Here is a 57,111-nt window from a genome sequence, read left to right on the forward strand (position 1 = left end):
AAAAGGGGTCCCGAAGTGACCTTCGGAACCCCTTGGGGTGACCAATCGCACCTGCCTCCGTGGCAACAGCTAAAGCGGAGCGGGCCTGCTGCAGAGCATCTGTTCCACGCCCATCCGCCCTTCAGCGAAGCTGCGGAGCGCCCCCACCAAATACAGGCGCCATACACGGACGACTTCCCGGCCCATCATTTCCTCGGCCCGGTCCTGGTTCTGCTCAAATGTCGCGTACCAGGCTTCGAGGGTGCGCACGTAGTGCCGGCGCATGCCTTCGACCCCCTCCACCTCGAATCCGGCGCCCTCGAGGAAGTTCAGGGTCTCCCCCACCGGGCGCATGTGCATGTCGGGGGCGATGAAGGATTCGATGAACGGGCCGCCACCAGGATGCCGGCCGCGCCGGGACATCTGCTGGACCAGGACCTTCCCTCCCGGTGCCAGGTTGTCGAACAGCGCCCGGGCGTACACCGGATAGTTCTTCTGTCCCACGTGCTCGCCCATCTCAAGGGAGGCGACGGCGTCGAACGGGCCGTCCGGAACCTGCCGGTAATCCTGTACCCGGATCTCCACCTGGCCTTCCAGGCCGTACTCCTTGATCCGCGCGTCGATGAATGCTTTCTGTTCCACGGAGAGGGTGACACCAACCACCGTGGCTCCGTAGTGACGCGCAGCGTGCAGGCTCAGGGAACCCCAGCCGCAGCCGACATCCAGCAGGCGCATGCCCGGCTGCAGCCCGATCTTGCGGCACACCAGGTCCAGCTTGTCGCGCTGGGCGTCCTCTACGCCGTAGCCCGGTCCGGGCTCCTGGGTCCAGTATCCGCTGGAGTAGGCCATCTGCGGATCCAGGATCAGGCCGTAGAAATCGTTGCTGAGATCGTAGTGGTGGCTGATCGCGGCCCGGTCACGGAGCAGGCTGTGCAGCCGTCCGCGGACCTTGGCCTGAGTTGCCGGCGGAGCCGGGGGTGTCCCCAGCGCGCCCGCCGAGCGGGCAATCCTGCCTATTCCGGCGATGACGCCGGGCGTGAGGCGGATGCCGGACAGCCGGCGTTGCCGGACCACCTCCCACAATTGCTGCAGCGCGGAGTTGAGGTCCCCGTCAACATCCAGTTCACCGGTGACATAGGCCTGTGCGGCGCCGAGCTCGCCGGGGTTCCACAGCAACCGCCGGATCGCGTCCGGGCTGTTGAGCCGGACCACCGGTGCGTTTTCGGGGCCTGCCTCCGAGCCGTCCCAGGCCTTCAGGCGGACGGGCAGTTCCCCGCCCACCACGGGCCGCAGGACCTCTGCAATCGTTTCGGCAAGTACAGCAGTCATCAGCGGTCCCCGTTGGCGGCGGCGTTCTTCCTCTGGTCCAGCACAATCTGCTGGACGTTGAGGTAGCCCGAGGCGAACCCGGCCCTCGAATAGCACAGGTAGAACAGCCACATCCGCTGGAAGACGGCGTCGAAGCCCAGCCCGGCCACTTCGTCCTTTCGAGCCATGAAGCGTTCTTCCCAGAGCCGCAGCGTCTCGGCGTAGTGTTCACCGAAAGCCAGGCGTTCCCGGACCTGCAGTCCGGTCCGCTTTTCGGTGACTTCCTCGATGGCGCGCACCGACGGAATCACCCCGCCCGGGAAGATGTACTTGTGCACCCAGGTGTAGCCGGTCCGGGTAGCCAGGAGGCGGTCGTGCGCGATGGTGATGGCCTGGATGGCCACCTTCCCGCCCGGGGCCAGGACCCGCTCGATGGTCTGGAAGTACGTTGCCCAGTATTCATAGCCCACTGCCTCGATCATCTCGACCGAGACCACGGCGTCATACTCGCCCTCCACGGCGCGGTAATCCTTCAGCTCGATGGTCACCTGGTCCGCATAGCCTGCCTCGGCTACCCGCTGCCGGGCCAGTGCCTGCTGTTCGCTGGACAGTGTGACCGAGTAGACGGTGGCACCGCGGGCGGCTGCACGCAGCGCCAGTTCACCCCAGCCGGTGCCAATCTCCAGCACCCGGGTTCCGGGTCCGACGGCGGCCTTGTCCAGCAGCCGGTCGATCTTCGCCTGCTGGGCGGCGGCGAAGCCCTCCCACGGCATGTCCTTCACGGCACTTCCGGACGCGGGGAAGAGTGCGCTGGAGTAGGTCATGGTCTCGTCAAGGAACGTGGTGAACAGTTCGTTGGAGAGGTCGTAGTGACGGGAGATGTTGGAACGGGTGTTCTTCAGCGAGTTCCGTTCCGTCCGCGGTTGGCGGGGCAGGAAAACGGACCGCAGTTTCTGCAGCGGGACCGGTATCAGGGTGCCCGCCCGGGCCGCGAAGACCTCCAGCACTGCCGTGAGGTTGTCTGCGTCCCAATCGCCGGCCATGTAGGACTCGCCAAGGCCGATCAGGCCCCCGTCACCCAGCCGCAGGGCAAAATGCCTGGGCCGGTGGATGGTCATGACCGGAACACGCGAGCCTGCCGGGGCTGAGCCCAGGACCTGCCCGTCCGGGTAGCGGACCTCGAGCGGCAGGCGCCGCACGGCGGCCTTGAAGATCCCGTCCGCGATCCGCGCGGCAGCGTCCGCCTTGAAACCGGAGGGTACCGCGGCAATTCCGGGCCAGATGGCCGCATCGATGGACGCGGGGGGCTGCGGCACGGTGTACGGCGCGGCGGAACCGGTCTGGTTCACCGGCCGCTCTGCCGAAGCGGTGCCGTTATCGTCCGTCATTGTCATTGAACTGCCTCCTGTTGGGGGTGATGTGGTCTGGCGACGACGGGCAGGCGTCTTGCCCAGAGCTTAACGCCCTGGAGCCGGATCAGGGCGGATACCAGCAGTGGCGCGGCAGGCACGGTGACGGCCGCGGTCAGGATGTTCCGGATGCTGGCCGGTTTCCTCCTGCCGTCCATGGTGGCGACGAACGGCCGGTGCCCTTCGCGCTCCAGCACGATGGATACCGCAAGCCGCTCCCCCGGTGCCGGGAGCTTCATGCGGTACTGCCCGTCGACGTCGTTGAAAGGTGAAACGTAGAACGCCTTGGGCACCGTGGCCCGCCCGGAGGGATCTGTCTGCAGCAGGTAGCAGTGCCGTTCGCCGTAGGTGTTGTGGACCTCCGCCACAACGCACCGGAGTTCCCCGTTTGTGTCGTAGCACCAGAACAGGGAGAGCGGGTTGAAGACGTAGCCGAAAACCCTGGCGCTGGCCAGCATGTGGATGGGGCCGCCGTCGGGCTCCATGCCGTGGGTCCGCAGGTAGCGCTCCACGTTGGAGCGGATACCGGCGCCGGGGTCCCCCAGATGGTCCGCGGCGCGGAACACTGCCAGCGGCCGGAGCAGTCGGGGCAGGCGGGGAAGGTCGTCGACGTCCACGAACCAGCTGTAGCTGCGGTAGGTGAAGGCATTCTTCAACGGGGTGTGCCGCACATGGGAAATGGACGTGCAGTAGATCGAGGCTTCCATGCTCATACAGGTTCTGCGGACAGCAGTTCCCGCTCCCCTTCGCCAGTGGCGTCCGCGGAATCGGCGGCCCGGGCCACCGGCCAGGTCCGGCCGAGCTTCTCCGCAGCACGCACCCCGGAGAGCGCGCCGTCCTCGTGGAAGCCCCAGCCAAGGTAGGCCCCCGCATAAGCGATCCGGCTGTTGCCCAGTGCGGCGATGGCCTGCTGCGCCTTCAAGGACTCGGGGGTGTACTGCGGATGCTCGTACACCATCCGTTCCAGCACCGCGTCGTCGGAGATCAGCTCCGACTCGCCCAGGCTCACCAGGTAGGGGCGGCCGTCTGCGGGCTCAAGCCGCTGCAGCCGGGTGAGGTCATAGCTGACCAGCACCTTGTCCGGCCTGGCGTCGCAGGCCGGGAGCCGGTAGTTCCAGGACGCTTTGGCGTTGTCCGCCGCGGGCAGGACCGCGGGGTCCTGGTGGAACACGGTGTGGTTCACGGAATAGGGCATGCCGCTGAGCGCCTCCTTTTCCTCAGGGGTGGCGTCGGCCAGGAACCCGAGCGCCTGGGCGGGGTGGGTGGCAATGACGACGGCGTCGAAATCCTCGAGGCCGCCGGCAGTCACCAGCTCCACGCCGTCCGTGGTCCGCCGGATGGCGGTGACGGGGGTGTTCAGCCGGACGTCGGACAGCGTGGCGGCCAGCTTCTCCACGTACCGGGCGGATCCGCCGGTGACCGTGCGCCACTGCGGCGAGCCCTTGATGCCCAGCAGGCCGTGGTGGCCCAGGAACGTGAAAAGGTAGCGCGCCGGATAGGCCAGGGCGGTAGTGGGGTCGCAGGACCAGACTGCGCTGACCACGGGGGTCATGAAGTGGGAAATGAAATAGGGGCTGAATTTTTCCCGCTCCAGGAAGGCTCCCAGGGTCAGTTCCGGGACGTCGACTTCGTCGCTGACGGCCGACGGCGGCGCGGTCCTGAGCAGTTCCCTTGCCTTGCGGTAGAAGCGGGTGACCTCCAGCAGCATCAGCAGGTAGCGCCCGCGCAGCAGGCTTGAAGGCCTGGCGATGATTCCGCGTGCGCCGTCGCGGGCGCCGGCGTATTCCAGCCCGCAGCCGTCACAGCGGATGGACATGCTCATTTCGGAGTCCTGGGTTTCGACGCCCAGCTCCGCGAACAACCGCAGCAGGGTGGGATAGGTCCGTTCGTTGTGCACGATGAACCCGGTGTCCACGCCGATGACGCCGCCGTCCGCCTGTGGCATGTCGTGGGTGTGGGCATGGCCGCCCAGCCGCGAATCGGCCTCAAACAGGGTGACGTCGTCCTGCCTGTTCAGTACGTAGGCGGCGGTCAATCCGGCTACCCCGCTGCCGATCACGGCTACGCGCCGCCGGCCGCCTGCACTTACTGCTGGGTCAAGTGACACTTCATGCTCCTCTGCTGAACATTGCCGCTGTGCTGGTTATACAGAGGGCAATTCGGCGCAGCACCGGCGGCGGATGGGTGCAGTACTGTGAACTGGTGGTAAATCCCGTACACCTGAAGACCCTCCTGGAGGTTACGCGGCTGGGCTCCTTCGCTGCGGCAGCCGCGACGCTCGGCTACACGGCCTCCGCAGTCTCGCAGCAGATGTCCGCCCTGGAGCGGGAAACGGGCGTCACCCTCTTCCAGCGTTCGGCGCGGTCCGTGATCCCCACGGAAGCCGCCGTCGTCATGACCCGCCATGCCGCCAAGGTGCTGACGGATATTGAAGCGCTGATGGCGGCCGCTTCGAGGACCCGGGACACCGAAAGCCAGGAGCTGCGGCTGGGCATCTTTCCCAGCCTGGCCACCTACGTCCTGCCCCGCATCCTGAAGAACCCTGCGTGGAAGAAACTCGGCATCGACCTGCGGGTGTCAGTCGCGGAACCTGGCCAGACCATCCAGGGGCTGCGGACCGGCGGCGACCTGGACCTCGCCGTGGTCTTCCAGGTGGGCCAGACCGGATTCGCCTGGCCCAACACCATCAACCGCCAGTGGATTGGTGACGACGACTTCCGTGTGGTGCTGCCGGCCGGATGGGGCTTCCGGGCCGATGCGAAGGTGGCAGCCGACCACCTTTCGGAAATGCCGTGGATCATGCACCATCCCGGAACCAGCGATGCCATGGTGATCGAGCGGCTGTTCGCCGGCTGCAATCTGCACCCCCGCGTGGTGGCGCACAGCGACGACTTCCATGCAAGCTTGGAGATGGCCGCCGCAGGACTGGGCGCCGCCCTCGTTCCGGAACTCGCGCTGCGGAACAAACCTGCCGGCGTGGTGGTGCTGGACGTCCCCGAGATCCGGCTGGCCAGGAACGTGTTTGCACTGCTGATCAACGACCGGAAAACCGCGCGCGTACAGCTGTTTGTTGACCTGCTGGCCGAAACCCTTGCCGGAATGCGCACCGCGGTGAATTAGGGCCGAACGCTGGAATGGTCTGCCCTTCGGGTCTATGTTGAGACTATGAACAAGGTAGCGAGCCAGCACTTTGGGGAGATTGACCTCAACCACGGGATGGATCATCTCTTCGCCGCCAAGCATGAGCTGCGCGGCCAACCGCTGGAACTCGACCTGAACATCAATGCCCACGACCACTTCGACGAGGCGGCCCTCCGCAAGGTGGAATACCGGTTGCGCTTCCTCCCCGAACTCGTGGATGAAGTCCGGGAAATGATCGCGGAGGAACTTGAGCAGGAGGGCACCAGTCCCCAGGAGTACCTGCACTTCCACTGCAACGCGCTCAAGGACGAACACCTGCACAAGGTCTTTGGCGTCCAGGACCGCAGCCAGCTCACCAACGAGGTTTTCCTCAAGGCCCTGAAGCTTGGCCACGTGGGCATCTACCCGGGCCAGCCCGAACGCTACTTCGTCATGGACTTCACGCTCGGCGAGCACTTCACCGATGAGGTCCTGGTGGCCTCCGCGGACCAGGACGGCGTGGTGGACGACGAGATCGTCTGGGAATCCTGATTAAATGACGGCGGGTTTCGACGGGCTCAACCACCGGTGGTTGAGCCCGTCGAAACCCGTTATTTTTGCGTAGTTGCTACTTGGCCGCTTCCAGCAGCACGGCCCGCACCTGCTGGGTGGCCTTGACCAGGTTGCGCAGGGACTCTTCGGTCTCGGCGTAGCCGCGGGTCTTCAGGCCGCAGTCCGGGTTGACCCAAAGCTGGCGGGAGGGGACGTGCTTGACGGCGGTGGACAGCAGCTCGGTGACCTCGGCCTCACCCGGGACGCGGGGCGAGTGGATGTCGTACACGCCGGGGCCAACACCGCGGCCGAAGCCGTGGGACTCGAGGTCGTGGACAACCTCCATGCGGGAGCGGGCCGCTTCGATGGACGTCACGTCGGCGTCCAGACCGTCGATCGCGTCGATGATCACGCCAAACTCGGAGTAGCAGAGGTGGGTGTGGATCTGGGTTGAGTCGGCGACTCCGGCCGTGGCCAGGCGGAACGAGTCGACCGACCATTTCAGGTAGTGGGCCTGGTCGGCCTTGCGCAGCGGGAGCAGTTCACGCAGGGCGGGCTCGTCCACCTGGATGACCTTGATGCCGGTGGCTTCCAGGTCGGCTATTTCGTCGCGCAGCGCCAGGCCAACCTGGTTGGCGGTCTCCCCCAGCGGCTGGTCATCGCGGACGAAGGACCACGCCAAGATGGTGACCGGACCGGTGAGCATGCCCTTCATGGGCTTGCTGGTCAGGGACTGCGCATATTCTGCCCACTTCACCGTGATGGCGGCGCTGCGTGTGACGTCGCCCCAGAGGATGGAGGGACGGGTGCAGCGGGAGCCGTAGGACTGGACCCAGCCGTGGACCGTGACGTCGAAACCCTCAAGGTTTTCCGCGAAGTACTGGACCATGTCGTTGCGCTCGGGCTCGCCGTGGACCAGGACGTCGTAGCCCAGCTCTTCCTGCAGGTCCACCACGCGCTTGATCTCGTCCTTCATGAGCTGCTCGTACTGCTCATCGCTCAGCTCGCCCTTGGTGTTGCGCGCCCGGGCGGAACGGATTTCAGCCGTCTGCGGGAAGGACCCGATGGTGGTGGTGGGCAGCGGCGGGAGGTGGAGTGCTTCTTCCTGGGCTGCCTCACGGACGGAGTAGTCGGAGCGGGCGAAGTCGGCCGCGGTCAGGGCTTCGGTGCGGGCGCGGACGTCCGCGCGGCGGACACCTGCTGCGGTGGCACGGGAGGCGATCACGGCGGTTGCTTCGTCGATGGCGGCCTGGGCGGAGGCGGGGTCCGCCAGGTAGGACGCCAGGGTCCTGACTTCAACGGCCTTTTGGTCGGAGAACGCCAGCCAGCTGCGGAGCTGGCGGGACAGCTGGGTTTCCTCGTCGACGTCGTGCGGGACGTGCTGGGTGGAGGTGGAGGTGGATACGGTGAGCCTTCCGGCGGCTGCCTTCAGCTGGTCCAGCTTGGCAGCTGAAGCGGCGAGGTCGTTGCGCCAGATGTTGTGGCCGTCCACGACGCCGGCCACCAGGGTCTTGTTGCCCAGCCCGGCCAGCGTAGCTGCGGAGGGCACGGCACCCTTGAAGACATCAATGTGCAGCGCGTCGATGTTGGTCGCTGCGAGGGTGCCCAGCTGGCCCTCCAGCGAACCGTAGGGGGTGGAGACAAGGATCTGGGGGCGGTTGGCTGCAGCCGTCAGGACCTCGTAGGCCCGCGCAACAGCGGCTTCGATCTCCGCGGCCGGGGTGTCCTGGTCTACCACCAGGGCGGGTTCGTCGAGCTGGACCCAGCCGGCTCCGGCGGCGGACAGCTTCTCCAGCAGCTGCACGTATACCGGGAGGAGGTCCTCAAGGCGGGACAGCGGTGCGAAGCCGGCCGGCGCGTCGTCCGAGGCCTTGGAGAGGAGCAGGTAGGTGACCGGGCCCACGATGTAGGGGCGGGTTTCGATGCCGTTTTCCAGGGCGAAGACGAACTCGTCGACCTTGGCGGTGGAGGCCAGGGTGAATTCGGTTTCGGGGCCGATTTCCGGCACCAGGTAGTGGTAGTTGGTGTCGAACCACTTGGTCATTTCCAGCGGCTGCTGGTCCTTGGTGCCGCGGGCCAGCGTGAAGTAGCCGTCGATGTCCAGCTGACCTTCAGCGTTGAGGAGCTTGCCGAATCGTGCCGGAACAGCGCCCAGGTGCGCGGTGGTGTCCAGGACCTGGTCGTAGTAGGAAAAGGTGCCCGGCACTGCGGCGGCTTCGGTGAGGCCGAGTTCCTGCAGGCGCGTGGCGATGGACAGCTGGATGTCCCTAGCGGCGGCCTCAAGGGCGGCGGCGTCGATTTTTCCGGCCCAGTAGGCCTCAACGGCTTTTTTGAGCTCGCGGCGCCGGCCGATGCGGGGGTAGCCGAGGAGGGAGGCGGAGGGGAAGGGTGTGGCGTTGGTGGGCAGGGTGTTTTTGGGCATGGCGAAGTTCCTTGGGTCGAAGACGTGTGTGGAGCCCCGGGGTTTGGCGCCCGCCGGCGAAGGCCGTGAAAGTGCTGGTCAGCCGGCGAGCTGCGCGGCGCCTGAGGCACGCCGGCTGCGCCGCGGAAGGGCCAGCTTGTCCAGCACCTCCAGTGCGCTCTGGTGCTCGTTGAAGGTGTAGATGTGGATGCCGGGAGCACCCGCATGAAGGGCGGCATTGGCGAGGTCGACGGTGGCGTCGACGCCTATGTGGAGCCGTTCGAGGTCACTGCCTGCCGTGGCGAGGCGCTCCATCAGCTGCGGGGCCGGCTCCACGCCGGTGAGCTCTCCCAGCCGTTTCAGCCGGCGGAGGCTGGTGAGCGGCATGACTCCCGGGATGATCGGGATGGTCACGCCGGCACGGCGGGCCCGGGTGAGCAGGTCCTCGTACTGCCTGGTCTCGAAGAACACCTGGGTGATGGCGAAGTCCGCCCCGGAGCGCTGCTTGGCCAGCAGCACCTCCACGTCGTGCTCCTCACTGGGCGATTCAGGGTGCCGCGAGGGATATGCGGCCACGCCCACGGCGATCCTGCCGGCGCAGAGCAGGGCTGAACGGCGCTGCTCCACGCGGCGGATGAGTTCGATCAGGTCTTGGGCGTAGCGGAGGGATCCGGCCGCCGGTGCGCTTGCGTCCTTGGGAAGGTCGCCGCGCAGGGCAAGGATTCCGCGTACCCCGGTGTCCAGCAGCTCACCGACGATGCCGGCAAGTTCCTGCGGGCTGTTGCCCACGCAGGTGAGGTGGGCAAGCGGCCGCAGCGTGGTTTCGAGCAGGAGCCGGTTGATGAGTTCGACGGCGGTGTCCCGGTTGGATCCGCTGGCGCCGTAAGTCACCGAGACATAGTCCGGCTCGGTTGTTTCCAGTTCGCGGATGGTGGTCCAGAGAGTCTCCGCTGCCGCGGGCGAACGCGGCGGGAACAGCTCGTAGGACAGCGCCACCGGGGCGGTGTCGGAGAGGTTTGGATGTGCGTCAGTCAGGCTTGGTGGTGACATTTGCGTCCTTGGCTTTGGGCCATTGGGGTTCCCCGGCTTAAACGGAAGGGGGACCGGCAATGAATTGAGTTTGGGGAACACGGAGGGACTCCACAAGGGACGCAGCCGCGACGGTTACGCCTTGCATGAAGTAATCCGTGAGCAAATGTCAGGCCCACATGGGGGCACCCACACCCTCCGCAACGGAGGATCGCTGACACGTTACCGCGGTAACTTGTATAAGATTCTAGGCGGCCAGGCGGGGCCGGTTCAAGTCCTCGCCGAATTAAGACGCACTTTTACAGCGTGGTTCTTCCGGCCACAGAATTTCCTTCGTCAGGGCCGGTCCTACCAAGGCCGTTCGGGCGCAGCGCCGTCGTTGCTGTCCAGGTACTTTTCCCGTTCGCGTCCGCTGTTGCGCTCCCGCTCCGCCTGCCGTGACCTCTCCTGCAGCTGCTCCAGCCGGTCCTCCAGCGCCGCCCCTGCCGGCGTGTCCCCGGGAGATTCCTCCCCCGGCGCGGGCGCGGGCTGCGTGGATTGCCCCGCCGCGCCGAGCTTGGCGTCCAGCCGTTCCCTGGCCTCCGCCAAGCGGGTGCCCGTTCCTGCTGCCGCGTCGGCAGCTTGACAGCTGTCCGGTGCCTGGCCGGCCGCTGCCAGCGCCTCCCTGTAAAGGGGAAGGGCCGACGCCGGGTCCCCGGCCTGGAGCCGCTGGTCACCCAGCCGTTCGATCACCAGGACAAGGTTGACCCGGATCAGGCATTCGTCCCCCGTGCCGGCCGGTACCGTGCCGAGCGCCTGTTCGAACAGGGCCCTGGCAGCCGCGTAGTCACCCGACATGACGGTCCCATCCCCGGCAGCGAACGCCGCTTTATGCGGTTCGACGACGTTGGTCATGGAAAGTCCGCCGGCCGCCGCCTGCACGCCGGCAGCATCCCCCGCGGCAAAGCCGGACGCTGCTTGGCCACCGAGGATACCGAGGCTCAGGAGTTTGGTGGCAAGGCAGAGCGCCAGGAGTACCGGCACGGCGGACCACCACAGCAGGCGCCGGCGTCTGGATGCAGGGTTCACCACCGGGCCTCCTTCCGGCCGGTGCCCGGTAGTCCACGAAGTTGCCGCAGGAGTCCCACAGCTTCCGGCAAAGCCAGCAGGAAGGCGCCCGCGGCAAAGATCCAGTAGGCCTCTGCCCCGGCGGCGGCTTGCCCGTCATCCCCGCGTTCCGTCGTGCCGGGGTGCGCCTGCCGCATCATGTCCGCAACCGGGGCACCGGCGTCGCGGTGCACGTAGGGCACGCCGAGCTGGGCGGCGATTGTCCGCAGATGCCCCTCATCAATGACGGACAGGGCGTCGCCTGAATTTCCCGGTCGGTTGTCCTGCACGTAGTTCCCCGCCGGAGGGGTGGCGTCCGCGCCGCCGGTGCCGCCGCCGTCGTAATCACCGGTGTTCTCCTTCATCCGGCCGCCGCCGGCCGTGCCGTAGCCAAGCACTGCTCCCCCGGCCACCAGGCCGCCGCCGGGACTCATGGATTCCGGATCCTGGCCGCTGGTCTGCTCACCGTCGCCCAGGTAGTACACCAGCTGCGGCCGGCCCGGATGGCTGTCCCTGGCCGCTCCCAGCTGTTCGAAAAGCAGCTGCCTGGCCGCCGTGATGCTGCTGCCCTTGGCGTAGGAGGTGACCGGGGGTTCGAGGACATCCGTGATGGTTTCCAGCGCAAGGGTGTCGGTGCCCAGCGGCATCCGCACGTGGGCGGTGGTATCGAAGGTGATGAGGGAAAACCTGGCACCGGGCAACTGTTCAGCGATCGCCATGATGTCCTTCCGGACACCCTCCATCCGCGGCATGCCGTTGGCGTAGTCTTCTGCCACCATGCTGGTGGTGGTGTCCACGACGAAGAAAACGTTGAGGTCCGCGGTGGCGGCCTGGACCGTGCCGCCCGGCAGGGCGGGCCGCAGGAGCGCCGCCAGGAGCAGCAGGACAACGGCGCACCTCCGCAGCCACGCCCTGCGGCGGAGGCGTACGCGCTCGAGCCGCCACAGCACGGAACAAAGCACCAGGGCGGCAACAACTGCAACAGCCAGCGGCAGCCCCGGCACCTCCGCGAACACGGCACGCGGCGCCCCCTGGATCGAGGCCGTGTCAGTCTGTTCGATGCCTTCAACGATCCCGGGCACTGCTTCCGGGCTGTCCAGGGAATGATAGGAACCCCCGGTCAATTCCGCCGCCGCGCGCAACTGCGCGCCAGGCTGGTCCGGACCGCCGCCGTAATCCACGTCGCCCGGATTGAGTGCGTAGACGTGAACTGACCGTTCCTTCGCCAGCCGGGCGGACTGGTCGAGAGTCATGACCGGATCGCCCGAAAGGAAGTTGTCCGTGGCAAGCACCACTGACCGCGAGCGCCCGGGCGGACTGCCGGCGGGGAAGCTGTTGAGGCAGGATGCCAGGCCGTCCCCAATCAGCGAGGACCCCTTGCCGCTCCACGTGCCGTCCAGGAAGCCCGAGCTGCCGGGTTTTCCGTCGAAAGCGTCCTTGGCGCCCTGGAGCTGATCCCGGGCGTAGGCGTAGTCGTCCGTCAGGGGAAACACCTGGATGGCGCTGCTGTCGAAAATCGTCAAACCGATGCGTTCGCCGTCGAACTCCTGCGCCAACCGCGAGAAGACGTCCACTACCGCGGCGTCGGCGCTGCTCATGGACCCGGAGGCGTCCAGGCACAGCATAATGTCGCGGTTGTGCTGCTCCGGACGGACGGTGTCCACGGCCACCGGGCGGGCTGAGGCCAGCGCAGTGGATACCAGCAGCACCGCCGTGGCGGTTGCCGCCAGGGCCAGCCACCGCCGGTACCTGCGGACGGCGGCCTGGTATTCGGGCAACGCGGTGAGCCTGTCCCCGTGGGCCACCGGCCGCCGCGGTATTGCCTTTAGCCGCCCGCCGCGCAGGGCGAGCCAGACGGCTGCTCCTGCGGCAGCGGCGGCGATGGGCAGCAGCCACCAGAACATCAGTTCCATGCGCGCACCGCCGCGGCCGCCTGGGTTGCCGATGAAGCCACGGACGGCAGCGGACCCGGACCGAATTCTGCGGGGTAAAGGGCCTGGATGACGTCAGCCGCGGCAGGGAGCGGGTGCCGGGCAAGATCCTGGTGCGTCATCCTGGTGGCATCAACTCCGGTGGCGTCCCGCACGAACCCGCGCAGCAGGAGGCTCAATTCCTGGTGTGCTGCGCGGGCATCCAGGTTGCCGGCCGCCGCCGCCTGGTCCACGTCCTGGATCCGCTGAAGGTAGGCTGCCTTGAGCCCCTGCAGGTCGGTGAGGGCGGAGCGGCCGCGGCCACCAGTGCTTGTCCGGGTCTTCGGGGCTGGCCGGGTGGTGGCAAACAGGAAGGCGTACCAGCCTCCCACCAGGACCAGCAGTGCCGCACCGCACCACATCCACAACGGGCTGTACTGCAGCGGGCCATAGAACTGGGAATCAGCCTGCACGCCGGTGCCTCTCCAACAGGGCAAAGAGGCCGGTGATGACATCTTCGCTGGCCCCCGCTTCGCCTTCCGTGATTCCGGCTGCGCGGAGCATGGCCCTGCGGCCGGCGTCGCGCTCCGCGGTGGCCTGCGCGTACGCTGCCTCCACCCCGCCGGACATCGCCGGCAGCCACGCCAGGAGGGTGGAGTCCGCCACATCGACGGAATCGGTGGGAGGCCTGGAACCGGCCCCTGCGCCGGACGTGGTGCCTGCCTGCCCGGAGGGCACCAGCTCCGCGTCCCTGACCGTGAGCCAGAGGACCTCATGCTGCGCGCGGAGCCGGCGCAGCAGCTGCCCGGTGGCGTCATCCGCCGCCACCTCATCGGCGACCACGAAAAGCAGGTGGCGGCCTTTGACGTTGCGGGCCACATAGCCGAGCTGGTCCTGGATCCGGCTGCGAGCCGCATCCAGGCGGGTGCGCGACTCCACCTGCCTCAGCAGCCGCTCCAGGTGGGCCTCACCGTTTTTGGCCGGCAGTGCGTGCGTGGCCGAAGAGTCCCCGCACACCAGCCCCACCACGTCGCCGTGCCGGTGGGCCAGGTAGCCCAGGACTCCCAGCGCCAGCACCGCAATGTCTTTTTTCGTCTCCCCTGACCTTGCCTCCGCCGCCATGTTGCGGCCGGTATCGGTAACCAGCAGCACCGTCTGGCGGCGGACCGCCACGTAGCGCCTGATCAGGGGTGAGCCATGGCGCGCCGAAGCCTTCCAGTCGATATCGCGGACCTCGTCACCGGGCACGTAGGCGCGCAGGTCATCGAAGTCCAGGCTGCGGCCCCGGAACACGGACCCGTATTCGCCGTCGAGCATTCCACGTGCTTTACGGTGGGCGAAGATGGCCATCTTCGACTTCACCCGCTGCAGGAGGCTGGCCATGGCGTCAGGGAGTCTGGACGGCGGCCACGACGGCGTCAATCACCGATTCCACCGGGACCTGCTGGGCCACGGCATCGAAGTTCAGGATCAGCCGGTGCCGGAGCACCCGGTGGGCCAGCGACCGTACGTCTTCGGGGATGACGTGGTCGCGGCCGTTCAGCAATGCCACCGCGCGGGCCGCCTGGCTGAAAGCGATGCTGGCCCGCGGGCTGGCGCCGAACTCGATGAAACCGGCCAGCCGGTCGTCGATGTATCGCGACGCGTTCCGGGTCACGTACACGAGCCCCACGATGTAGTTGATGACCGCGGGATCAATGTAGATGCGGCGGGCCACGTCCTGCATTTCGCTGATGGCGTCCAGCGAGGCGGCTGCGGCGGGCTTCTGCGCGGGGGTGTAGACACCGGCATCGATCCGGCGGATGATTTCTGCCTCTTCCGCCGGAGTGGGATAGTCCAGCACGTCCTTGAGCATGAAGCGGTCCATCTGTGCCTCGGGCAACTGGTAGGTGCCCTCCTGTTCGATGGGGTTCTGGGTGGCCAGGACCAGGAACGGGGAGGGCAGCGCGTAGTCCTGGCCGCCGATGGAGGTCTGACGCTCCTGCATCGCCTCCAGCATGGCGCTTTGGGTTTTGGCGCTGGAGCGGTTGATTTCATCCAGCAGGACGATGTTGGCGTGCACTGGACCGAGCTGGGTGCGGAAGTTGCCCTTCGCGGCGTCGTAGATCTGGGTCCCCACGATGTCGCTGGGCAGCAGATCGGGGGTGCACTGGATTCGCCGGAAGTCCGCGCTGACGGCTTCGGCCAGCGTTTGCGCTGCCGTGGTCTTGGCCAGGCCCGGGACGCTTTCAAGGAGGATGTGGCCGCCGGTCAGCAAACCCACCAGCAGCGACTCCCGCAGCCGCGGCTGCCCCACGACTTTCGCATCAAAACTGCGTGAGATGTTCGCGGCCACCTGTTGCGCCCTGGCCAGCTCTGCCGGCTGGATTCTTTCGGGCACGCTGGTCGAAAGCACTGGATTCCCCCTGGTGACGGTGTTGGGCGCGCGGCCGGGCCGGCCGTGTCCCGCCCGTCATCCTATCCAAGCCCGGCACCATGAACTCCGGCAATGGGCACCCCTCCCCATGGGGACGGGTGAGGTCTATCCTTTTGCCATGATTGAGCTTCCAGCCACTTACAAGGAATATCTCGCCGGCAAGAGCCAGCACTTCGTCGACACGGTCCGGCCGGTGCTGATGCAGTCTGCGGCGGAAAAGCTGCACGGGGTCCGGGTGGTGAACAATCCCACCGGGCACCAGGCGCACCTCGATGACACCCTGCCCTTCGGTGTGGTCCTCGAGGACATCGACTAACCCCTGACGGCCCCCGCAAGGGCCAGGGCGTTGCCGGACCCGCGCGCCACGACGACGTAAAGTGCCAGGACCGGCACCGAATAGAGAATCGAGAATGCGGCCAGCTGGCCGTACGCCACTGCGCCGTGCTGGCCGAAAAAGCTGAAGATCGATACTGCCGCGGGCTGGCTGGACTCGGACAGCAGGAGGACGAAGGGGACGAAGAAGTTTCCCCAGGCCTGGATGAACACGAAAATGAACACAACGCCCAGGCCCGGACGCATAAGCGGCAGCACAATGGCCCGCAGCGCTGCCAACCTGGAAGCACCGTCCACCCAGGCCGCCTCCTCCAGGGCCAGCGGTACGCCATCCATGAAGTTCCTGGTCATCCAGATGGCCATGGGCAGGCTGGTTGCGGCCAGGAACAGCACCGTGGCGGGCATGGAGTCCAGCAGCCGCAGCTGCACGAACAATCCGTACACCGGCACCATGATGGCGGTCACCGGCAGGCAGGTCCCGAAGAGGATGCCGTACATGAAGGGCGTGTTGAAGCGGGACCGGTAGCGGGACAACGGGTACGCAGCCAGCACGGCAGCCACGAGGGTCACCAATCCGGTCCCGGTGGAGAGCAGGAAGCTGTTCCACAGTGGCAGGAACAGCAGCCCGGGCGTGAAGACGGCGGCGAAATTGCCCAGGCCGGGCTGCTGCGGAACCCGGGTGGCGTGGCCGGCAGCCGGGTCCAGGGAGCCGAAGACCAGCCACAGCAACGGCAACAGGAAACAGGCGCCAACCAGCAGCAACACCACGTCAGCCCAGGTACTGCCACGCCGTTTCACGGTCTCTGCTCCCTGAGCAGGCGGAGGTAGGCCGCGCCGAACACGCCGCCAATGACAATCAGGACAGTGGCCACGGCCGTGCCGTAGCCAATGTCTCCGAACTTGAAGGCCTCCTGGTAGGCCAGCACGGGCAGCGTAGTACTTCCGTTGGCAGGACCGCCTGCGGTCATCACCCAGATCAGGGTGAAGACAGCCAGGGTCTGCAGCGTCACCAGCATCAGGTTGGTGGCAATGCTTCCCCGGATCACCGGCAGGGTGATGTAGGCCAGCCGCTGCCACGCGCCGGCGCCGTCCATCTGCGCCGCCTCGGTCAGCTCGGCCGGGACGCCGTTCAGGGCAGCGCGGTACACCAGCATGGAAAAGGCTGTTCCCCGCCAGACATTGGCCAGTACCACCGCCGCCATGGGCACCGTGTAGAGCCAGTCGGTCTCCGGCTGTCCCAACCTGCCAAGGAGTTGGTTGAGCGTGCCGTCGCGGCTGAAAAAAGCATAAGCGGCGAACGCGGCCACGATTTCCGGCAGGACCCAGGCGGCAACGACGGCGGTGCCCACCGTTGCCGAGACAGCCGGTCGTGCGCGCCGCATGAGTACGGCGAGGGCCAGTCCCAGCACGTTCTGGCCCAGGACGGCCGATCCAGCGACGAACAGGACCGTCAGCCCCAGCGACAGTGGAAAGACCGGGTCCTGCACCAGCCGCTGGTAGTTTTCCAGCCCCACCCATTCCGGGTTCCTGGCGTGCCGTCCCGTGAGGCCAACATTGGTCATCGAGGCGTGGAAGGCCCACAGCACGGGGCCCGCGAGGAACACGAGCAGCAGCACGGCTGCGGGCAGGACCGGCAGGTAGCGGACCACCTGCCGCCCCCGGTGGGTGGCGGCCAATGCTACTTCCGGATGGTCTTGTCCGCGCCGACTATCCCGGCCACGGCCGCGTCGTAGTCGGCGGCCGCCTGTTCCGGGGTCCTCTTCCCGGTGATGACGGCCTCGGTGGCTTCCTGGACGGCAGCGGAGATCCGTGGGTAGTCAGACGTGGCCGGGCGGAACCTCGTGACGGACACCAGGCCGGAGACGTCCTTCACGAACGGATTCGCTGACTGGTAACCAGCGTCAGCGGCAACGTCCGAACGGACGGCGATCTGTGAACTGGCGACGGTGAACTTCAGGGAGTTCCTGGCGTTGAGGGCCGTGGTGAGGAAGTTGAAGGCAAGGTCCGGCTGCTTGGTGTCCGCACCAACGGCCAGGGTCCAGCCGCCGGACATGCTGACCGCCCCCGGAGCCCCGCCACTTTCCGTGGGGAATGGAGCCACGCCCATGTCCTGCGGGTAGCCCGGCCACGCGTAGCTTCCGCCGGCCTGCCAGAACGACGGCGCGTAGGAGCCTTCCACGGTTGCCCCGAGCTTTGCTTTAGGGAACCACTCTCCAAACACCTTCTTCCAGATGTTCGGGTCCAGCGCGTCGGCCGGGGCGACCGCCAGGTGTTCCTTGTAGAGCGTGTCGAGGAACGTCAGCGAGTCCTTGAAGCCGGTTGAGCCGACGACCCACTTTTTCGAATCCTGGTCATAGAGAGCCGCGCCGGTGCCGTACAGGAGCTCATAGAAGCCCTGCATGACCGTACCCTCGCCGGTGCCTTTGCCGGCGTACATGTTGAAAGGGATCACATCCGGCTCGGCGGCTTTGACCTTTCTGGCGGTGTCCAGAATGTCCTGCCAGCTGGCCGGCCGCCACGGCAGGCTGATGCCTGCCGCCGCCAAAACCTTCTTGTTGTACCAGATGGCCCTCGTGTCCGTGCCCAGCGGCACCGCGTACGTGCCGCCGTCGTCCGCTTTGCCTGCCTCCTTGGCGCCGGCGTCGAACTTGCCCCAGTCACCCCACCCTGCCAGGCGGCTGTCCAGGTTCAGGAGGTACCCGGCGTCGACGTCGGAGCGGACCTTGAAGGTGTCTTCGTAGAAGACATCCGGAGCAGTCGAGGGTGACCGAAGGGCGAGTGCCAGCTTGGTGCCGTAGTCGTCGTCGTTGGCCTGGATGGGCTGAAGTTCGACCGTGACGCCCTTGTTTGCGGCTTCGAACTCCTTCTTTGCGTCCTGGAGCATGCTGTCCAGGGCAGTGAAGGAATCTGTCTTCTGGTAGGCCACCTTGATGGTCTTGTTTCCGCCGGCCGGATCGGCGGGCGTGCAGGCTGCCAGGACCAGGGTGGCAGCAGCGAGAAGGGACAGCGTCCTGGATGCGCGGCGAAGCATTGCCGTCAGCTTTCCAGCAGGAGACGCTGGGCGCGGGGCGCCAGGGTATGTTCCAGGACCAGTGAGGCGGCGCCGATGGCCCCCACATCCTCCCCCACCCCGGTGCCCACGACCTCGATGGGGTGGATCAGGCGGGCATCGCTGTTGGCGTCCAGGAGCGGCGGGACCAGTTCCAGGTAACGCTGCGCCAGGCAGGTCCAGAACGGGCCGCCGAAGACCACGCGTTCCACGTCCAGGGTGTTGGTGACCACCGAGGCAGCCCTGGCAACCAGGGTGGCGGACCTGTCCAGGATGGCGGAGGCACCTTCATCTCCCGCGTACGCACGCGCACAGAGCTCGGAGAAGCTCTGCTGGATTTCGGCGGCGCTCCCGGCGGTGGGGCCTTCCAGGATCCCGGCCGCTTCCGCCTGCGCCACCAGGACCTGCGGGATGGCGGAGGATTTGACGCAGCCGCGCTGGCCGCAGTCGCAGGGCGGCCCGTCCGGGTCCACGATGATATGGCCGATTTCACCGGCATTGCCGGAGGTTCCCCGGACCACCTCATCGTTCAGGACGATGCCGCAGCCGATGCCGGTGCCCATGTACATGAAGATGAAGCTGCCGGCGCCACTGGGGCCGCCCGCCCATGTTTCGGCAACGGCGGCGCTCGTAACGTCCTTGTCTACCAGCACCGAGTACCCGGTGGCCCTTGCCAGCGCGTCGCGCAGTTCCACCCGGTCCCAGCCCGGGAGCAGCGGGGGGTCCACCACGGTGCCGTTGTCCAGGTCGATGGGGCCCGGGGCAGCCACGCCGAGCCCTGCGATGCGGCTGCGGTCAACGCCGGAGTCTTCAACGAGCTGCGCGATTTCCGCTGCGATGGTGGCGATGACGGCTGACGGATCGTTTCCGCCGGGTGTCTTGATCCGCGAATGCCGGACCACGGCACCCACGAGGTCCAGCACCACGAACGTGGTTACTGCCGGGTCCAGGTGGACCCCGAGGGCGTACATGCCGCCGGGGTTCAGGCGGAGAATGGTGCGCGGCTTGCCTGGGCCCGTCCCCTCCTTGCCCGCCTCCACGATCAGGTTCTGGTCCAGCAGGCGCCGGGAAATATTCGAGATGGTCTGCGGCGACAGGCCGACAATCTGGGCCAGCTCCACGCGGCTTAGGCCACCAGAGGTCCTGCGGATTGCGTCAAGGATGACGGTGAGGTTGAAGTCCCCCATCCTGGGCAAGTTGGTTCCGCGTCTCGGAGAAGATTGGCGGATCTCAGACACTGTGTCCCCTAAACGTCTTCGGCTACCTGTGATGGTGATGCTTTGAATCGTACGTTAAGGGTGCGCCGCCGCCCATATGTGTGGACGGCGGCGCGGCGCGGCGTGCGTCTTCCCACGTCAGTGCGTGGCGCGTCTGCTCCGCGTGACGGTGAACTTCGCGTTCCGGCCCTCCACGTCTGTAGGCCCCACAAGCCGTTCCAGTGCCGGCAGGTAGGCCAGGTGGCGGTTGAAGACCGTCCACAGTTCGCCCCCGGGAGCCAGTACCCGGCCGGCCGCCCCGATCATCTTCAGGCCGGCGCCGGCATGGACGCCGGCGCCCACGTGGAAGGGCGGGTTGAGCAACACCGTTTCCACGGTGCCGTCAGGGAAGGTGCTGAGCGCGTCGTCCTGCAGCACGGTAATCCGGTCTGCGAGTCCGTTGGCCCGCGCGGTGGCCAGGGCGGACTGCACGGCCGCCGCGGACTGGTCGGTTGCCGTCACTGAAGCGGCCGGGAACTGCCGGGCGTACATCGCAGCCAGGATGCCGGTCCCGCATCCCAGGTCCACCGCATGGCTAGCGGGTTTCATCGCGGGCAGGAATGTCAGCAGGAATCGGGTGCCGATGTCCAGGCGGGGGCCTGCAAAAACCGCCCCGTGGGCCGCGACGTCCAGGTCCAGTTCCGCAAGATGCTCCACCACGGGAAAGCGCGGGGACGTTGTAACCTGCCTGGGGCCGCAAGCAAGGAGGATCCGGGATTTTTGCCGTGCAAGCTGCGGCTGGACGGAAACGAAGTACCGTTCAAGGACCGCGTTCATGCCCAGTGACATGTGTTTGACCCGGCCCCCTGCGAGCAGGCGGACGCCTGGTGCCGCATGCCGGGCCACCAAAGCGGCGATTTCCTCCAGTTCCGCAAGCGTCTTGGGGAGCTGCAGCAGCACAGTGTCTGCTCCCGCCAACAGTTCGGGACCCAGGGGCAGCTGGACGAAGCCATTCCCGGCGTGGGCAGCATCAGGCCCTGCCGGGCGGGGTGGATGGCCGTCCTCGCCGGCCAGGGCAGCCGCATTCAACCGCAGGGCCCTTTCGCCGGTGATGAGGTCCTGGTGAACACGCAGCGATGCCGGGGCAAGTACCGCCGAAGCGCCCAGCGTCAGGGCGCCATAGCGGTCCCCGATAACGGTGATTTTGCTGCCGGCCCGGCCCACCTGCACGGCGGTCTCCAACAGCAGCCGGTCCGTGGCATCCCAGGCCTGCAGGTTGGGGGCTTCGACGTCCGGGCGCCGGCGCAGGACCCGGAAAATGTCCTCCAGCGTGTTTGCTGCCACCGGTGTCATGCCGCCTTCTGTTGCCTTTGGCCGCCCCGGCTCCCGGGGCATCACCCCCACGTTACCGGTTCCACCCCTGCCGGCATTCCAGGCAGCCTCATGATCGCCGCCACTGCTGCCCGTCCTGCACGGTTGGCGCCAATGGTGGACGACGACGGCCCATAACCCACCAGGTGGATGCGCGGCTCGGCTGCCACCTGCGTCCCGTCCATGGCGATCCCGCCGCCGGGGCCACGCAAGTGCAGCGGTGCGAGGTGTTCCAGTTCCGCCCTGAAGCCCGTAGCCCAGAGGATGACGTCGGCCTTCAGGAGGCTGCCGTCGACGCGGCGGACGCCGTCAGGTTCAATCGATGTGAACATTGGCTGGCGGTCCAGGGCGCCCCGGTCCCTGGCGTCCCGCAGCGCAGGGGTCCAGATCAGCCCGGTTACCGAAACCACGCTTTGCGGCGGCAATCCCTGGCGGACGCGCTCCTCCACCAGCGCCACGGCGTCATGGCCGGCCCTGGTGTCGAACGGCCCGTCACGCCACACCGGTTCCCGGCGCGTGAACCAGCTGGTGGAGGTGACCAGGGAGATCTCCGCCAGCAGGCCGACGGCGGAGATGCCGCCACCCACCACGATGACGTGTTTGCCGCGGAACTCTTCCGCGGAGACATAGTCGGCCACGTGCAACTGCCTGCCCCGGAACAGGTCCCGGCCCGGATAAATGGGCCAGAACGGACGGGTCCACGTGCCCGTGGCGTTGATGACGGCCCGGGCGCTCCATTCGCCGTCGGACGTTTCTATCCGCAGCCGGCCGGCCGGATCATCGTCTTCCCGCCTGACGGCCCGGACTTTGACGGGCCGCCGCACGGAGAGGCCCAGCTGCGCCTCATAGTCTCCAAAGTAGCGAGTCAGGAAACGGGAGCTGGGCTCCGCCGGATCAACCTCAGGTTTGGGAATGCCGGGCAGGTCGCTGATTCCGTTCACCGTGGCCATGCGCAGGCTCTTCCAGCGGTGACGCCAGGCGCCGCCGGGACCTTCCTCGCCGTCGAGCACGGCATAGTCGAGTCCCCGGCGCTGGAGGTGGTACGCGGCCGACAGGCCGGCCTGCCCCGCTCCGATGACCACCACATCGGTCCGGTCAGGAATCACTCCCCAATGATAGTCGCGGAGGCCCGCGCGGCCTTAGGGTGGGCGCATGAACAGTGGAACAGCGCCGCGGACGGGAACCGGAACCACAGGGCATGCGGCCCGGCTGGAAAGGGCTCTGGGGGTGGTCCTGGGCACCGGGCAGATACCCCTGCGACTGCGCGCGTGGGACGGATCCGAGGCAGGCCCGGCAGATGCACCCATCCTGGAGTTCAGGTCCCGGAAGGCACTGCGCCGCATTCTGTGGTCGCCAGGGCAGCTGGGTTTGAGCAGGGCCTATGTTGCCGGGGACATCGATGCATCGGGTGACATCTTCGCGGCCTTCTCGGCTTTGAGCTCGGCCGGTAAGTTTTCCGAGCCCGGCCCGTTCCGTCCGCCGTCGGCCGCCGAGCTTTGGCTCCTGGTGCGTACCGCCGTCCGGCTGGGAGCGCTCGGTCCCAATCCCGCTCCCCCGCCCGAGGAGTCGCGGGTGGCCAGGAAAGGCAGGATGCACTCCAAGGGCAGGGATGCGGCCGCCATCTCGCATCACTACGACGTCGGCAACGATTTCTACGCCCTGGTACTGGGGCCTTCCATGGTCTATTCCTGCGCGGTGTGGCCCCCGGACGGCGCAGGACAGTCTGCCAATGCAAAACCGGAGGACGGCCTGGACGCCGCGCAGGAAGCCAAGCTGGACCTGGTCTGCCGCAAGCTGGGCCTGCAGCCGGGAATGCGGGTCCTTGACGTTGGATGTGGGTGGGGCAGTTTCGCCATGCACGCTGCGGCCCGGTACGGCGTCAGTGTGGTGGGCGTGACGCTGTCCACTGAACAGGCGGTCCTGGCGCGTAAGCGTGCCGCGGATGCGGGCCTGACGGACCGCGTGGAGATCAGGGTGCAGGACTACCGGGATGTTGGGGACGGGCCCTTCGATGCGATCAGTTCCATCGGCATGTCGGAGCATGTGGGGCGGGCGCAGACCCCTGCCTACGCCGCCGCGCTGTTTGGGCTGCTGCGGCCCGGCGGCCGGTTGCTGAACCACGCAATCTCCTGGAACGCCGGACCCACCAGCCCGGACCCGGATTCGTTCATCCCCCGGTACGTCTTCCCGGACGGCGAGATGATCAGCCTGGGCGAGATGGTGTCCGCCCTGGAGACTGCCCGGTTCGAGGTTCTGGACGTGGAGGCACTGCGCCGGCACTACGCCCTGACCCTCCGGGCCTGGGTCAGCCGGCTCGAGCAGAACTGGGAGCAGGCGGTACGGCTGGCCGGCGAAGGCCGCGCGCGGGTCTGGCGGCTCTATATGGCCGCCAGTGCCATCGGTTTTGAAAACGGACTGACGGGGGTCAACCAGGTCCTGGTCCGCCGGCCGGGCGGAGAGGAACCGCCGCTGCGGCGCACGGACTGGCTGTAACGGCAGCGCCCTCCTGCCGGGACGTAACCCGGCAGGAGGGCGGCTTATCCCCCGGGGCCTAGGCCACCGGGGACGGGCCGCCGGGCTGGGTGTAGTGCTGGATCTTTTCGATCTGGACTACCTTCGGGTCGGTTTCGTCGGCCGCGTAGTCCGTGGGGCGCGTCAAGTCCTCGCCCGTCCGGACCTTGAGGGCCCTCAGCACCAGGGTCAGGACGGCGGCGACCACCAGGTTCAGGGCAAAGGCTGATACCGCGATGTAGACGCTGATGTCCGTCCCGGGGATGGGGGCCACTGAGCCGCCGAAGTGGGCCTTGGTCACCGGGTTGACCACGTTGTAGGCGGAAACGGTGCCGAAGATGATGCCGACTGCCCAGCCGACCAGCAGCGCCCAGCGGTCGAACCACCGGGTGTAGAGCCCCGCCACCACGGCCGGGAAGGTCTGCAGGATCCAGATGCCGCCCAGCAGCTGCATGTTGATGGCCGCGGACTGGTCCATGGCGATCACGAAGACCAGGGCGCCCACCTTGACCACCAGCGAGACGATCTTGGACACTTTCGCCTCGGTCCTCGCGTCCACGTCGGGGCGGATGAAGTCACGGTAGATGTTGCGGGTGAACATGTTGGCCGCGGCGATGGACATGATGGCCGCAGGCACCAGGGCGCCGATGGCGATGGCAGCCAGGGCGATCCCGGCGAACCAGGCCGGGAAGTGGTCCAGGAACAGCTGCGGAACCACCAGCTGCGGGTTGACTGAGCCATCCAGGTCAATCGGCTTGGTACCGGCCTGGATCGCCACGAAACCGAGCAGCGCAAGGAACCCCAGCATCAGTGAATACAACGGCAGGATGGCGGCGTTGCGGCGGATGGTGTTGCGGGCTTTAGAGGCCAGCACCGCCGTCACCGAGTGCGGGTACATGAACAATGCCATGGCCGAACCCAGGGCCAGCGACCAGTACGCCGAGTAGTTGGCGGCGCCGGGAATGAAGACGCCGGCCGGTTTGCCCGTGGCCTGGTTCACCGTGGCCAGTTTGCTTTGGGCCGACCCGAAGATGGTGTCCCAGCCGCCGAACTTGATGGGCAGGTAAATGACGGCCACGATCACGGCGAGGTAGATCAACAGGTCCTTGACGACGGCGATCATGGCCGGTGCCCGCAGGCCCGACGTGTAGGTGTACGCGGCAAGGACGACGAAGGCCAGGATCAGCGGCAGGTCGGTCAGCAGCACGTTGCCGGAACTGCCCAGGCCCAGAACGGTCAGAACTGCCTTGATGCCCACCAGCTGCAGCGCGATGTAGGGCATGGTGGCAACGATTCCCGTAACGGCAACAGCCAGCGAAAGCCACCGGCTGCCGTAGCGGCCACCGACGAAGTCCGCCGATGTTACGTAGCCGTGCCGGTGGGACACTGACCACAGGCGGCTCATGATGATGAAAATAATCGGATACAGCACGATGGTGTACGGAACGGCAAAGAAGCCACTCACCGCGCCCGTCGCCCACATCGCTGCCGGTACCGCCACGAAAGTGTAGGCGGTGTAGAGGTCACCGCCGAGCAGGAACCAGGTGATCCAGGTGCCGAAGCCGCGGCCCCCGAGGCCCCACTCGTCCAGGCTGTGCAGCCCCTCCACGTCCGTCCCCCGGCGCCATTTTGCCGCCAGGAAGCCCATCACGGCAACGACGACGAAGAGCAGCACAACAATGACCAGGGCAGTCCAGTTGATTTCGCGCCCGTTCATGGCCGGTCCCCTCCCAGTCCCGTTCGGGCAGAGGCACTCCCTGCCTGGGGCGGCCCACCGGCGCGGGCCTCGGCACGGCGTCGCCGGTCTTCCTTGGTGACGAGCAAATAGGAAGAGCCGGTCAATATCGCCGAAACCGGCACCCAGAGCAGCTGGTACCAGTAGAAGAACGGCATCCCGCCCAGCCGCGGCGCGTCAAAGGCGTAGAGCTGGGGCAACAGCGGGAACAGTATGGCGGCGGCCAGCAGGATGCCGGCGCCAATATAGGGAGCGGGCCTGGCCGGTCCGCGGATGGCGGTATCGCGCGTCAGGCGCGAGTCTTCGGGAAAAGCTTCGCCGTTCTGGCTGTGGCCGGAACCATCTGCGTGGGACATCTGCGACCTCCTCGTCAGCCCGTCCCGCGGCCGCCGCTTTGGATGAAAGCCGTCCGGAGGCGGGACGATGGTGCCCTCATTCACAGTTGTACCGCGCTTTGACCTGCGCCGGAAGGGTTTTGGGCCACTGGCGGTTGCCGATGGCAACAAAAAAGGGAACCATCACGCACGTGATGGTTCCCTTTTTCTGTGTACCGGTGGAGCTGAGGGGACTCGAACCCCTGACCCCCTGCATGCCATGCAGGTGCGCTACCAGCTGCGCCACAGCCCCGTACTTTTGTTTTTTCCGGCCGAATTCCCCGGAGCAACCTGACCAGAGTAATGCACTTTTCCGCTGGACGCCAATCGGGCTTCAGCCGGCGCGCCGTGACCCTGAAGCACCCGCCACTGGACACTTCACCGGGGAACGCGGGGGTGCAAAATCCCGGCGAGGGTGGAAGGTCCGGACCAGGGTGCAACCGGACCGGACGGGTAGTGGAAACAAAAAGTCCGCCGGAACCAGTGGTTCCGACGGACTTTCCCGGTGGAGCTGAGGGGACTCGAACCCCTGACCCCCTGCATGCCATGCAGGTGCGCTACCAGCTGCGCCACAGCCCCGGATTGTTGCTGCCCTTCCGAGCCTCCTTCAGGGTCTCCCCCGAAGCAACTCAAATATCTTAGAACAGCAATTCCGAAAATTCCAAATCGGGAATATTCGCCGCTGGGCGCGCCCTGCTAGTCCGAAACTGCGGCAGCTTTGGCGGATGCGTCGTCGCCAAGCTGCAGGTCCACGACGGGGCAGTCCTTCCACAGGCGCTCAAGGGCATAGAAAACACGGTCTTCCTCATGCTGGACGTGGATCACGACGTCGGCGTAATCCAGCAGGACCCACCTGCCGCCCGAGCGGCCCTCACGCCGAACGGGACGGAGGTCCCGCTTGGCGAGTTCTTCCTCGATCCCGTCCACGATGGCGTTGACCTGGCGTTCGCTGGGCGCAGACGCGATGAGGAAGACGTCGGCAAGTGCCAGGCGCTCACTCACGTCCATGGCCACAATGTCCTGGGCAATCTTGTCGGCGGCAGCTTTCGCGGCCGTACGGGCTATGGCAATGGACGATTCTGTTGCAGTCATGGGACTCCTTGTTTGGGTTAAGTGTTGAAGCCGGCAGCGCGCTGTGATGCGGGCTCAGCGGGACATGCCGCTGACGATCAGGATGATGCCGGCAATGAGGGCCAGGATCCCGAACGCGAGGACGCAGAACTGAAGGACGCGGTTCCGCCTGGCCCGGGTGAGTCCTGCGGTGGCGGCATCCAGTGGGTCAAGGCCGTACGCGGACCGGGCAGGCACCCGGGGAAGATCCTCGAAGAGGTCCTCGGACGGGGCTTCCGTGAGGCTCGCCGGACGGGCGGCCGGCTTGGGCCGGGTGGCAGCCTTGGCGGCAGCCTCCGCGCGGGCGATGACCTGCGAACGGCCTGTGGCGGAGTCGGCCGCAGGCTTGGGACGTGCCGGGTTTTTGCGTTTTCCAGCACCCGGCAGCTTGGTCCCGGGCCGCGTTGTGACGGGTACATGGGAAGTGGCCGGGGGCTTCATCACGGGACGGTCGACGCCGGGCACCTGGACGAACTCGAGTGGCGTCACCATGGCCAGATTGTTGGCGGTGGAAGGGCCGGGTTTGTCAGCGGGAGCGACGGGCCTGGCGGGGGCGGCAGGAGTACCGGCCTGCTCGGCCAGCTTTTGCCGTGCCATGGCGCGCCGGTTCAGAACTGCTGCCCGCTCGGCAAGGGCAATCTGCTCGGCCAGGTCCTCGGGGTCCACGGCTTCGGGATCGGGGGAAGCGCTGTGCTCCACCTTGGCGGCCTGGTTCCCCGGCTGGGCCGCGATGAGCGCCCGCGCCTCCAGGGCCTGCTCCACCGTCATGCCATCCGGGGCGCCATGGGGAGCCGCAGGTGCCTTCTTGACGGCCGAGCTGCTTCCGGCATCAGGCGCCGGAGGAGCGGCGGAGGGAACAACAGGGTTCGCAGCCGTGAGCGCCTGCTCTTTGAGCTGCTGCAGGCGCAACTGGCGGCGTGTGGGCGGCCCGCCGGCAGAAAGCTGCCCTTCCTTCTCCTCAAGCTCCTTGAGGGTCCGCAGCGCAGCACGGTCGCGGGCCCGTATCTGGGAGGAGCGCTGGGTGGAAGGCTGCTCCGGGGCAGGCTGTGCACGGGGCGGGGATGCGGCGCCGGCCGAACCGGCAGCATCCGGACCTGCCGTCGCAGGAGCACGGCCAGCCTTATGGTCGGCGGCAGGCTGGATCTGCTCCGATTCGGGCAGGGCAGGCTGCTGGGCCTCCCTGGCCTTCCGGAGTTCCCGGCGGCTGCGGATTTGTGGCTGTTCCTGACTCATTGAGGACTCATTCAGTACTGGCTGGTTCTCGTGCTTCGGAAGTTGATTCCTCCGCGCCTTCGGGCGGATCGGAATACAGGCCGTATTTGGCGATGTACTGCACTACCCCGTCCGGGACCAGGTACCAGACCGGGTTGTTCGCTGCCACGCGGGCGCGGCAGTCCGTGGAAGAGATGGCCATTGCCGGGACTTCCAGGAGGCTGACGTCGTCGCGGCCCATGCCGTCGAGGACGTGCCCTGGCCTGGTGACTCCCACGAAGTGGGCCAGCGACCACAACTCGTCGATGTCCTTCCATGAGAGGATCTGGGCCAACGCGTCCGCCCCCGTGATGAAGAAGAGGTCTGCGTCCGGCCGCTGCGCCCTGAGGTCACGGAGGGTATCGATGGTGTAAGTGGGACCAGGACGGTCGACGTCGACACGGCTGACGGTGAAGCGCGGATTGGAAGCCGTGGCAATGACGGTCATCAGGTAGCGGTGCTCAGGCTCGCTGACCTGCTTATGGGACTTCTGCCATGGTTGCCCGGTGGGTACGAAGACCACCTCGTCAAGGTCGAATTCGGCCGCGACCTCGCTGGCCGCGACCAGGTGGCCGTGGTGGATGGGATCGAAGGTCCCGCCCATCACGCCCAGCCGCAGCCTCCCCCGGGCACCATTGCGGTGCAGGTTGTGGGAAATCTTAGTGGCCCTGCCCGCGATCGTGCTTGTTGGGGTGCTGCCGGTGCGGGTCCGCGTGCTCGTCGGTGGGGGCGTGGCGGTTGCCCAGGTTGTTGTAGGACCAGGCGATGAACATGAGCACCACCAGGATCGAGAACATCGACACGCCGAAGACCCACGGCTCAGCCCACAGCGGCGCAGGCGCCTCGTGGCCGGATTCACCTGCGGCGGCGACGGACATGGCAATCTGCTGGAGCAGCATTTTCTCCCCTATGTTCAGGAATTTACGGGCAGCGGAACATTCCGCTGCTTTCCGGGTTCTGGTCTATGTTACCGCGTTGCTATGCGCGGACTTGGCCTTCACCCTGGACAATCCACTTCGTGGTGGTGAGCTCGGTCAGGCCCATGGGACCGCGGGCATGGAGCTTCTGCGTGGAGATGCCTACTTCGGCACCAAGACCCAGCTCCCCGCCGTCGGTGAACCGGGTGGAAGCATTGACGATCACGGCGGCCGAATCGACTTCCGCAATGAACCGCTCGGCGTTGGCCAGGTCATTGGTGAGGATCGCTTCCGTGTGCCCGGTGGACCAGGTCCGGATGTGCTGCATGGCTTCGTCCATGCTGTCGACCATGGCCACGGCAAGATCCAGGTCCATGTATTCGGTGCCCCAGTCCACGTCCGTGGCCTCGAGCGTTTCAACCGCCGGCAACGCGGCCTTGATCCGGTGGTCCACGTGCAGGCGGACGCCGGCGCTGCGCAGGGCACCGGCAACTGCAGGCAGCACCGTTGAGCCGGAGTGCACCAGCAGGGTCTCCACCGTGTTGCAGACACTGGGCCGCTGGGTCTTGGCATTGAGCAGGATCTCGACAGCCATGTTTTCGTCAGCCGATTCGTCAATGAAGATGTGGACGTTCCCCTCCCCTGTCTCGATCACGGGGACGGCCGAGTTGGTCACAACGGTCTGGATCAGGTCCCGGCCGCCGCGGGGAATGAGGACATCCACCCGGCCGCGGGCCTTCATCAGGACGTTGGCGCCTGCACGGCCGAACTGGTCCACGGTCTGCACGGCGTCGGCGGGAAGGCCCACAGATTCCAGGGCCTCCCGAAGCACCCGCACCAGCACCTGGTTGGTGGCTTCGGCAGCGCTGCCGCCACGCAGGATCACGGCGTTTCCGCTCTTGAGGGCCAGGCCCGCAATGTCCACGGTGACGTTGGGACGTGCCTCGTAGATGGCTGCCACCACACCCATGGGAACATTGACCTGGCGGAGGCGCAGTCCATTGGGAAGCGTCTGGCCGCGGACTACATTGCCCACGGGGTCCGGAAGGTTGGCCAGGTTCTCAAGGGCTGCCACCAGGCCGGCTACGCGGCTTTCGGTGAGGGTGAGCCGGTCAAGCAACGCCTTGGAGGTGCCGTTGTCCTTGCCGCGCTGGACGTCCATGGCGTTGGCGGCGAGGATCGCCTGCACATTTTCCTGCAGGGCAGCCCCCACCGCACGCAGGCCGCGGTCTTTCCAGGCCCGGTTGGCGGTGGCCATCCGGCGGGACGCATGGCGGGACCGGTCGGCGACGGCGTGCACGGCAGCTTCCACCTCTGCTGCGGAAGGCGCCACGTCAGCTGAGGCCGGTTCCGCTGAGGTACCCGGCTGCGCGTGGGCAGCAGTGGTTCCGGTATTTTCAGCAGCGTGGATCAGGGCTTCAGTCATGCTCCAAGTTTAGGCGAGCGGGCAGCTCAGACCAGCACCAGGTCATCAACATGAACAACTTCGCGGTCATAGCCGCTGCCCAGCTCCTCGCCGAGTTCCCGGGTGGACCGTCCCAGCATGTGCGGCAACTCCTGGGAGGAGTAATTGACCAGTCCCCTGGCAACAACGGTGCCGTCGGCACCGGCCAGTTCAACGGCGTCCCCAGGCTCAAAGTCGCCGTGCACTGCGGAAATGCCTGCAGGCAGCAGCGACGTGTGGTGGTGGCGTACGGCGCGGACGGCCCCTTCGTCCAGGACCAGGCGCCCCTGGACCGAGGCTACGTGGGCAAGCCACAGCAGGCGGACCGGCTTGCGGGAGCCGTTGACGGCGAACCAGGTGCCAACGTCCTCGCCGTTCAGGGCCGCGGCCGCGTTCGGCGTCGAGGTCACCAGGGCATGGATGCCGGAGCCTGCGGCCATGCTGGCCGCTTCCACTTTGGTCATCATTCCGCCGGTGCCCACCCCGGCCTTGCCCGCCTTGCCGATGGACACGCCCTCGAGGTCGTGCGGCCCGGTGACCAGGGGGATGCGTTTGGCACCCTGAGCAGGCGGCCCGTCATAGAGGGAGTCGACGTCGGACAGCAGCACGAGGGCATCCGCGCGCACCAAATGCGCCACGAGGGCGGCGAGCCGGTCGTTGTCGCCGAACCGGATTTCGTGGGTGGCCACGGTGTCGTTCTCGTTGACGACGGGGACCACTCCAAGGTTCAGCAACCGGTCCATGGCACGCAGTGCGTTGGTGTGCTGGCTGCGGCGCATCAGGTCCTCGGCCGTGAGCAGGACCTGGCTGACAGTGACGCCGTGCGCCCCGAAGGCCTGCGTGTACCGCGCCATGAGCAACCCTTGGCCGACGCTGGCGGCGGCCTGCTGGGTTGCAAGGTCGCGGGGCCGCTTGGCCAGGCCCAGCGGCGCCAGTCCGGCCGCGATGGCGCCGGAGGAAACCAGGATGATCTCGGCGCCGGCGTTGCGCTTGGCCGCCAGGGCGTCAGCGAGGGCCGTGAGGGACTCTTCCGAGATACCGCCCTTGATGCTGGTGAGCGAGGATGACCCCACCTTCACCACGATGCGGCGGGCACCGGCCAGCGCGCTTCGGTCCCCAGCACGGACAGCCGGGTCCGCGCTCATGCCCCTAGAGGTCATCGTCCGCTTCCAGTCCGCTTTCCTTCAGCGGCTGGGCAGCCCGACGTGCGCTGACGGACTCAGTCCAAATTCCTGCCCGCCGCTCAGCTTCAAGCTCGGCACGGGCGGCAGCCTTGGCATCCCGGCGCTCCTGCTGCTCTTCGCGCTTCTGGCTGCGGGTGGGCCGGTCACCTATGTCCGCGAAGCGTGGATCCGTACCGCGCGGGGAAGCCAGCAGTTCGGCGCCTGCCATCATGGTGGGCTCCCAGTCGAAGACGACGCCGTCGTCTTCGCCGATGACCACGGTGTCGCCGGGCTTGGCTCCCTGCTTGAACAGCTCGGTTTCCACCCCCAGCTTGGCGAGGCGGTCCGCCAGGTAGCCAATGGCTTCCTCATTGGTGAAGTCGGTCTGCTTGACCCAGCGCTCCGGCTTTTCGCCGAGGACGCGGAACAGCGGCTCCAGGTTCTTCTCCTCGCGGCGGATCTTGAACCCGGTTTCGTTGACGGCGCGCGGCCGCAGTACGACGGGCTGGACCTTGGGCGGCGCGGCGGCAACGGCGTCGCGGGCGGCCTTGACGATTTCCGCCATGGCAAAGCCCAATTGGCGCAGGCCCTCATGGCTGGTGGCGGACACCTCGAAGACGCGGTAGCCACGCGATTCGAGTTCCGGGCGCACGAAGTCCGCCATGTCCTTGCCGTCCGGCAGGTCCACCTTGTTCAGCGCAACCAGGCGGGGGCGGTGGTTCAGGGGAACCACTTCGCCGTCCTGGCCCGCGTAGCTCATGTCCACGGCGTACTTTTCCAGCTCCGCCTCGATGATGGCGAGGTCCGAGAGGGGGTCGCGGTCCGATTCAAGGGTGCCGCAGTCCAGCACGTGGACCAGGGCGGCGCAGCGTTCAACGTGGCGCAGGAAGTGGTGGCCCAGGCCGCGTCCCTCGCTGGCGCCTTCGATGAGCCCGGGAACGTCGGCGATGGTAAAACGCACGTCTCCCGCCTGGACTACCCCGAGGTTGGGAACCAGCGTGGTGAAGGGGTAGTCGGCGATCTTGGGTCGGGCAGCCGACATGGCTGCGATGAGGCTGGATTTCCCGGCGGACGGGAAGCCCACCAGCGCGATGTCCGCGATTGACTTCAGTTCGAGGACGATGTCGCGGGAGTCGCCCTCGATGCCGAGCAGCGCGAAGCCGGGGGCGCGGCGTTTTTGCGAGGAAAGGGCAGCGTTGCCCAGGCCGCCCAGGCCGCCTGCGGCCGCCACGAATTCGGCACCTTCGCCCACGAGGTCAGCCACGACCTCACCGTCCTTGGTCTTGACCACGGTGCCGTCCGGCACGGGCAGCACCAGGGTTTCGCCGTTTTTCCCGCCGCGCCAGTCACCCATGCCGGGGCCGCCGTTGCTGGCGTGCCGGTGGGGTGCGTGGTGGTAGTCAAGAAGGGTGGTGGTCTGGTGGTCGACGCGAAGGATCACGTCGCCGCCGTTGCCGCCATTTCCGCCGTCGGGCCCGCCCAGTGGCTTGAACTTCTCACGGTGGACGGAGACGCATCCGTGGCCGCCGGATCCGCCGGATACGTGCAGGACTACCCGGTCTACAAAGCTGGCCACGTGGATCTCCTCGAGTGGTGTCTGTGTGGGCGTCCGCGGACGCCACATCGATTGTAATGCGCTTAAAAGAACAGTGGAGCGGGCCCTCAGGCCCGCTCCACCGCTTCAGAACTGGTTGTTACTCTGCGGCTGCAGCAGCAACGATGTTGACTACGCGACGACCGCGGCGGGTGCCGAATTCAACGGCGCCCGGGGTCAGGGCGAACAGGGTGTCGTCGCCGCCACGGCCAACGCCGGCGCCCGGGTGGAAGTGGGTGCCACGCTGGCGGACGATGATTTCGCCTGCGGAAACTACCTGGCCGCCGAAGCGCTTGACGCCGAGGTACTGAGCGTTGGAGTCGCGGCCGTTGCGAGTGGAGCTCGCGCCCTTTTTATGTGCCATCTGAAATGCCTGCCTTTAAATTCTGGGGAATCTGTTGAAATACCTGAACAGTAACCGGTGGTTACTTGATGCCGGTGATCTTGACCTTGGTCAGTTCCTGGCGGTGACCCTGGCGCTTCTTGTAACCGGTCTTGTTCTTGTACTTCTGGATGACAATCTTAGGACCACGCAGGTCCTGGAGGATTTCAGCCGTAACAGTTACCTTGGCCAGGTCAGCGGCGGCGGAGGTGACCTTGTCACCGTCAACCAGGAGCAGTGCGGGCAGCTCGATGGTGCTGCCGGCTCCACCGGCGACGCGGTTCAGGGTAACGAAGTCTCCAACGGAAACCTTCTCTTGGCGGCCGCCTGCGCGGACAATCGCGTACACCACTTGGGAACTCACTTCTCTCGACGTTTATTACAAAATTTGCGTGCGGAACCGACATGCTAAAAGCCTGGGTTCCCGCTGTGCCTCAACGCCGTGGGGTCATAACCCAAGTGTTGGCGTAAGCACCGAAGATCCAGAATACGCTAAATCCGTCTTCGGCCGCAAATGAGGCTGGTTCCGGCGGGCCGGCTGTGGTAGGAACCACAGAGCCGGCAGACTGCACCGCAACCGTGCCCCTCCATAATAGCGGCGCCCCGGCCTGTAACCGTCAGGAATGCAGCCTCGGCGCGTCGAAGAACGCCACTTCCAGGCGGCAGGACTGTTTGAACGCGGTCAGCATCGCAGCCCTCTCCTGCCCGGAGGCGTTCCGTCCGGCGGCATCAACGATCGAAATGGCCCGGCGGGTGGCCGCGGCAAACGCCTCGTCTGCATAGGTGCGGAGCCACGCGGCGTATGCATGCCCGTCGGGCTGGCCGGCGGCAAGGAACTGTGCGTGGAGCTTCTCCCCCACCTCGGCGTAGAGCCAGAAACAGGGCAGCACGGCGGCGGCCAGGACTGCATAGCTGCCCGACGCCGACGCCGCGGTGAGGTGGTCCACGTAGGCCTTGGTGACGGGGCCCAGTCCGCCCTGTGCCGGGCGGGTGCTCAGCCAGGAGCGGTGGAGTTCCGATTCCACTTCGAGGCACTGCTGTGCGGAGCCGGCCCAGAACAGCTGCTCGGCTTCCGATGGTGCGAGGGCGCTGGCCCGGGCCAGGACCCTGGAGTAGCCGTTGAGGTAAAGGGCGTCCTGGGCCAGGTAGTAGGCGAAGTCCTTCTCCTCAAGTTCGCCCGAGGCCAGGCCCTGGATGAAGTCCAGCGCGTAGATGTCGTCGAGGTCCTGTTGGGCCTCGTCCCACAGCCGGGCCGCGAAGCCCCCTTCAGGAAGGGCGGGCCGCAGGTGATGGAAGTGGTGCACGGGTCCGTTTCCGTGGCCCACCTCCAGCTCGCCCGAGTTCTCAAGCGCACCGGCGAGCCACGGCTTCACGGTCCGCAGCGCCGCTTCCCAGTCGCCTACCCGGGCCTGCACGGTGGCCATCGCGGAAGACAGGGAGCAGCCGGTGCCGTGGCTGTTGCGCGTGGCAATCCGTTTGCCCTGGACTTCCACCACGTCCTGCCCCAGCAGGCCCGAGGCGTTGACCAGCGCATCCGGGCAGTCCCTCCCTGCCAGATGGCCGCCTTTCACCAGCACGGTGGCTCCGGTGGTCTTCGCCAGCAGCCTCCCCTGGTCCAGCGCCGCGTCCCAGCTCTCCGCCGGCTCCGCCCCCACCAGCATGGCAAGTTCGGGCAGGTTGGGGGTAATGAGATGGGCAAGGGGCAGCAGTTCCCGAAGGGCAGCTTCGGCGGATTCCTTCAGCAGCCGGTCACCGCTGGTTGCCACCATCACCGGGTCCAGGACCACGACGGCGGGACGTACTTTCTCCAGCCAGCCGCGGACAGTGCGGATCACCGCGTCATCTCCCAGCATGCCGATCTTGACGGCGTCGATGCTGATGTCGTCGCTGACGGCGTCCAGCTGCTGGGCGAGGAAGGCGACCGGGGGAACGTGCACGGCCTGCACCCCGCGCGTGTTCTGTGCGGTGAGGGCCGTAATCACGGCCATGCCGTATCCGCCGTGGGCGGCGATGCTTTTCAGGTCTGCCTGGATCCCTGCTCCACCCGAGGGATCGGAGCCCGCAATGGAAAGCACCCGCGGAACGTCGCGGCCCACGGGCGGCCCCGCAGGAGCACCCGGTACGGCCGGCAGGGTTATGGAAAGGGTCGAAGACAAGAGACATCCCTTCGCCGGTGCTAGCCGGACAGGTTCAACGGGTTTGGATCTCAGCCGGCCTTCTGCTCGGCACCCCGTGTCGTGGTCCAGCCTAGCCGTTGCCGCGCATCCGGAAAAAGGTGACAGCCCCTTCCCTGCACCCAGCAGAAATCCCCGCCCTGCGGACAGTTCCCCCGTACTTTCGGGGAACTGTCCACACAACGGGGACTCCTGGATGTTTCTGTGCTGCAGTCCGTTCCGGGCGTGGGGCTTAGAGCTCGGAAGCGGGCACACCGACACCGAGGATGATCGGTTCCTCGGCGGCCTTGCCAACCTCCGCCGCCGGAACAGCGGTCTCCGGGGCCTTGGCCTCGTGGGAGTGGCCCGACGCGGTCGCCTGGACATTCTCGTGGTGCTGGACCGCAGTCTCGTTGGCGGCGCCCTGGGCACGGCTGGCAGCCCGGTGGCGGCGCGGCCTGCGCTGCCGGGACTGCTCCAGCGTGTGGTCCGAATAGTCCTTTTCAGCCGGAGCATCAACGGTGGCGCGCGCTTCCCCGCCCCCGGCAGGCCGCGCTTCCGGTGCCGGCTGTTGGGCTGCCGGCCCGGTGCCCGTTGGGGCGGCGGCGGCCGCGCCGGGTGCATCCCCGACAGAGGACGAGGGCTGGCCCAGGTGGGCGAACGCTTCCGCGAGCCGGTCCAGGGTCAGGGCCGGCTTGGGGTGGTGCTCCTCCGCGTGCTCCACGAAGGGAAGCGGGACTTCCTCGCCCCCGAAGGTCAGGACAGCTGCCGGACGGGCCGGGGCGTCGGCGTCGTGCTTCTCCTCCGACGGTGCAGCCGCAGGCGGAACCGGCGGCACCTGCCGGGCAGCTGCCACCTCATCGTCGTGCAGGTGGGCGGCGTGGGCAGCAGCCGCGATGTTCGCCAGGGCAAGCCGGGTGGCTTCTGCCTTGGCGTGCCGCTCCGCATCTGCCGCCTCCGGCAGGACCGTGTGGACCTGCACCGCGGGCACGGGCGCAGCCTCGGGCTGCTGGCCGCCGCGTCCGCGCCGGCGCTTGCGCTCGGAACGGGGTCCCTGCTGGGCGTTGTCGGTCCGCTGCGCCTCGGGGCGGTGCACTTCGGCCCGCGGTTCGGGCCGGCTGTCGGTGCGCTGGACGTGGTGCTCGGCGGCCACGATGTTTGCGCGGCGGTGTTCCACCGGATCGTCGTGGGTGACGACGCCGCGGCCGGCACAGGCCTCACACTGCTCGCCAAAGACTTCCAGCAGTCCGGTGCCCATCCGCTTGCGGGTCATCTGGACCAGGCCCAGCGACGTCACTTCGGCCACCTGGTGCTTGGTCCGGTCGCGGCCCAGGCACTCCACCAGCCGGCGCAGGACAAGGTCGCGGTTGGATTCGAGGACCATGTCGATGAAGTCGATGACAATAATGCCGCCGATGTCACGGAGGCGCAGCTGGCGCACCACTTCTTCGGCTGCTTCGAGGTTGTTCTTGGTGACGGTTTCCTCGAGGTTGCCGCCGCTACCGGTGAACTTGCCGGTGTTGACGTCCACCACTGTCATGGCCTCGGTGCGGTCGATCACCAGGGACCCGCCGGAGGGCAGGAAGACCTTGCGCTCCAGGGCCTTGTGGATCTGTTCGTCGATGCGCCAGGCGGAGAAGATGTCCTGGTCCTTGGTCCACTTCTCGAGCCGGCCCACCAGGTCCGGTGCCACGTAGGTGACGTAGGCCTCGATGGTGTCCCAGGCCTCCTCGCCGGAAACGATGAGCTTGGAGAAGTCCTCGTTGAAGACGTCACGGACCACCTTGATGGTCAGGTCCGGTTCGCCGTACAGCAGTTCCGGAGCCAGGATCTTGGTGGACGCGGCCTGGCTTTCGATGCCTTCCCACTGGGCACGCAGCCGGTTGATGTCGTGCGTCAGTTCTTCCTCTGAAGCGCCTTCGGCGGCAGTACGGACAATGACGCCGGCGTGCTCGGGCAGGCGGTCCTTGAGGATGCGCTTGAGGCGGTTGCGTTCGACGTCGGGCAGCTTGCGGGAGATGCCGGTCATGGAGCCGCCGGGCACGTAGACCAGGTAGCGTCCCGGGAGCGAGATCTGGCTGGTCAGGCGGGCACCCTTGTGGCCCACGGGGTCCTTGGTGACCTGGACCAGCACGGTGTCGCCGGACTTCAGCGCGTTTTCGATGCGGCGCTGCTTGCCCTCAAGGTTCACGGCTTCCCAGTTGACCTCGCCGGCGTAGAGGACGGCGTTGCGGCCGCGCCCGATGTCGACGAATGCAGCTTCCATTGACGGCAGCACGTTCTGCACCTTGCCCAGGTACACGTTGCCGATCAGGGAGTCCTGCTGGGTCTTGGACACGAAGTGTTCTGCCAGGACGCCGTCTTCGAGGACGGCGATCTGGATCCTGTCGTCGCGCTGGCGGACGATCATCTGGCGGTCGACGGACTCCCGGCGCGCCAGGAACTCGGCCTCGGTGATGACAGTGCGGCGGCGGCCGGTGTCGCGGGATTCACGGCGGCGCTGCTTCTTCGCCTCAAGCCGGGTGGAGCCCTTGACGCTGGTTACCCGGTTGCTCACCGGGACGTCGCTGACAGGTCGCGGTGCACGGACCCTGGTCACCGTGTTGGGGGGATCGTCATCTCCGCCGCCGGTCAGTTCAAGGTCCTGGTCACCGCGGCGGCGGCGACGGCGGCGGCGGGAGGTCACCCCGTCCTCCACCTGTCCGGCGGTATCCTCGTCCGCCTCGTCTTCGGCGTCAGCCTCCGCACCGCTTTCAAGGTCCTCATCGGTCCTCTCGCCGGTGCGGCTGCGGCCCCGGCGGCCACGGCTGCGGCGCCGGCGGCGGCTGGAGGAGTCGTCGGTGTCTTCGGTCTCCTCCTCTTCAGGCTCCTCTGCGGCGGCCGCGGCGGGGCGGACAACCGTGCTGAGGTCGGGGGCCTGGAAGAGCACTGAGGTGGGGGACGCGGGTTCCAGGAAGAGCGAGCCGAAGGGGCTGGCGGGCGCTGCGGCTTCCCCGGCCGGGGCAACCGCGGGTTCCGCGTCCTGCTTGGCAGCCTCCGGGGCGGCGGGCTCCTGGATTGGCTCCTCCTGCTGCTCACCGGCACTCTGGGCGGTGGGTTCCTGGGCGGCCTCCTGGGGGGCGGTGGCCGCCTGCTCGGCGCCGGGCTCCTGCCCACCGGTGTTCGTCGCTGCCGATTCGGCAGCGACGGTCCCTGCCTCGTTGCCCTCCACCACGGGGGCCGCGGCCGGGGATGCAACCTTGCGGGTGGCAACCCGGCGGCGGCGAACGGGTTTGGTTTCAACGTCCGCCGCAGGTGCCGGAGCAGCGGCGGGCTCCTCAGCGGCGGGACTGTCAACAACGGCAGCGGCGACGGCGGGGCCTGCTTCGTCGGCGAAGGCGGGCAAGGGTTCGGCAGCGTCGACTTTCTTCCTGGCGCGCGTCCGCCGGGCCGGCGCCTTGGGCGCCTCTTCCGCCACGGCGCCGTCAGCACCGGCGACCTCGGGGGCCTCTGCGCCGGCCGTCACGTCCTCGTTGGTCTTTGGAGCCGCCTTCCGGCGCGTACGCGGGGCCTTCCTGGGTGCAGCATCGGCGTCCGCTGCTGTGTCGTTAACGGCCAGTTCCTGATCATTGTCCATATGTGGCAACACTCCTGCCCCTGACGTACCGCCACATCCGGCACCCATTGGGGCACATATTGTCAAAACCCGCAGGCGTTGACAGAAGTCAAATGGATACTCCCAGGTTCGCACCGTCGTTGGGGTGCGGCAGCCCGTGGGAGCCGGTGGATGTTCTGAAAACCCGTTGTTCCACGTGCCACAACCAGGTGCCGCCCAATGGAGTCGCGGGTGTACCGGAAGAATCCGAAGCCTGCCCTGCTCATCATTGGCGGTCTTGGGAACAAACCACCGGACCGGAGTCCGAATGTGGATCGGCTTCCAGCCACGTTCATTCTCTCATACCGCGGCAGGATCGCCGCGGAGGCAGGTGCAGCTGTTCCCGTTGCTGTGTGATGGCTCCAGCCGCCGGCGTTACAATCAGGCACAGGAGCACCGGATGAAAAGGACGCCACACCCATGCCCAGCATCTCCCCCGTCAGCGCCCAGGAACGCGACCGGGCAGCCGGCCCAGAGGCCCGTGCTGCCGGAAGCGTTCCCCCCATGGCACGGAACCGGCCTTTCGGCTGGCTGCTGGTGATCACCGGCATCACAGGCTGGCTTGCGTCGGGAACCCTGGTCCTGGAAAAACTCGAAGTACTGAAGGACCCCAACCACGCCACGGTGTGCGACGTGAATCCCTGGATTTCGTGCGGCCAGGTAATGCAGACGTGGCAAAGTTCCGTATTCGGCTTTCCCAATATGTTCATTGGAATTGTGGCCTTCGCCGTCATCATCACCGTGGGCATGGCCCTGCTCTCCGGTGCAACCTTTGCCCGCTGGTACTGGCTGGGGCTGCAGACCGGAGTCACGCTGGGCTTCACCTTCGTTGTCTGGCTGTGGTCGCAGGCCCTCTACTCCATCCACATCCTCTGCCCGCTGTGCATGATCGTCTGGGCAGCCATGATCCCGCTCTTCGTGTGGACCACCATCAGGAACATCACAGCCGGCGTCATACCCGTGCCGGCAGGTGCGGCCCGGCTCCTGGGTGATTCCGGCTGGATCATTACGGCGCTGCTCTACGTGGCCGTCGTCGCCACCATCTTCTTCGCGTTCATCCAGGTGTTTGTGGGGACCTCGGGCTTCTAGCCCGCCCGCTCCCCCGCCGGATAACAGATAAGGCCAATGTTCACGAAGAACATTGGCCTTATCTGTCAGTTCGCCACGCTTGGTCCCCGCAAATGCGCGGGACGCGGCCGCCGGTTACTGGAACCAGATCTTGATCTCGCGCTCGGCGGAATCGGTCGAGTCGGAGCCATGCACCAGGTTCTGCTGGACCTTCAGGCCCCAGTCGCGGCCGAAGTCGCCACGGATGGTGCCGGGGGCCGCCGTCGTGGGATCGGTGGTGCCTGCGAGTGAGCGGAAACCTTCGATGACGCGGTGGCCTTCGAAGATGGCCGCCACCACGGGTCCGCTGAGCATGAACTCCACCAGCGGCTCGTAGAAGGGCTTGCCCACGTGTTCCTCGTAGTGCTGCTCCAGCAGTTCACGGGTGGCGTCGACCTTCTTCAGCTCAACAAGGCTGTAGCCCTTGGCTTCAATACGGGCCAGGATGGCGCCGGTCAGGTTACGGGCGACGCCGTCGGGCTTGATCAGGACGAGGGTGCGCTCTGTAGTCACAACTGCTCCAATGGGTTGGTGGGGTTTCGGGACAAGTCTACGGGGACTGGGGCTGGGCCGGACCGGCAGCCTGGTCGGGGTGGGCGGCTTCCCATTCCGCCTGCTCGCGGGCGCGCTGGGCAGCCTCCCGGTCCAGGCGGATGCCGGTGCGGATGCCGTACCACCAGGCGAGGGCGAAGAGCCCGCCCACCAGGTACATGGTCGGCTCGATAATGCCCAGAAGGATCAGGACCAGCTGCAGGACCCAGCCCACACCGATTCCCCAGGGTTTGTTGAGGACCGCGCAGGCGGCGACCATGACCACGCTGAGGCCGATGCCGACGCCGAGGATCAGTACCGGCGGGAACTCCCCGCGGCGGAGCCCAAACACCGCCAGGGTGGCGAAGAACATGACGAAAGCTTCGAGGAGCAGCACAGTTGAGGCGAACATGACCTTGGTGGAACGCCGCTTCTTAGGCATTCCGGGACGCCACTCGCGCTGCGCTTTGGTGAGTCTGGCCATGGTCACGCCTCCGTTTTTCCGAGCAGGATCCGTGCTTCGGCCACCAGCGTGATGGAGCCGGTGACCAGCACGCCGCCGGAAAGGTCCTCGTTGGCTTCGGCGCGTTCCACCGCCCATTCCAGTGCGTCGTCCAGTTTCTCGGCGATGTGGACATTGTCCTCGCCGAAGCCCAGGTCGATCGCCAGTTCAGCCAGTTCGGCGGCGGGAACGGCCCGGGGCGAGTTGGACTGCGTGAAGCAGTATTCGTCCGCTACCCCTTCCAGGGACTCCTTGAGTTCCCGGAGGATTTCCTCGGCATCCTTTTCCTTGAGCACGCCCACGACGGGCACCAGCTTGGTGAAGGTGAATGCTTCCTGCAGCGCGGCAGCGGAGGCCTTGATGCCGTCGGGGTTGTGCGCCGCGTCGACGATGATCGTGGGGGCAGTCCGCACCACCTCAAGGCGCCCGGGGGATGTCACGGCGGCGAAACCTTCCTGCAGGACCTCGAAGTCGAGCTCCTTTTCACCGCCGAAGAACGCCTCCAGCGCGGCCACCGCCACGGCGGCGTTTTGCGCCTGGTGCGCCCCATGCAGCGGCACCAGAAGGTCCGGGTAGCGGCCGGCGATGCCCTGGATGGTGACCACCTGGCCACCGACGGCGACTGTGCGCGACTCAACGCCGAACTCCACGCCTTCGAAGCGGAACGGCACGCCCACCTCCTTGGCTTTTTCGAGCAGCACCTGGGCTGCGTCAAGGGGCTGCGCCGCGCTGATGAGGTAGCCGCCCGGCTTGATGATGCCGGCCTTTTCGTGGGCGATATCCGCCGTCGTGTCCCCCAGCAGGTCCGTGTGGTCCAGCGAGATGGGAGTCACCACGGAGACCTGGCCGTCGCCGACGTTGGTGGCATCGGTGATGCCGCCCAGTCCCACCTCGATGATGGCCACGTTGACGGGCTGGTCGGCGAAGATGGCGAAGCCGAGGATGGTGAGGCACTCGAAGTAGGTCAGCCGTGGCTGGCCCTCAGCTTCGAGCTCGGAGTCGACGATCTGCAGGTAGGGCCGGATTTCGTCCCAGATGCGGACGAACGTCTCGTCGGAGACCGGGTGGCCGTCGATGCTGATCCGCTCGGTGACCTTGGAGAGGTGCGGGCTGGTGTAACGGCCGGTGCTCAGGCCGTGCGCGCGGAGCACGGATTCGATCATCCGGGATGTGGAGGTCTTGCCGTTGGTGCCCGTCACGTGGATGATCGGGTACGCCTTGTTGGGCTCGCCCAGCACGTCCATGGCGCGGAACAGCGGCGCCAGGCGCGGCTCCATCTTGTTTTCCGGAGCCCGGCCCAGCAGTTCCGCGTAGACGCTTTCAACGGAGAATTCGTCGGTCATGTCCTAGGCCTCCACTTTTTCTACGGCGACGGCGGGCTCGGACACGTCGGCAGGTTCAGCGGCCAGGTCCACCGTCAGCGTCTCACCCTTGACCAGTTCAGCGTTGGCAAGCAGGGCGTCCACCACGTTCTGCGCGGCGGTGACCGTGGTCCGGATCCGGTCGCTCACATTGAGTCCGGCGTCCTTGCGTGCCTGCTGGATGGCGCGGACCATGTCCCGCGCCAAGCCTTCGGCTTCCAGCTCCGGCGTGACCTCGGTGTTGAGCACAACGAAGCCACCTCCGGGAAGTACGGCAACAGCTGCCGATCCGCCGTCGGACTCTGCCACCACCGTCTCCAGTGTGTACTCCTGCGGCTCCAGCTGGAGCCCGCCGGCGGTGACCACACCGGCATCGTCCACGGACCAGTCCCCGGACTTGGAGCCCTTGATGGCCACCTGGACATTCTTGCCCAGGCGCGGGCCGGCGGCACGGGCGTTGACCACGAGCTTCTGCTGGATGCCGAACTCCTCGGGGGATGCCGTGGCGGCGTCCAGCAGGCGGACGGAACGGAGGTTGAGTTCATCGGCGACGACGGCGGCAAAGCCTTCCAGCGCGCCCGCACCCGGTGCCACCACGGTGAGTTCCTGCAGCGGCAGGCGCACGCGCAGGTTCGCTGCCTTGCGCAGCGACGAGCCGGTGGAGCAGATCTGCTGGACCCGGTCCATGGCTTCCACCAGGGACGGGTTGGCCGGGAACAGGTCAGCGTCAGGCCAGTCGGCGAGGTGCACGGACCGGCCACCGGTCAGGCCGCGCCAGATCTCCTCGGAAACCAGCGGCAGCAGCGGGGCCGCGGCACGGGTGACGGTCTCCAGCGCGGTGAACAGCGCATCGAACGCATCCTGGTCCTCGTCGAAGAACCGCTGCCGGCTGCGCCGGACATACCAGTTGGTGAGCATGTCCAGGTAGCTGCGCAGCGAATCGCACGCGCCGGAGATGTCATAGGTGTCCAGTTGGCCGGTCATGGTGCGCACCAGGTCTCCGGTGTTGGCCAGCAGGTACTGGTCCAACGTGTCCCGGTAGCCCTCATAGCGCAACTTGGCGTCGTAGCCGGCGCCGCCGTTGGCAGCGTTCGTGTACAGGGTGAAGAAGCTGTACACGTTCCACAGCGGCAGGATCACTTGGCGGACGCCGTCGCGGATGCCCTGCTCGGTGACGATCAGGTTGCCGCCGCGCAGGATGGGGCTGGACATCAGGAACCAGCGCATGGCGTCGGAGCCGTCCCGGTCCAGGACCTCGGACACATCCGGGTAGTTGCGCAGGCTCTTGGACATCTTCTGGCCGTCGGAGCCGAGCACGATGCCGTGGCTGATGACGTTCCGGAACGCGGGCCGGTCGAACAGCGCCGTGGACAGGATGTGCAGCATGTAGAACCAGCCGCGGGTCTGCCCGATGTACTCCACGATGAAGTCCGCCGGGTTGTGGGTGTTGAACCAGGCTTCGTTCTCGAACGGGTAGTGCACCTGGCCGTAGGGCATGGACCCGGAGTCGAACCAGACGTCCAGGACGTCCTCAACGCGGCGCATCACGGACTGGCCCTCTTCGGGGGTGCGGGGATCGTCAGGGTTGGGCCGGGTGAGCTCGTCGATGAACGGCCGGTGCAGGTCCACCTCGCCGTCCTTGTTCAGCGGCAGCCGGCCGAAGTCGGCTTCGATCTCCGCCAGGGAGCCGTAGACGTCGGTGCGCGGGTACTCCGGATCGGTGGACTGCCAGACGGGGATGGGGCTGCCCCAGAAGCGGTTCCGGCTGATGGACCAGTCCCGGGCGTTTTCCAGCCACTTGCCGAACTGGCCGTCCTTGACGTTACCGGGGATCCAGTTGATCTCCTGGTTGAGTTCGGACATCCGGTCCTTGAACTTGGTGACCTCCACGTACCAGGAGGACACCGCGCGGTAGATCAGCGGGTTGCGGCAGCGCCAGCAGTGCGGGTAGCTGTGCTCGTAGCTGGCCTGGCGCACCAGCCGGCCCTGGGCGCGGAGCACCTGGGTGATGGGCTTGTTGGCTTCGAAGACCTGGAGGCCCACGATGTCGTGGAGGTCACCGTGCTTGAACAGGGGCAGGAACTTTGCGCCCTCGTCCACGGAGAGCACCACGGGGATGCCGGCCTCCTCGCAGACCTTCTGGTCATCCTCACCGTAGGCGGGTGCCTGGTGCACGATGCCGGTGCCGTCGGTGGTGGTCACGTAGTCGGCCACCACGAAGCGCCAGGCGTTTTCCATGCCGTACTTTTCGTTGTCGGCAAAGTCGTCCCACAGCCGCTGGTATTCCAGGCCTTCAAGCTCCGCGCCGTTATGGGTGGACACCACGGCCGCTTCGGCGTCCTCGAAGCTGTCGTAGCCCAGGTCCTTGGCGTAGCTGCCCAGCAGGTCCGCTGCGAGCAGGAAGCTGCCCGTGACCGGGGCGTCAGCGGAGGCTGCCTTGATGCCGTTGGGTCCGGCGGGCAGCACAACGTAAGTGATGGAAGGCCCGACGGCGAGCGCGGCGTTGGTGGGCAGGGTCCAGGGGGTGGTGGTCCAGGCCAGGGCCTGCACGCCGGCGAGTTCCTTTGACAGCTCCGACTCCCCCGCGAGAATGGGGAACGTGACCGTGACGGTTTGGTCCTGGCGGTTCTTGTACACGTCGTCGTCCATGCGCAGCTCATGGTTGGACAGCGGCGTTTCGTCCTTCCAGCAGTAGGGCAGGACGCGGTAGCCGTTGTAGGTCAGGCCCTTGTCGTGCAGCTGCTTGAACGCCCAGAGCACTGACTCCATGTACTCGACGTTGAGCGTCTTGTAGTCGTTGTCGAAGTCCACCCAGCGGGCCTGGCGGGTGACATAGCTGCGCCATTCATCGGCGTACTTCATAACCGACGCGCGGCAGGCGTCGTTGAACTTGTCGATGCCCATGGCTTCGATCTGGGTCTTGTCCGTCATGCCCAGCTGCTTCATGGCCTCAAGCTCGGCAGGCAGGCCGTGGGTGTCCCAGCCGAAGCGGCGCTCCACACGCTTGCCGCGCTGCGTCTGGTACCGGCCCACCAGGTCCTTGGCGTAGCCGGTGAGGAGGTGGCCGTAGTGCGGCAGGCCGTTGGCGAAGGGCGGGCCGTCGTAGAACACGAATTCGTTGCTGCCCGGCTCGCCGCCGGGAACGTCGGCACTGCGCTGGTCGATGCTGGCCTGGAAGGTGCCGTCCTGGTCCCAGTACTTCAGGATGCGCTCTTCGATCTCCGGAAACTTCACGGAGGCGGAAACGCCGCGCGTGCCACTGGCGGAGGCTGAGGCCTTGGGGTAAAAAGTCATTCTCGACATCCCGGGTTGAGCTTGGCGAACTGCCGGCTTGCGCCTTTCGTTCCGATCAGGATGCGAGGACGGCTGCCGTGCTGTCCGAAAACTGCACACCCACCGCGGTACCACCTCACTTACCGGCGCTGCCCGGTTCCCCTGGGGAACCGCCCTGCACCGGCCGCTCATTGACTGCTGTAACGGGCTTACCCGTCCGGTTCTACTGGCGCGGTCCGTCCTGTGCGGGGCGGCCGTGCGTTCTTCCGGAAGCTCACCGGTGATTGCCGGGTCATAGCCACACCAGAGTCTACTATCGCCGCAGCCCCAGTGCCATTCAGGGGGACGGGCGCCGGGGGCTGACGCTTCCCGCGCTCAGTGCCTAGACTCAGCTCATGACAGCTCCTGGGCGTTCGGCCGCGGCCACGCGCCTGGCTGCCGCGGGCAGATGGCTGTTCTTTCCCGTTGTACTGCCGGTGGCAGTGGTCTCAGCCCTGCGCGGTCTGCCCGCCGACCTGCCCGTGCTGGGCGTCCAGCTCGTGGCGTTCACACCCTGGCTCGCAGTACCCGCCGCCGCGGCACTGCTGCTTTCCTTCCTGGGACGGCGCCGGTGGCAGCAGGTGCTGGCCGCCGCCCTGGCCGCGTGCCAGGCTTTCTGGCTCTTCCCGCTGGACATCCGGGAGCCCGCTGCCGAAGCTGCCGGCAAACAGATCACGCTTGTCGCCATGAGCATCAATGCGGAGTTGGGGGGCGCAGACGCCGAGGGCATCGTGCGGCTGGTCCGCGACCGGCACGTGGACCTGTTGGCGGTCGAGGAGTACACGCCGGAATTGTCCCGACGGCTCGCGGCGGCAGGGCTTGAGGGCCTGCTCCCCCACCGGGACGCCCATCCCAGGGCCGGCGCAGGCGGCACGGCCATCTACACGTCGTTGAGCATGAAGGAGACCGGGGTGCTCCCCGGGACGCAGTTCACCATGCCAGTGGCCCGCCTGGACCTCGGTGACGGTAGCGGCACCGGCCTTCGCGTTGTGGCCGTCCACACCCTGGCCCCCGTGGGGGACGGCCTCCGCCAATGGCGGCGTGACCTGGCCACGGTGTCCAGGGCGGACAACGGTTCAGGCCCCCTGCTGCTGGCGGGAGACTTCAACGCGACGTACGACCACCGGGAGTTCCGTGGGCTGCTGGCCGGAACCGGCGGCAACCGCGCCCTGGTGGACGTGGCCGCCTCGCTGGGCGACCGGCTGGTGCCCACGTGGCCCATGCGCGATTACCGGCTGCCGGGGATTGCGCTTGACCACCTGGTGGCCAGTCCCGACATCAAGGGATCGGAATACACCGTCCAAAGGGTAAACGGGACGGACCACGCCGCAGTCATAGCAACGCTCCATGTCCAGGTGCCTTAGCTCTTCCTGATCAGCTTGTGGGTGCCGGCCTGCGCCACCGGCCGGATGACGATCTGGTCCAGGTTGACGTGGTGCGGGAGTGTGACGGCGTAACGGACCACGTCGGCCACATCCTCCGCTGTCAGTGGCTTCTCAACGCCCTGGTACACCTTGCCGGCGGCCTGCGCGTCCCCCAGGCGGTTCAGGGCGAACTCCTCCGTCTGCACCAGTCCCGGCGCCACCTCGATGACGCGGACGTTGTGATCGGCTTCCTCAAGCCGGAGGGCGTTGGTCAGGGCGTGCTGGCCGAACTTGGCTGCGTTGTAGCCGCCGCCGCCTTCGTATGCTTCCAGGCCTGCCGTGGAGGTCAGGTTCAGCACGGTGCCTTCGCCGGTGGCGCGCAGCATGGGCAGGAAGGCGCGGGTGAGCTTCATGGTGCCCAGGACGTTGACGCGGTACATCCATTCCCAGTCCTCCGTGCTGGCGTCCCCCACTTTGTCAGCGCCCCGGGCGCCGCCGGCGATGTTGATCAGGGTATCGATGCCGCCAGCCCCGGTGACCTGCGCGAGAAGCCGGGACACGTCGTCGTCCTCCGCAATGTCTGCAGGAATGGCGACGGCGCCGGTCTCCCTTTCCAGGGCCGCGAGCCGTTCGGCCCGGCGCGCCACGGCGAAGACCGTCCACCCGTCGGCACGGAGTGCGCGCACTGCAGCCTCGCCGATTCCGCTGCTCGCGCCGGTTACCAATGCTGCCTTTTTCTGCAATTCCTCAGTCATGGCACCACCCTAGCCCGATCAGCCGGCGGGCCTCCCACGAGGTAATCGAGAAGAACGCGTGCATTGTTGGCATCGGTATCGCGGGCGGCGTACAGGAGGGTGACCCGGGGGTGGCAGGCCGCCAACGCCAGGAGCGTCTCCACGGCAGGATTGGAGTCCAGTTCCGCCCGGTACCGTTCGCTGAATTCGGCAAACCGCTCCGGGCGGTGGTTGAACTCCTTGCGCAGCTCCGTAGACGGTGCCACGTCCTTGAGCCAAAGGTCGACGGCGGCGCCCTCCTTGGGCATCCCCCGCGGCCAGAGCCGGTCCACCAGCACCCGGAAGCCGTCGTCGTCCGCCGGCGGGTCGTAGATGCGCTTCATGTGAATGGTTCCCTGAATGCCGCTCATAAAGCGCATGGTACGCGTGCCCGCGTCCCGCCGGACCCCGCGGGTTGGGTGGGATGGAAGCGGGCATGAAAGAATTGCCCAATGGCTGAAGACACGCAGGGTACAGACACGCCCACCACCGCCCCCATCAATGTTCCGGACAAGCCGGCCCTCGAGGGCCTCGAAGCCGCGCTCACCCAGCGCTGGCTGTCCGAAGGAACCTACAAGTTCAACCCCGACACCACCCGGGAGCAGGTCTACTCGATCGACACTCCCCCGCCCACCGCGTCGGGCTCCCTGCATGTGGGGCACATGTTCTCCTTCACCCAGACGGACGTCCAGGCGCGCTACATGCGCATGACAGGCAAGAACGTTTTCTACCCCATGGGCTGGGACGATAACGGCCTGCCCACCGAGCGCCGGGTCCAGAACTACTACGGTGTCCGCTGCGATCCCGCCATCCCGTACAACGCCGACTACCGACCACCGGCGCAGCCGGCCAAGAACCAGCGCGATTTCGATGTGGTGTCGCGCCAGAACTTCATTGAACTGTGCGAGGAACTGGCCGTCGAGGACGAAAAGGTTTTCGAGAACCTGTTCCAGACCCTGGGCCTGTCCGTGGACTGGGACCTCACCTACCGCACCATCGACGACACCTCCCGTGCGGTGTCCCAGCGCGCCTTCCTGGCCAACCTGGCTGCCGGGGATGCCTATATGGCCGAGGCACCCACGCTGTGGGATGTCACCTTCCGCACCGCAGTGGCCCAGGCAGAGCTTGAGGACCGGGAAGTTCCCGGCGCCTACTACCGCTACCCCTTCTTCACTGAAGACGGCGACAAGGTCTTCATCGAGACCACCCGCCCGGAGCTGCTGGCAGCGTGCGCGGCGCTGGTGGCAAACCCCGACGACGAGCGGTACCAGCCGCTGTTCGGCAAGACCGTGAAGTCCCCGCTGTTCGACGTCGAGCTGGAGGTCAAGGCCCACCCGCTGGCAAAGGCGGACAAGGGTTCCGGCATCGCCATGGTCTGCACCTTCGGCGACCTCACCGACGTCACCTGGTGGCGCGAACTCCAGCTTCCGACGCGTGCCATCATGGGCCGCGACGGCCGCATCATCGCTGAGACCCCCGAGTGGATCACCAGCGATGCCGGCAAGGCAGCCTACGCGGCGATAGCCGGCAAGACCGCCTTCTCCGCCAAGGAAGCCGTGGTGGAACTGCTCAAGGAAGCCGGCCTGCTGGACGGTGAACCCAAGAAGATCACCCACCCGGTGAACTTCTTCGAGAAGGGCGACAAGCCCCTGGAAGTGGTCACCTCCCGGCAGTGGTACGTCCGCAACGGCGGCCGTGACGAGGACCGCCGCGAACGCCTGATCGGCCGGGGCAAGGAAATCGACTTCCACCCGTCCTTCATGCGCTCCCGCTACGAGAACTGGATCGCAGGCCTCAACGGCGACTGGCTGGTTTCCCGCCAGCGGTTCTTTGGCGTGCCGATCCCTGTCTGGTACCCGCTCGATGCCCAGGGCAACCCGGACTATGACAACCCCGTCCTGCCCTCCGACGACCTGCTCCCGGTGGATCCGGCAGCCGACGCCGCCCCAGGGTTCGACGAGGCCCAGCGGGACCAGCCCAACGGCTTCACTGGCGACGCGGACGTCCTGGACACATGGGCCACGTCGTCCCTGACCCCTCAGATCGTGGGCGGCTGGAGCCGGGACGAGGACCTCTTCGCCAAGGTGTTCCCGTTCGACCTCCGCCCGCAGGGCCACGACATCATCCGCACCTGGCTGTTCTCCTCCGCGGTCCGCGCCGATGCCCTCCAGAAGTGCGCGCCCTGGAAGCACGCGGCCATCTCCGGCTGGATCCTGGACCCGGACCGCAAGAAGATGTCCAAGTCCAAGGGCAACGTGGTGGTCCCCACAGATGTGCTGAACGAATACGGCTCGGACGCCGTCCGCTACTGGGCTGCTTCCGCGCGGCTGGGCGCGGACACCGCTTACGAAATCGCGCAGATGAAGATCGGCCGCCGCCTGGCCATCAAGCTGCTGAACGCCTCCAAGTTCGTGCTGAACCTGGGTGCCACGGAGAACTCCGTGCTCTCGGGTGACCTGTCCGTCCTGACGAACCCCTTGGACCGGGCGCTGCTGGCCCAGCTTGCCGACGTCGTGGCCCAGTCCACCAAGGCGTTCGACAACTATGACTACGCCCGCGCCCTGCAGCTGACCGAGTCGTTCTTCTGGCAGTTCACGGACGACTACGTTGAGCTGATCAAGGACCGCGCCTACGGGGCCGCCGGCGACGCTGAGCAGGCATCCGTGCTGGCCGCCCTCGCCACCACATTGGACACCCTGCTGCGGCTCTTTGCCCCGTTCCTGCCCTTCGCCACGGAGGAAGTCTGGAGCTGGTGGCGCACCGGCTCCGTGCACCGGGCAGCATGGCCGGCCGCCCTGGAAATCCCCGGCGGCGACACCACCATGCTGGCCACCGTTGGGGTGGCCCTCAGTGGTGTCCGCAAGGCCAAGTCGGAGGCGAAGGTCAAGCAACGCACGGAGGTGCTGTCCGCAACCATTACTGCCCCTGAGGCGCTGACGGCGCAGCTGCAGGCAGGACTGGCCGATTTGAAGGCGGCGTCGAACGCCCGCGAGATCACGTTGGTAGCGGCCGACGGCGACCTCACGGTGTCCGACGTTGCACTGGCACCCAGCGACGAGCCCGCCAAGGCCTGACCGTCCGACTGACTCGAGACACAGGGGAAGCCCCATCAGCGTTTTGCCGTTGGTGGGGCTTCGACTGTTTCGGCCATCCGGTGACGTGCTCTGATGGTCTGGCAGGATCCGCTGATCTTCAGGTCTTACTACCCCGTCACTGGTAGCTTGCACTGACTTTGCCGATGGCTGCGTCAATGCATATCACTGAATCTTTGGCTCCTGCGTCCCCCTTCTTTCGAAGTGGGTAAGACCCATTGTTCTCCTGCCCCGGTGGACGTGCAAGGGCCCCGGGGAAACTACATTTTGGTAGTTTCCCCGGGGCCCTTTGTGTCCTGGTTTGTTGGCCGGGACCGGTCAGCCAGCCCTGGACATCAGTGGAATTCCGGGCTCTCGGTGCGGCTGCGCTTCAGCTCGAAGAAGTGCGGGTAGGCGGCAATGACCGTGGTGGCGTCCCAGATCCTGCCGGCTTCCTCGCCACGGGGAATCCTGGTGAGGACCGGCCCAAAGAAGGCGGTTCCGTTGAAGGCGACCACGGGCGTGCCCACGTCCTGGCCCACGAGCGAAATGCCTTCTTCATGGCTGGCCCTGAGCTGCTGGTCATAGGCGTCGCTGTTGGCGGCGTCAGCCAGGGACGCAGGGAGCCCGCACTCAGCAAGGGCCTTGGTGATGACCTCGCTCCGGTCCTTCTCGCCCTGGTTGTGGATCAGAGTGCCCATGGCATCGTACAGGGGCTTGATGAACTGCGGTCCATGCTCCTCGCGGGCAGCAATGATGACGCGGACCATGCCCCAGGCGTTGTCCATGGACTCCCGGTAGCCGGGCTCCAGGTCGCGTCCCTCGTTCAGGACAGCCAGGCTCATGACGTGCCACTCCGTCTCGATGTCCCGGACACTTTCAACCTCGCCGATCCAGCGGGAGGTGACCCACGCGAACGGGCAGAGGGGATCGAACCAGAAATCGGCTTTGTTCTTTGCAGGTGCAGACACGAAGGTCCTCTCGGTCAGGCAGACTTACGGCGCTTGGCCACGTGCGGAATCATGGTGGGTTCGGCTCCGCGCAGGACCACATCCTCGGTGATCACCACGCTGGCGACGTCCTCGCGGCTGGGAAGATCGAACATGACGGGAAGCAGGACCTCTTCAAGGATGGCGCGCAGCCCGCGGGCACCGGTGCCGCGTTCCAGGGCCTGGTCGGCAATCGCGTCAAGGGCGGTGTCGTCAAAGACCAGTTCCACGCCGTCGATCTGGAACATCTTCTGGTACTGCTTTACCAGGGCGTTCTTTGGGGTGGAAAGGATCTGGATCAGGGCATCCCGGTCCAGGTTGGACACGGTGGTGATGACGGGGAGCCGGCCGATGAATTCGGGGATCAGGCCGAACTTCAGCAGGTCCTCCGGCATGACCTCGCCGTAGGAGTCAACCTTCTTGCTGGCTTCGTTGAGCGGTGCGCCGAACCCGATGCCCTTGCGGCCGGAACGGGACCCGATGATCTCCTCCAGGCCCGCGAAGGCGCCGGCCACGATGAACAGGACGTTCGTGGTGTCGATCTGGATGAATTCCTGGTGCGGGTGCTTCCGTCCGCCCTGCGGCGGGACGGAGGCAACAGTGCCCTCCAGGATCTTCAGGAGTGCCTGCTGCACACCCTCGCCGGACACGTCGCGGGTGATGGAGGGGTTCTCGCTCTTGCGGGAGATCTTGTCGATCTCGTCGATGTAGATGATGCCCTGTTCGGCCTTCTTGACGTCATAGTCCGCGGCCTGGATGAGCTTGAGGAGGATGTTCTCCACGTCCTCGCCCACGTAGCCGGCCTCGGTCAAAGCGGTGGCATCCGCCACGGCGAAGGGGACGTTCAGGCGCCGGGCAAGGGTCTGGGCCAGGTAGGTCTTGCCACAGCCGGTAGGTCCGATGAGGAGGATATTCGACTTGGCGATCTCGACGTCGTCGTGATGGCCGCCGTCCCCCAGGCTCCCGGACTTGGGTGCGTGGCCGGCCTGGATGCGCTTGTAGTGGTTGTAGACCGCGACGGCGAGGGAGCGTTTGGCAGGCTCCTGGCCGATGACGTATTCCTGCAGGAAGTCGAAGATCTCACGCGGCTTGGGCAGTTCGAAGCTGCCGAGGTCCGCAACCTCCGCCAGCTCCTCTTCGATGATTTCGTTGCACAACTCGATGCATTCATCGCAGATGTAGACACCGGGCCCGGCAATGAGCTTGCGCACCTGCTTCTGGCTCTTTCCGCAGAAAGAGCACTTCAGCAGATCCGTGCTCTCGCCAATCCGAGCCATATGTGAACCCCTTAGTATCCTGCTGCCAGGCAGCCCTGCACCATTGCTGAAATCTACCCGGCCAGCGCAGGCCGGTGTGTGACAACATCCACTCTAGGTCACATTCGCCCCCAAGGGTGGAAAGAAAAGGCCGGTGCGGCCAAATGAACTGGCCGCACCGGCTTTACGCACTGCTACCGCGTGATTGCCTGCGGCTTGATCTTGCGTGAATCCAGCACCTGGTCGATGAGGCCGTAGGCCTGGGCCTCTTCGGCGGTGAGGATCTTGTCGCGCTCGATGTCGTTGTTGACCTGCTCGGACGTGCGTCCGGAGTGCTGGGCCAGCGTGTCCTCAAGCCAGGACCGCATGCGCATGACCTCTGCCGCCTGGATTTCCAGGTCGGAGGCCTGTCCGCCCTGGCCGCCGGACAGCGCCGGCTGGTGGATCAGGACGCGGGCGTTGGGCAGGGCCAGCCGCTTGCCGGGGGTGCCGGCGGCCAGCAGGACGGCGGCAGCACTGGCGGCCTGGCCCAGGCACACGGTCTGGATCTCGGGGCGGATGTACTGCATGGTGTCGTAGATGGCCGTCATGGCCGTGAACGAGCCGCCGGGAGAGTTGATGTAAAGGGTGATGTCGCGGTCCGGGTCCGTGGATTCCAGAACCAGCAGCTGGGCCATGATGTCATCGGCGGATGCGTCATCAACCTGCACCCCGAGGAAGATGATGCGGTCCTCGAAGAGCTTGGTGTAAGGGTCCTGGCGCTTGAAGCCGTACGGGGTGCGTTCCTCGAACTGCGGCAGGACGTAGCGGCTGGACGGAAGATTGCCGGCTGACCACCCGAAGTTGTAGTTCATTGTGTTTGCTCCTGATCGAAGGGGTTCTTGATGCCGGTTAGTTCTGGGAGGCTGAATCGCCGGAGGAACCGTTGGACGTTCCGCCGCCGCCTGACACGGAGCCGGCGTGTGCGGCGATCTTGTCGAAGAAGCCGTATTCGAGGGCCTCAGCGGCAGTGAACCACTTGTCGCGGTCGTTGTCCTTGAGGATGGTTTCCACGGTCTGGCCGGTCTGCTCCGCAGTCAGCTCCGCCATGACCTTCTTCATGTGCAGGATAAGTTCGGCCTGGATCTTGATGTCGGACGCGGTACCGCCGATGCCGCCGGAGGGCTGGTGCATCAGCACGCGGGCGTTGGGGGTGGCGTAGCGCTTGCCTTTGGTGCCCGAGGAGAGCAGGAACTGGCCCATGGACGCTGCCAGGCCGGTGGCGACGGTCACGACGTCGTTGGGGATGAACTGCATGGTGTCGTAGATGGCCATGCCTGCCGTGACGGAACCGCCGGGCGAGTTGATGTAGAGGTAGATGTCCTTCTCCGGGTTCTCGGCCGAGAGCAGGAGCAGCTGTGAGCAGATCGCATTGGCGTTGTCGTCACGCACCTCCGAGCCGAGCCAGATGATCCGCTCCTTGAGAAGGCGGTTGTAAATGTAGTTGTCCTGGGCTGCAGGATCGACGGTCGCCATCCGGGGGGCCTCTGAGTGCTGTGACATGTTTACTTACCTCTCACTGGTGACGGTGACATCACTGAAAATCACTACTTGGACACTAACCGGTTTCCCGGGCGTTTTGTTCGCGCACCGAGGGCTGTTCGCTGACGGCGCACGATCGTCGAATCGGCGGCGCGTCCTTCGTGTCCAATGCGAACGGCCCCCGGATCGAAGTGATCCAGGGGCCGTCTGCGTCGGGCCGGTAAGGGCTATGCCTTGGCGTCTGCCGTGGTGTCCTCGGCTTCGACAACCTCAGCCTCGGCAACCTCGGCCTCGGCGGTCTCGGTGGCGTCTGCGTCAGCAGCATCGGCGGCAGGGGCTTCCTCACCGGCGGGGCGCACGAAGTCGCTCAGGTCAACAGCGTTGCCCTCGGTGTCGGTGACCGTGGCCTGGCCCAGGACCACTGCCAGGGCCTTGCGGCGGCGGACCTCGGAAACCATCATGGGGACCTGGCCGCTCTGGTCGATGATCTGCGCGAACTGGTTGGGGTCCATGCCGTACTGGCTTGCGGTGGTGACGATGTAGTCGATCAGCTCGTTCTGGCTGACGTTGACTTCTTCCTTCTCAGCGATGGCGTCGAGGATGATTTCGTTCTGGAAGGCGCGGGCGGTGTTGGTGCGCACTTCTTCGCGGTGCTCTTCGGTGTCGTGCTCGCCGTCGCCGTGGCCGTTGCCTTCCTGGAAGTGGGCTTCCAGCTGCTCTTCGACCACGGAGTCCGGAACGGGAACCTCAACCAGTTCAACCAGCTTGTCCAGGACCTTGTCGCGGGCTTCGACGCCCTGCTCGACGATCTTGGAGTCTGCAGCCTGCTTGGCCAGGTCTTCGCGGAGTTCGGCGAGGGTGTCGAACTCGGAGGCGAGCTGGGCGAAGTCATCGTTCGCTTCGGGCAGTTCGCGTTCCTTGACGGCCTTCACGACGACCTTGACCTGGGCGGCTTCGCCTGCGTGGTCGCCGCCAACAAGGGTGGTGTCGAAGATGGCGTCTTCGTCGGTGCTGAGGCCGGTCACGGCCTCGTCCATGCCCTCGAGCATGGTGCCGGCGCCAACCTGGTAGGACAGGCCGGCAGCGGAGTCGACCTCTTCGCCGTCGATCGTGGCCGTGATGTCGATGGTGAGGAAGTCACCATCGGCAGCGGGGCGGTCGACTGACTTGAGCGTGCCGAAGCGGCCGCGCAGTTCGTCCAGGGCCTTGTCCACATCGGCTTCGGAGGATTCCGCAGCAGCGACCTGGACCTCGATGCCGGAGTAGTCCGGGAGTTCGATTTCGGGGCGGACGTCAACCTCGGCGGCGAACTTCAGTCCGCCGTCGGTTGCGGAGGGGTCGGGCACCTCGGTGATTTCCACCTCGGGACGGCTCAGGGGGCGGATGCCGGATTCCTGCACGGCAGCCTGGTACCAGCCGTTGAGGCCGTCGTTGATGGCGGTCTCCAGGACGTAGCCGCGGCCGACGCGCTGGTCGATGATCCTGGCGGGAACCTTGCCCTTGCGGAACCCGGGAACCTGGATCTGCTCAGCAACAGTCTTGTAGGCCGAGTCGATGCTGGGCTTCAGTTCCTCAAAGGGGACCTCAACATTGAGCTTGACCCGCGTGGGGGTGAGGTTCTCGACAGCGCTCTTCACGGTCTAAGTACTCCTGGGTTGTGGGATGGGTTTCTGCAACGCGTTTATGTCCTATGTCCAGGCCGACTGGTCCTGGCCGCAGAGTCGGGGTGACAGGATTTGAACCTGCGACTTCCTGCTCCCAAAGCAGGCGCTCTAGCCAAGCTGAGCTACACCCCGTAAGTGCACAGGCAAGTCTACGGTGATACGCGCCGCGAATGCACATTTGACACGTAGGCCATGGATTAGGTTTAGTTGTATCCGGCTTGGACAGCCAGCCC

General features: G+C 66.5%; 48 protein-coding genes, 3 tRNA genes and 1 riboswitch. Of the genes, 7 read left to right on the forward strand and 44 right to left on the reverse strand.

Going from position 1 to position 57,111, the window contains the following annotated elements:
• Positions 1-69 precede the first annotated feature (69 nt).
• Genes VXJ37_RS08875 through VXJ37_RS08890 form a run of 4 tightly spaced genes read right to left on the reverse strand, consistent with a single transcriptional unit; the run spans position 70 to position 4,803 of the window.
• Positions 70-1,308: a cyclopropane-fatty-acyl-phospholipid synthase family protein gene (locus VXJ37_RS08875; RefSeq protein ID WP_331322669.1), complete on the reverse strand. Its 1,239-nt coding sequence runs from the start codon at positions 1,306-1,308 to the stop codon at positions 70-72.
• Entirely contained in the window at positions 1,308-2,681 is a 1,374-nt protein-coding gene (locus tag VXJ37_RS08880) for a class I SAM-dependent methyltransferase (RefSeq protein WP_331322670.1), read from the reverse strand. Before VXJ37_RS08880 ends, VXJ37_RS08875 begins: the two co-directional genes overlap by 1 nt.
• The gene (locus VXJ37_RS08885) at positions 2,678-3,409 is read right to left on the reverse strand and encodes a DUF1365 domain-containing protein (protein WP_331322671.1); all 732 of its coding nucleotides are present in this window, start codon (positions 3,407-3,409) and stop codon (positions 2,678-2,680) included. The genes VXJ37_RS08880 and VXJ37_RS08885 overlap by 4 nt, the downstream gene beginning before the upstream one ends.
• A complete protein-coding gene (locus VXJ37_RS08890) occupies positions 3,406-4,803 on the reverse strand; it encodes an NAD(P)/FAD-dependent oxidoreductase (protein WP_331322672.1) in 1,398 nt (465 codons plus the stop codon). The genes VXJ37_RS08885 and VXJ37_RS08890 overlap by 4 nt, the downstream gene beginning before the upstream one ends.
• Positions 4,804-4,898: 95 nt before the next feature.
• Between VXJ37_RS08890 and VXJ37_RS08895 the strand changes: the two genes are divergently transcribed.
• Positions 4,899-5,816 carry a LysR family transcriptional regulator gene (locus tag VXJ37_RS08895; RefSeq protein ID WP_331322673.1) on the forward strand — a complete coding sequence of 306 codons (918 nt, stop codon included), beginning with the start codon at positions 4,899-4,901 and terminating at the stop codon, positions 5,814-5,816.
• A gap of 45 nt (positions 5,817-5,861) precedes the next feature.
• On the forward strand, positions 5,862-6,368 hold the full coding sequence (locus VXJ37_RS08900) for a DUF2004 domain-containing protein (RefSeq protein ID WP_331322674.1): 507 nt from the start codon (positions 5,862-5,864) through the stop codon (positions 6,366-6,368).
• Between the two features lie 76 nt (positions 6,369-6,444).
• On the opposite strand, the gene metE is transcribed toward VXJ37_RS08900, so the two are convergent.
• The 7 genes from metE to VXJ37_RS08935 form a co-directional block, all read right to left on the reverse strand.
• Positions 6,445-8,790, reverse strand: a complete 2,346-nt coding sequence (gene metE, locus VXJ37_RS08905) for a 5-methyltetrahydropteroyltriglutamate--homocysteine S-methyltransferase (protein WP_331322675.1) — start codon at positions 8,788-8,790, stop codon at positions 6,445-6,447.
• Positions 8,791-8,868: 78 nt separating this feature from the next.
• Entirely contained in the window at positions 8,869-9,819 is a 951-nt protein-coding gene (locus VXJ37_RS08910; RefSeq protein WP_331322676.1) for a methylenetetrahydrofolate reductase, read from the reverse strand.
• A gap of 327 nt (positions 9,820-10,146) precedes the next feature.
• A complete protein-coding gene (locus VXJ37_RS08915) occupies positions 10,147-10,866 on the reverse strand; it encodes a hypothetical protein (RefSeq protein ID WP_331322677.1) in 720 nt (239 codons plus the stop codon).
• A complete protein-coding gene (locus tag VXJ37_RS08920) occupies positions 10,863-12,797 on the reverse strand; it encodes a VWA domain-containing protein (protein ID WP_331322678.1) in 1,935 nt (644 codons plus the stop codon). Before VXJ37_RS08920 ends, VXJ37_RS08915 begins: the two co-directional genes overlap by 4 nt.
• Complete coding sequence (locus VXJ37_RS08925) at positions 12,788-13,267, reverse strand: hypothetical protein (protein WP_331322679.1); 480 nt, start codon at positions 13,265-13,267, stop codon at positions 12,788-12,790. Before VXJ37_RS08925 ends, VXJ37_RS08920 begins: the two co-directional genes overlap by 10 nt.
• Positions 13,257-14,177, reverse strand: a complete 921-nt coding sequence (locus tag VXJ37_RS08930) for a DUF58 domain-containing protein (RefSeq protein ID WP_331322680.1) — start codon at positions 14,175-14,177, stop codon at positions 13,257-13,259. The genes VXJ37_RS08925 and VXJ37_RS08930 overlap by 11 nt, the downstream gene beginning before the upstream one ends.
• Positions 14,178-14,181: 4 nt before the next feature.
• The gene (locus VXJ37_RS08935; RefSeq protein WP_331322681.1) at positions 14,182-15,189 is read right to left on the reverse strand and encodes an AAA family ATPase; all 1,008 of its coding nucleotides are present in this window, start codon (positions 15,187-15,189) and stop codon (positions 14,182-14,184) included.
• A gap of 139 nt (positions 15,190-15,328) precedes the next feature.
• On the opposite strand from VXJ37_RS08935, the gene VXJ37_RS08940 reads away from it, so the two are divergent.
• Complete coding sequence (locus VXJ37_RS08940) at positions 15,329-15,526, forward strand: hypothetical protein (protein WP_331322682.1); 198 nt, start codon at positions 15,329-15,331, stop codon at positions 15,524-15,526.
• Here VXJ37_RS08940 and VXJ37_RS08945 read toward each other — a convergent pair.
• The 6 genes from VXJ37_RS08945 to VXJ37_RS08970 all read right to left on the reverse strand — a co-directional run bounded on the left by VXJ37_RS08945 (position 15,523) and on the right by VXJ37_RS08970 (position 22,265).
• Positions 15,523-16,341, reverse strand: a complete 819-nt coding sequence (locus VXJ37_RS08945; protein ID WP_331322683.1) for a carbohydrate ABC transporter permease — start codon at positions 16,339-16,341, stop codon at positions 15,523-15,525. The two genes, VXJ37_RS08940 and VXJ37_RS08945, sit on opposite strands and share 4 nt — an antisense overlap.
• The gene (locus VXJ37_RS08950) at positions 16,338-17,219 is read right to left on the reverse strand and encodes a carbohydrate ABC transporter permease (RefSeq protein ID WP_331322684.1); all 882 of its coding nucleotides are present in this window, start codon (positions 17,217-17,219) and stop codon (positions 16,338-16,340) included. The genes VXJ37_RS08945 and VXJ37_RS08950 overlap by 4 nt, the downstream gene beginning before the upstream one ends.
• Before the next feature lie 2 nt (positions 17,220-17,221).
• Positions 17,222-18,574: an extracellular solute-binding protein gene (locus tag VXJ37_RS08955; RefSeq protein ID WP_331322685.1), complete on the reverse strand. Its 1,353-nt coding sequence runs from the start codon at positions 18,572-18,574 to the stop codon at positions 17,222-17,224.
• A gap of 5 nt (positions 18,575-18,579) precedes the next feature.
• Positions 18,580-19,779: an ROK family transcriptional regulator gene (locus VXJ37_RS08960; protein WP_331322759.1), complete on the reverse strand. Its 1,200-nt coding sequence runs from the start codon at positions 19,777-19,779 to the stop codon at positions 18,580-18,582.
• A 168-nt stretch (positions 19,780-19,947) separates the two neighbouring features.
• Positions 19,948-21,132 carry a class I SAM-dependent methyltransferase gene (locus VXJ37_RS08965; RefSeq protein ID WP_440589793.1) on the reverse strand — a complete coding sequence of 395 codons (1,185 nt, stop codon included), beginning with the start codon at positions 21,130-21,132 and terminating at the stop codon, positions 19,948-19,950.
• Between the two features lie 50 nt (positions 21,133-21,182).
• The gene (locus VXJ37_RS08970; RefSeq protein WP_331322687.1) at positions 21,183-22,265 is read right to left on the reverse strand and encodes an FAD-dependent oxidoreductase; all 1,083 of its coding nucleotides are present in this window, start codon (positions 22,263-22,265) and stop codon (positions 21,183-21,185) included.
• A 46-nt stretch (positions 22,266-22,311) separates the two neighbouring features.
• Here VXJ37_RS08970 and VXJ37_RS08975 point away from each other — a divergent pair, with 46 nt between their 5' ends.
• On the forward strand, positions 22,312-23,652 hold the full coding sequence (locus tag VXJ37_RS08975) for a class I SAM-dependent methyltransferase (protein WP_331322688.1): 1,341 nt from the start codon (positions 22,312-22,314) through the stop codon (positions 23,650-23,652).
• A 58-nt stretch (positions 23,653-23,710) separates the two neighbouring features.
• Here the strand turns inward: VXJ37_RS08975 and mctP are convergent, their stop codons facing one another.
• The 15 genes from mctP to VXJ37_RS09050 all read right to left on the reverse strand — a co-directional run bounded on the left by mctP (position 23,711) and on the right by VXJ37_RS09050 (position 39,409).
• A complete protein-coding gene (gene mctP, locus VXJ37_RS08980) occupies positions 23,711-25,387 on the reverse strand; it encodes a monocarboxylate uptake permease MctP (RefSeq protein ID WP_331322689.1) in 1,677 nt (558 codons plus the stop codon).
• Positions 25,384-25,761, reverse strand: a complete 378-nt coding sequence (locus VXJ37_RS08985; RefSeq protein ID WP_331322690.1) for a DUF3311 domain-containing protein — start codon at positions 25,759-25,761, stop codon at positions 25,384-25,386. The genes mctP and VXJ37_RS08985 overlap by 4 nt, the downstream gene beginning before the upstream one ends.
• 198 nt (positions 25,762-25,959) lie before the next feature.
• A tRNA-Ala gene (locus tag VXJ37_RS08990) sits at positions 25,960-26,032 on the reverse strand.
• 253 nt (positions 26,033-26,285) lie between these two features.
• A tRNA-Ala gene (locus VXJ37_RS08995) sits at positions 26,286-26,358 on the reverse strand.
• 117 nt (positions 26,359-26,475) lie between these two features.
• Entirely contained in the window at positions 26,476-26,871 is a 396-nt protein-coding gene (rsfS, locus tag VXJ37_RS09000; RefSeq protein ID WP_331322691.1) for a ribosome silencing factor, read from the reverse strand.
• Positions 26,872-26,925: 54 nt separating this feature from the next.
• Entirely contained in the window at positions 26,926-28,122 is a 1,197-nt protein-coding gene (locus tag VXJ37_RS09005; RefSeq protein WP_331322692.1) for a hypothetical protein, read from the reverse strand.
• A 7-nt stretch (positions 28,123-28,129) separates the two neighbouring features.
• Positions 28,130-28,744, reverse strand: a complete 615-nt coding sequence (nadD, locus tag VXJ37_RS09010) for a nicotinate-nucleotide adenylyltransferase (RefSeq protein ID WP_331322760.1) — start codon at positions 28,742-28,744, stop codon at positions 28,130-28,132.
• Between the two features lie 55 nt (positions 28,745-28,799).
• Positions 28,800-29,039, reverse strand: a complete 240-nt coding sequence (locus VXJ37_RS09015; protein ID WP_331322693.1) for a hypothetical protein — start codon at positions 29,037-29,039, stop codon at positions 28,800-28,802.
• 79 nt (positions 29,040-29,118) lie between these two features.
• Positions 29,119-30,483, reverse strand: a complete 1,365-nt coding sequence (locus VXJ37_RS09020; RefSeq protein WP_331322694.1) for a glutamate-5-semialdehyde dehydrogenase — start codon at positions 30,481-30,483, stop codon at positions 29,119-29,121.
• Positions 30,484-30,509: 26 nt separating this feature from the next.
• Positions 30,510-31,646, reverse strand: coding sequence for a glutamate 5-kinase (gene proB / locus VXJ37_RS09025; RefSeq protein WP_331322695.1), 1,137 nt, complete (start codon positions 31,644-31,646; stop codon positions 30,510-30,512).
• Positions 31,647-31,650: 4 nt separating this feature from the next.
• Entirely contained in the window at positions 31,651-33,240 is a 1,590-nt protein-coding gene (obgE, locus tag VXJ37_RS09030; RefSeq protein ID WP_331322696.1) for a GTPase ObgE, read from the reverse strand.
• A gap of 118 nt (positions 33,241-33,358) precedes the next feature.
• Positions 33,359-33,622, reverse strand: a complete 264-nt coding sequence (rpmA, locus tag VXJ37_RS09035) for a 50S ribosomal protein L27 (protein WP_009372867.1) — start codon at positions 33,620-33,622, stop codon at positions 33,359-33,361.
• A 61-nt stretch (positions 33,623-33,683) separates the two neighbouring features.
• Positions 33,684-33,992: a 50S ribosomal protein L21 gene (rplU, locus tag VXJ37_RS09040; RefSeq protein WP_141946370.1), complete on the reverse strand. Its 309-nt coding sequence runs from the start codon at positions 33,990-33,992 to the stop codon at positions 33,684-33,686.
• 265 nt (positions 33,993-34,257) lie between these two features.
• A complete protein-coding gene (gene thiD, locus VXJ37_RS09045) occupies positions 34,258-35,778 on the reverse strand; it encodes a bifunctional hydroxymethylpyrimidine kinase/phosphomethylpyrimidine kinase (RefSeq protein ID WP_331322761.1) in 1,521 nt (506 codons plus the stop codon).
• 7 nt (positions 35,779-35,785) lie between these two features.
• Positions 35,786-35,883: riboswitch (TPP riboswitch) on the reverse strand.
• Between the two features lie 163 nt (positions 35,884-36,046).
• Entirely contained in the window at positions 36,047-39,409 is a 3,363-nt protein-coding gene (locus VXJ37_RS09050) for an Rne/Rng family ribonuclease (protein ID WP_331322697.1), read from the reverse strand.
• Between the two features lie 438 nt (positions 39,410-39,847).
• Here VXJ37_RS09050 and VXJ37_RS09055 point away from each other — a divergent pair, with 438 nt between their 5' ends.
• The gene (locus tag VXJ37_RS09055) at positions 39,848-40,516 is read left to right on the forward strand and encodes a vitamin K epoxide reductase family protein (protein WP_331322698.1); all 669 of its coding nucleotides are present in this window, start codon (positions 39,848-39,850) and stop codon (positions 40,514-40,516) included.
• A gap of 114 nt (positions 40,517-40,630) precedes the next feature.
• Here the strand turns inward: VXJ37_RS09055 and ndk are convergent, their stop codons facing one another.
• The 4 genes from ndk to ileS are packed head-to-tail and all read right to left on the reverse strand — an operon-like array spanning position 40,631 to position 46,222.
• Complete coding sequence (gene ndk, locus VXJ37_RS09060) at positions 40,631-41,047, reverse strand: nucleoside-diphosphate kinase (protein WP_141941779.1); 417 nt, start codon at positions 41,045-41,047, stop codon at positions 40,631-40,633.
• Positions 41,048-41,084: 37 nt separating this feature from the next.
• A complete protein-coding gene (locus VXJ37_RS09065; protein ID WP_331322699.1) occupies positions 41,085-41,549 on the reverse strand; it encodes a DUF4233 domain-containing protein in 465 nt (154 codons plus the stop codon).
• A 2-nt stretch (positions 41,550-41,551) separates the two neighbouring features.
• Positions 41,552-42,910: a bifunctional folylpolyglutamate synthase/dihydrofolate synthase gene (locus VXJ37_RS09070; protein ID WP_331322700.1), complete on the reverse strand. Its 1,359-nt coding sequence runs from the start codon at positions 42,908-42,910 to the stop codon at positions 41,552-41,554.
• Positions 42,911-42,913: 3 nt separating this feature from the next.
• Positions 42,914-46,222: an isoleucine--tRNA ligase gene (ileS, locus tag VXJ37_RS09075; protein WP_331322701.1), complete on the reverse strand. Its 3,309-nt coding sequence runs from the start codon at positions 46,220-46,222 to the stop codon at positions 42,914-42,916.
• 374 nt (positions 46,223-46,596) lie between these two features.
• Between ileS and VXJ37_RS09080 the strand changes: the two genes are divergently transcribed.
• Positions 46,597-47,604 carry an endonuclease/exonuclease/phosphatase family protein gene (locus VXJ37_RS09080; RefSeq protein ID WP_331322702.1) on the forward strand — a complete coding sequence of 336 codons (1,008 nt, stop codon included), beginning with the start codon at positions 46,597-46,599 and terminating at the stop codon, positions 47,602-47,604.
• Here VXJ37_RS09080 and VXJ37_RS09085 read toward each other — a convergent pair.
• Both VXJ37_RS09085 and VXJ37_RS09090 read right to left on the reverse strand, forming a co-directional pair.
• Positions 47,601-48,359, reverse strand: coding sequence for an SDR family oxidoreductase (locus VXJ37_RS09085; RefSeq protein WP_331322703.1), 759 nt, complete (start codon positions 48,357-48,359; stop codon positions 47,601-47,603). The two genes, VXJ37_RS09080 and VXJ37_RS09085, sit on opposite strands and share 4 nt — an antisense overlap.
• Positions 48,356-48,748 carry a DUF488 domain-containing protein gene (locus VXJ37_RS09090; RefSeq protein WP_331322704.1) on the reverse strand — a complete coding sequence of 131 codons (393 nt, stop codon included), beginning with the start codon at positions 48,746-48,748 and terminating at the stop codon, positions 48,356-48,358. The genes VXJ37_RS09085 and VXJ37_RS09090 overlap by 4 nt, the downstream gene beginning before the upstream one ends.
• A gap of 81 nt (positions 48,749-48,829) precedes the next feature.
• Between VXJ37_RS09090 and valS the strand changes: the two genes are divergently transcribed.
• Positions 48,830-51,451, forward strand: a complete 2,622-nt coding sequence (gene valS, locus VXJ37_RS09095; protein WP_331322705.1) for a valine--tRNA ligase — start codon at positions 48,830-48,832, stop codon at positions 51,449-51,451.
• Between the two features lie 353 nt (positions 51,452-51,804).
• On the opposite strand, the gene VXJ37_RS09100 is transcribed toward valS, so the two are convergent.
• From VXJ37_RS09100 to VXJ37_RS09125, 6 genes are all read right to left on the reverse strand, one after another.
• On the reverse strand, positions 51,805-52,419 hold the full coding sequence (locus VXJ37_RS09100; protein ID WP_331322706.1) for a mycothiol-dependent nitroreductase Rv2466c family protein: 615 nt from the start codon (positions 52,417-52,419) through the stop codon (positions 51,805-51,807).
• Between the two features lie 14 nt (positions 52,420-52,433).
• Positions 52,434-53,714, reverse strand: a complete 1,281-nt coding sequence (gene clpX, locus VXJ37_RS09105; RefSeq protein WP_331322707.1) for an ATP-dependent Clp protease ATP-binding subunit ClpX — start codon at positions 53,712-53,714, stop codon at positions 52,434-52,436.
• A gap of 173 nt (positions 53,715-53,887) precedes the next feature.
• Positions 53,888-54,547: an ATP-dependent Clp protease proteolytic subunit gene (locus VXJ37_RS09110; protein ID WP_307426312.1), complete on the reverse strand. Its 660-nt coding sequence runs from the start codon at positions 54,545-54,547 to the stop codon at positions 53,888-53,890.
• Between the two features lie 37 nt (positions 54,548-54,584).
• A complete protein-coding gene (locus VXJ37_RS09115; RefSeq protein WP_331322762.1) occupies positions 54,585-55,208 on the reverse strand; it encodes an ATP-dependent Clp protease proteolytic subunit in 624 nt (207 codons plus the stop codon).
• A gap of 233 nt (positions 55,209-55,441) precedes the next feature.
• Positions 55,442-56,851, reverse strand: coding sequence for a trigger factor (gene tig, locus VXJ37_RS09120; protein WP_331322708.1), 1,410 nt, complete (start codon positions 56,849-56,851; stop codon positions 55,442-55,444).
• Between the two features lie 84 nt (positions 56,852-56,935).
• Positions 56,936-57,010 (reverse strand) — tRNA-Pro (locus tag VXJ37_RS09125).
• Positions 57,011-57,111: the final 101 nt, after the last annotated feature.

This window comes from Pseudarthrobacter phenanthrenivorans (genome assembly GCF_036455295.1).
In the GTDB taxonomy this organism is placed as follows: domain Bacteria; phylum Actinomycetota; class Actinomycetes; order Actinomycetales; family Micrococcaceae; genus Arthrobacter; species Arthrobacter phenanthrenivorans_C.

Excerpts from the sequence above, each read along its gene's own strand:
- VXJ37_RS08875 (WP_331322669.1), bottom strand. The coding sequence starts at position 1,308 with ATGACTGCTGTACTTGCCGAAACGATTGCAGAGGTCCTGCGGCCCGTG.
- VXJ37_RS08880 (WP_331322670.1), bottom strand. The coding sequence starts at position 2,681 with ATGACAATGACGGACGATAACGGCACCGCTTCGGCAGAGCGGCCGGTG.
- VXJ37_RS08885 (WP_331322671.1), bottom strand. The coding sequence starts at position 3,409 with ATGAGCATGGAAGCCTCGATCTACTGCACGTCCATTTCCCATGTGCGG.
- VXJ37_RS08900 (WP_331322674.1), top strand. The coding sequence starts at position 5,862 with ATGAACAAGGTAGCGAGCCAGCACTTTGGGGAGATTGACCTCAACCAC.
- metE (WP_331322675.1), bottom strand. The coding sequence starts at position 8,790 with ATGCCCAAAAACACCCTGCCCACCAACGCCACACCCTTCCCCTCCGCC.
- VXJ37_RS08910 (WP_331322676.1), bottom strand. The coding sequence starts at position 9,819 with ATGTCACCACCAAGCCTGACTGACGCACATCCAAACCTCTCCGACACC.
- VXJ37_RS08920 (WP_331322678.1), bottom strand. The coding sequence starts at position 12,797 with ATGGAACTGATGTTCTGGTGGCTGCTGCCCATCGCCGCCGCTGCCGCA.
- VXJ37_RS08930 (WP_331322680.1), bottom strand. The coding sequence starts at position 14,177 with ATGGCCAGCCTCCTGCAGCGGGTGAAGTCGAAGATGGCCATCTTCGCC.
- VXJ37_RS08940 (WP_331322682.1), top strand. The coding sequence starts at position 15,329 with ATGATTGAGCTTCCAGCCACTTACAAGGAATATCTCGCCGGCAAGAGC.
- VXJ37_RS08955 (WP_331322685.1), bottom strand. The coding sequence starts at position 18,574 with ATGCTTCGCCGCGCATCCAGGACGCTGTCCCTTCTCGCTGCTGCCACC.
- VXJ37_RS08960 (WP_331322759.1), bottom strand. The coding sequence starts at position 19,779 with ATGGGGGACTTCAACCTCACCGTCATCCTTGACGCAATCCGCAGGACC.
- VXJ37_RS08975 (WP_331322688.1), top strand. The coding sequence starts at position 22,312 with ATGAACAGTGGAACAGCGCCGCGGACGGGAACCGGAACCACAGGGCAT.
- mctP (WP_331322689.1), bottom strand. The coding sequence starts at position 25,387 with ATGAACGGGCGCGAAATCAACTGGACTGCCCTGGTCATTGTTGTGCTG.
- VXJ37_RS08985 (WP_331322690.1), bottom strand. The coding sequence starts at position 25,761 with ATGTCCCACGCAGATGGTTCCGGCCACAGCCAGAACGGCGAAGCTTTT.
- rsfS (WP_331322691.1), bottom strand. The coding sequence starts at position 26,871 with ATGACTGCAACAGAATCGTCCATTGCCATAGCCCGTACGGCCGCGAAA.
- VXJ37_RS09005 (WP_331322692.1), bottom strand. The coding sequence starts at position 28,122 with ATGAGTCAGGAACAGCCACAAATCCGCAGCCGCCGGGAACTCCGGAAG.
- nadD (WP_331322760.1), bottom strand. The coding sequence starts at position 28,744 with ATGGGCGGGACCTTCGATCCCATCCACCACGGCCACCTGGTCGCGGCC.
- VXJ37_RS09015 (WP_331322693.1), bottom strand. The coding sequence starts at position 29,039 with ATGCTGCTCCAGCAGATTGCCATGTCCGTCGCCGCCGCAGGTGAATCC.
- VXJ37_RS09020 (WP_331322694.1), bottom strand. The coding sequence starts at position 30,483 with ATGACTGAAGCCCTGATCCACGCTGCTGAAAATACCGGAACCACTGCT.
- proB (WP_331322695.1), bottom strand. The coding sequence starts at position 31,646 with ATGAGCGCGGACCCGGCTGTCCGTGCTGGGGACCGAAGCGCGCTGGCC.
- rpmA (WP_009372867.1), bottom strand. The coding sequence starts at position 33,622 with ATGGCACATAAAAAGGGCGCGAGCTCCACTCGCAACGGCCGCGACTCC.
- VXJ37_RS09050 (WP_331322697.1), bottom strand. The coding sequence starts at position 39,409 with ATGGACAATGATCAGGAACTGGCCGTTAACGACACAGCAGCGGACGCC.
- VXJ37_RS09055 (WP_331322698.1), top strand. The coding sequence starts at position 39,848 with ATGCCCAGCATCTCCCCCGTCAGCGCCCAGGAACGCGACCGGGCAGCC.
- VXJ37_RS09065 (WP_331322699.1), bottom strand. The coding sequence starts at position 41,549 with ATGGCCAGACTCACCAAAGCGCAGCGCGAGTGGCGTCCCGGAATGCCT.
- VXJ37_RS09070 (WP_331322700.1), bottom strand. The coding sequence starts at position 42,910 with ATGACCGACGAATTCTCCGTTGAAAGCGTCTACGCGGAACTGCTGGGC.
- ileS (WP_331322701.1), bottom strand. The coding sequence starts at position 46,222 with ATGACTTTTTACCCCAAGGCCTCAGCCTCCGCCAGTGGCACGCGCGGC.
- VXJ37_RS09080 (WP_331322702.1), top strand. The coding sequence starts at position 46,597 with ATGACAGCTCCTGGGCGTTCGGCCGCGGCCACGCGCCTGGCTGCCGCG.
- VXJ37_RS09085 (WP_331322703.1), bottom strand. The coding sequence starts at position 48,359 with ATGACTGAGGAATTGCAGAAAAAGGCAGCATTGGTAACCGGCGCGAGC.
- VXJ37_RS09090 (WP_331322704.1), bottom strand. The coding sequence starts at position 48,748 with ATGAGCGGCATTCAGGGAACCATTCACATGAAGCGCATCTACGACCCG.
- valS (WP_331322705.1), top strand. The coding sequence starts at position 48,830 with ATGGCTGAAGACACGCAGGGTACAGACACGCCCACCACCGCCCCCATC.
- clpX (WP_331322707.1), bottom strand. The coding sequence starts at position 53,714 with ATGGCTCGGATTGGCGAGAGCACGGATCTGCTGAAGTGCTCTTTCTGC.
- VXJ37_RS09110 (WP_307426312.1), bottom strand. The coding sequence starts at position 54,547 with ATGAACTACAACTTCGGGTGGTCAGCCGGCAATCTTCCGTCCAGCCGC.
- VXJ37_RS09115 (WP_331322762.1), bottom strand. The coding sequence starts at position 55,208 with ATGGCGACCGTCGATCCTGCAGCCCAGGACAACTACATTTACAACCGC.